At 74.6% G+C, this 55,957-nt stretch carries 58 protein-coding genes (2 of these 58 running past the window's edge); 14 read left to right on the top strand and 44 right to left on the bottom strand.

Going from position 1 to position 55,957, the window contains the following annotated elements; genetic code table 11:
- A protein-coding gene (locus O2W17_RS13195; protein WP_269192875.1) for a BMP family lipoprotein crosses the window boundary here: on the bottom strand, positions 1 to 573 show its 5' portion. It extends 489 nt beyond the left edge of the window; only the first 573 of its 1,062 coding nucleotides appear in the window; it begins with the start codon at positions 571 to 573; its stop codon lies beyond the left edge, outside the window.
- Between the two features lie 246 nt (positions 574 to 819).
- On the opposite strand from O2W17_RS13195, the gene O2W17_RS13190 reads away from it, so the two are divergent.
- Positions 820 to 2,130 (top strand): D-alanyl-D-alanine carboxypeptidase family protein, encoded by a 1,311-nt coding sequence (locus O2W17_RS13190; protein ID WP_269192874.1) that lies wholly within the window; start codon positions 820 to 822, stop codon positions 2,128 to 2,130.
- Here O2W17_RS13190 and O2W17_RS13185 read toward each other — a convergent pair.
- The 4 genes from O2W17_RS13185 to hisC form a co-directional block, all read right to left on the bottom strand.
- Entirely contained in the window at positions 2,024 to 3,013 is a 990-nt protein-coding gene (locus O2W17_RS13185) for a YihY/virulence factor BrkB family protein (RefSeq protein ID WP_269192873.1), read from the bottom strand. The genes O2W17_RS13190 and O2W17_RS13185 overlap by 107 nt on opposite strands.
- Before the next feature lie 37 nt (positions 3,014 to 3,050).
- On the bottom strand, positions 3,051 to 3,617 hold the full coding sequence (locus tag O2W17_RS13180; RefSeq protein WP_269192872.1) for a 2'-5' RNA ligase family protein: 567 nt from the start codon (positions 3,615 to 3,617) through the stop codon (positions 3,051 to 3,053).
- On the bottom strand, positions 3,614 to 4,636 hold the full coding sequence (trpS, locus tag O2W17_RS13175) for a tryptophan--tRNA ligase (RefSeq protein WP_269192871.1): 1,023 nt from the start codon (positions 4,634 to 4,636) through the stop codon (positions 3,614 to 3,616). Before trpS ends, O2W17_RS13180 begins: the two co-directional genes overlap by 4 nt.
- Positions 4,637 to 4,739: 103 nt before the next feature.
- Complete coding sequence (hisC, locus tag O2W17_RS13170) at positions 4,740 to 5,849, bottom strand: histidinol-phosphate transaminase (RefSeq protein ID WP_269192870.1); 1,110 nt, start codon at positions 5,847 to 5,849, stop codon at positions 4,740 to 4,742.
- Positions 5,850 to 5,890: 41 nt separating this feature from the next.
- On the opposite strand from hisC, the gene galE reads away from it, so the two are divergent.
- Entirely contained in the window at positions 5,891 to 6,844 is a 954-nt protein-coding gene (galE, locus tag O2W17_RS13165; protein ID WP_269192869.1) for a UDP-glucose 4-epimerase GalE, read from the top strand.
- Positions 6,845 to 6,917: 73 nt separating this feature from the next.
- Here galE and O2W17_RS13160 read toward each other — a convergent pair whose 3' ends face one another.
- Positions 6,918 to 8,249 (bottom strand): hemolysin family protein, encoded by a 1,332-nt coding sequence (locus O2W17_RS13160; protein WP_269192868.1) that lies wholly within the window; start codon positions 8,247 to 8,249, stop codon positions 6,918 to 6,920.
- Positions 8,250 to 8,448: 199 nt separating this feature from the next.
- On the opposite strand from O2W17_RS13160, the gene O2W17_RS13155 reads away from it, so the two are divergent.
- Positions 8,449 to 9,456 (top strand): CAP domain-containing protein, encoded by a 1,008-nt coding sequence (locus tag O2W17_RS13155; protein ID WP_269192867.1) that lies wholly within the window; start codon positions 8,449 to 8,451, stop codon positions 9,454 to 9,456.
- An 85-nt stretch (positions 9,457 to 9,541) separates the two neighbouring features.
- Here the strand turns inward: O2W17_RS13155 and O2W17_RS13150 are convergent, their stop codons facing one another.
- From O2W17_RS13150 to O2W17_RS13135, 4 genes are read right to left on the bottom strand one after another with little or no spacing between them, the layout of a single operon-like run.
- Complete coding sequence (locus O2W17_RS13150) at positions 9,542 to 10,756, bottom strand: NADP-dependent isocitrate dehydrogenase (RefSeq protein ID WP_269192866.1); 1,215 nt, start codon at positions 10,754 to 10,756, stop codon at positions 9,542 to 9,544.
- A 37-nt stretch (positions 10,757 to 10,793) separates the two neighbouring features.
- The gene (mdh, locus tag O2W17_RS13145; RefSeq protein WP_269192865.1) at positions 10,794 to 11,747 is read right to left on the bottom strand and encodes a malate dehydrogenase; all 954 of its coding nucleotides are present in this window, start codon (positions 11,745 to 11,747) and stop codon (positions 10,794 to 10,796) included.
- A 47-nt stretch (positions 11,748 to 11,794) separates the two neighbouring features.
- Entirely contained in the window at positions 11,795 to 12,094 is a 300-nt protein-coding gene (locus O2W17_RS13140; protein ID WP_269192864.1) for a DUF3017 domain-containing protein, read from the bottom strand.
- 2 nt (positions 12,095 to 12,096) lie between these two features.
- Positions 12,097 to 12,966: a bifunctional methylenetetrahydrofolate dehydrogenase/methenyltetrahydrofolate cyclohydrolase gene (locus tag O2W17_RS13135; RefSeq protein WP_269192863.1), complete on the bottom strand. Its 870-nt coding sequence runs from the start codon at positions 12,964 to 12,966 to the stop codon at positions 12,097 to 12,099.
- Positions 12,967 to 13,063: 97 nt separating this feature from the next.
- Here O2W17_RS13135 and O2W17_RS13130 point away from each other — a divergent pair, with 97 nt between their 5' ends.
- A complete protein-coding gene (locus O2W17_RS13130; protein ID WP_269192862.1) occupies positions 13,064 to 13,582 on the top strand; it encodes a hypothetical protein in 519 nt (172 codons plus the stop codon).
- On the opposite strand, the gene O2W17_RS13125 is transcribed toward O2W17_RS13130, so the two are convergent.
- The 9 genes from O2W17_RS13125 to O2W17_RS13085 form a co-directional block, all read right to left on the bottom strand.
- Positions 13,579 to 14,211 carry a pentapeptide repeat-containing protein gene (locus tag O2W17_RS13125; RefSeq protein WP_269192861.1) on the bottom strand — a complete coding sequence of 211 codons (633 nt, stop codon included), beginning with the start codon at positions 14,209 to 14,211 and terminating at the stop codon, positions 13,579 to 13,581. The genes O2W17_RS13130 and O2W17_RS13125 overlap by 4 nt on opposite strands.
- A gap of 7 nt (positions 14,212 to 14,218) precedes the next feature.
- Positions 14,219 to 15,769 carry a bifunctional phosphoribosylaminoimidazolecarboxamide formyltransferase/IMP cyclohydrolase gene (gene purH, locus O2W17_RS13120; protein WP_269192860.1) on the bottom strand — a complete coding sequence of 517 codons (1,551 nt, stop codon included), beginning with the start codon at positions 15,767 to 15,769 and terminating at the stop codon, positions 14,219 to 14,221.
- The gene (gene purN, locus O2W17_RS13115; RefSeq protein ID WP_269192859.1) at positions 15,769 to 16,392 is read right to left on the bottom strand and encodes a phosphoribosylglycinamide formyltransferase; all 624 of its coding nucleotides are present in this window, start codon (positions 16,390 to 16,392) and stop codon (positions 15,769 to 15,771) included. Before purN ends, purH begins: the two co-directional genes overlap by 1 nt.
- Before the next feature lie 50 nt (positions 16,393 to 16,442).
- Positions 16,443 to 17,639, bottom strand: coding sequence for a cell division protein PerM (locus O2W17_RS13110; protein ID WP_269192858.1), 1,197 nt, complete (start codon positions 17,637 to 17,639; stop codon positions 16,443 to 16,445).
- 85 nt (positions 17,640 to 17,724) lie between these two features.
- Positions 17,725 to 18,864, bottom strand: coding sequence for a hypothetical protein (locus tag O2W17_RS13105; protein ID WP_269192857.1), 1,140 nt, complete (start codon positions 18,862 to 18,864; stop codon positions 17,725 to 17,727).
- A 172-nt stretch (positions 18,865 to 19,036) separates the two neighbouring features.
- Positions 19,037 to 19,915: a succinate--CoA ligase subunit alpha gene (gene sucD, locus O2W17_RS13100; RefSeq protein WP_269192856.1), complete on the bottom strand. Its 879-nt coding sequence runs from the start codon at positions 19,913 to 19,915 to the stop codon at positions 19,037 to 19,039.
- Positions 19,916 to 19,946: 31 nt separating this feature from the next.
- A complete protein-coding gene (sucC, locus tag O2W17_RS13095; protein WP_269192855.1) occupies positions 19,947 to 21,110 on the bottom strand; it encodes an ADP-forming succinate--CoA ligase subunit beta in 1,164 nt (387 codons plus the stop codon).
- 127 nt (positions 21,111 to 21,237) lie between these two features.
- On the bottom strand, positions 21,238 to 21,645 hold the full coding sequence (locus O2W17_RS13090; RefSeq protein WP_269192854.1) for a cobalamin B12-binding domain-containing protein: 408 nt from the start codon (positions 21,643 to 21,645) through the stop codon (positions 21,238 to 21,240).
- A 41-nt stretch (positions 21,646 to 21,686) separates the two neighbouring features.
- Positions 21,687 to 22,721: a hypothetical protein gene (locus O2W17_RS13085; protein ID WP_269192853.1), complete on the bottom strand. Its 1,035-nt coding sequence runs from the start codon at positions 22,719 to 22,721 to the stop codon at positions 21,687 to 21,689.
- Between the two features lie 183 nt (positions 22,722 to 22,904).
- Here O2W17_RS13085 and O2W17_RS13080 point away from each other — a divergent pair, with 183 nt between their 5' ends.
- Together O2W17_RS13080 and O2W17_RS13075 are read left to right on the top strand one after the other, a co-directional pair.
- The gene (locus O2W17_RS13080; protein ID WP_269192852.1) at positions 22,905 to 23,798 is read left to right on the top strand and encodes an esterase/lipase family protein; all 894 of its coding nucleotides are present in this window, start codon (positions 22,905 to 22,907) and stop codon (positions 23,796 to 23,798) included.
- Between the two features lie 278 nt (positions 23,799 to 24,076).
- Positions 24,077 to 24,880: a M23 family metallopeptidase gene (locus tag O2W17_RS13075; RefSeq protein ID WP_269192851.1), complete on the top strand. Its 804-nt coding sequence runs from the start codon at positions 24,077 to 24,079 to the stop codon at positions 24,878 to 24,880.
- 14 nt (positions 24,881 to 24,894) lie between these two features.
- Here O2W17_RS13075 and O2W17_RS13070 read toward each other — a convergent pair whose 3' ends face one another.
- Positions 24,895 to 25,188 (bottom strand): hypothetical protein, encoded by a 294-nt coding sequence (locus tag O2W17_RS13070; RefSeq protein WP_269192850.1) that lies wholly within the window; start codon positions 25,186 to 25,188, stop codon positions 24,895 to 24,897.
- Between the two features lie 5 nt (positions 25,189 to 25,193).
- Positions 25,194 to 27,491, bottom strand: a complete 2,298-nt coding sequence (gene pcrA / locus O2W17_RS13065) for a DNA helicase PcrA (protein ID WP_269192849.1) — start codon at positions 27,489 to 27,491, stop codon at positions 25,194 to 25,196.
- Positions 27,492 to 27,821: 330 nt separating this feature from the next.
- On the opposite strand from pcrA, the gene O2W17_RS13060 reads away from it, so the two are divergent.
- Entirely contained in the window at positions 27,822 to 28,115 is a 294-nt protein-coding gene (locus O2W17_RS13060; RefSeq protein ID WP_269192848.1) for a chorismate mutase, read from the top strand.
- 11 nt (positions 28,116 to 28,126) lie between these two features.
- Here the strand turns inward: O2W17_RS13060 and O2W17_RS13055 are convergent, their stop codons facing one another.
- On the bottom strand, positions 28,127 to 28,420 hold the full coding sequence (locus O2W17_RS13055) for a hypothetical protein (protein ID WP_269192847.1): 294 nt from the start codon (positions 28,418 to 28,420) through the stop codon (positions 28,127 to 28,129).
- 211 nt (positions 28,421 to 28,631) lie between these two features.
- Here O2W17_RS13055 and O2W17_RS13050 point away from each other — a divergent pair, with 211 nt between their 5' ends.
- Positions 28,632 to 29,366, top strand: a complete 735-nt coding sequence (locus tag O2W17_RS13050) for a PIG-L deacetylase family protein (RefSeq protein WP_269192846.1) — start codon at positions 28,632 to 28,634, stop codon at positions 29,364 to 29,366.
- Positions 29,367 to 29,380: 14 nt separating this feature from the next.
- On the opposite strand, the gene O2W17_RS13045 is transcribed toward O2W17_RS13050, so the two are convergent.
- The 3 genes from O2W17_RS13045 to O2W17_RS13035 form a co-directional block, all read right to left on the bottom strand.
- Complete coding sequence (locus O2W17_RS13045; protein WP_269192845.1) at positions 29,381 to 30,724, bottom strand: short-chain fatty acid transporter; 1,344 nt, start codon at positions 30,722 to 30,724, stop codon at positions 29,381 to 29,383.
- A gap of 97 nt (positions 30,725 to 30,821) precedes the next feature.
- Entirely contained in the window at positions 30,822 to 31,484 is a 663-nt protein-coding gene (locus O2W17_RS13040) for a response regulator (RefSeq protein WP_269192844.1), read from the bottom strand.
- Positions 31,481 to 32,683, bottom strand: coding sequence for an ATP-binding protein (locus O2W17_RS13035; RefSeq protein ID WP_269192843.1), 1,203 nt, complete (start codon positions 32,681 to 32,683; stop codon positions 31,481 to 31,483). The genes O2W17_RS13040 and O2W17_RS13035 overlap by 4 nt, the downstream gene beginning before the upstream one ends.
- Before the next feature lie 179 nt (positions 32,684 to 32,862).
- Between O2W17_RS13035 and O2W17_RS13030 the strand changes: the two genes are divergently transcribed.
- Both O2W17_RS13030 and O2W17_RS13025 read left to right on the top strand, forming a co-directional pair.
- A complete protein-coding gene (locus O2W17_RS13030; RefSeq protein WP_269192842.1) occupies positions 32,863 to 33,765 on the top strand; it encodes a PspC domain-containing protein in 903 nt (300 codons plus the stop codon).
- Positions 33,758 to 34,060, top strand: a complete 303-nt coding sequence (locus tag O2W17_RS13025; RefSeq protein WP_269192841.1) for a hypothetical protein — start codon at positions 33,758 to 33,760, stop codon at positions 34,058 to 34,060. Before O2W17_RS13030 ends, O2W17_RS13025 begins: the two co-directional genes overlap by 8 nt.
- 65 nt (positions 34,061 to 34,125) lie before the next feature.
- On the opposite strand, the gene O2W17_RS13020 is transcribed toward O2W17_RS13025, so the two are convergent.
- The gene (locus O2W17_RS13020; RefSeq protein ID WP_269192840.1) at positions 34,126 to 35,148 is read right to left on the bottom strand and encodes a sodium:calcium antiporter; all 1,023 of its coding nucleotides are present in this window, start codon (positions 35,146 to 35,148) and stop codon (positions 34,126 to 34,128) included.
- Between the two features lie 126 nt (positions 35,149 to 35,274).
- Complete coding sequence (locus O2W17_RS13015; protein WP_269192839.1) at positions 35,275 to 35,859, bottom strand: dienelactone hydrolase family protein; 585 nt, start codon at positions 35,857 to 35,859, stop codon at positions 35,275 to 35,277.
- A 63-nt stretch (positions 35,860 to 35,922) separates the two neighbouring features.
- Between O2W17_RS13015 and O2W17_RS13010 the strand changes: the two genes are divergently transcribed.
- The gene (locus O2W17_RS13010) at positions 35,923 to 36,624 is read left to right on the top strand and encodes a helix-turn-helix transcriptional regulator (RefSeq protein WP_269192838.1); all 702 of its coding nucleotides are present in this window, start codon (positions 35,923 to 35,925) and stop codon (positions 36,622 to 36,624) included.
- Between the two features lie 42 nt (positions 36,625 to 36,666).
- Here the strand turns inward: O2W17_RS13010 and guaA are convergent, their stop codons facing one another.
- Genes guaA through guaB form a run of 3 tightly spaced genes read right to left on the bottom strand, consistent with a single transcriptional unit; the run spans position 36,667 to position 40,933 of the window.
- Positions 36,667 to 38,229: a glutamine-hydrolyzing GMP synthase gene (gene guaA, locus O2W17_RS13005; protein WP_269192837.1), complete on the bottom strand. Its 1,563-nt coding sequence runs from the start codon at positions 38,227 to 38,229 to the stop codon at positions 36,667 to 36,669.
- A complete protein-coding gene (locus O2W17_RS13000; protein WP_269192836.1) occupies positions 38,229 to 39,377 on the bottom strand; it encodes a GuaB3 family IMP dehydrogenase-related protein in 1,149 nt (382 codons plus the stop codon). The genes guaA and O2W17_RS13000 overlap by 1 nt, the downstream gene beginning before the upstream one ends.
- Positions 39,378 to 39,379: 2 nt before the next feature.
- On the bottom strand, positions 39,380 to 40,933 hold the full coding sequence (gene guaB / locus O2W17_RS12995) for an IMP dehydrogenase (protein ID WP_442864574.1): 1,554 nt from the start codon (positions 40,931 to 40,933) through the stop codon (positions 39,380 to 39,382).
- Positions 40,934 to 41,031: 98 nt separating this feature from the next.
- On the opposite strand from guaB, the gene O2W17_RS12990 reads away from it, so the two are divergent.
- Entirely contained in the window at positions 41,032 to 41,430 is a 399-nt protein-coding gene (locus tag O2W17_RS12990) for a DUF5319 family protein (protein WP_269192835.1), read from the top strand.
- A 142-nt stretch (positions 41,431 to 41,572) separates the two neighbouring features.
- Here O2W17_RS12990 and O2W17_RS12985 read toward each other — a convergent pair whose 3' ends face one another.
- Positions 41,573 to 42,289: a response regulator transcription factor gene (locus O2W17_RS12985; RefSeq protein WP_269192834.1), complete on the bottom strand. Its 717-nt coding sequence runs from the start codon at positions 42,287 to 42,289 to the stop codon at positions 41,573 to 41,575.
- Between the two features lie 360 nt (positions 42,290 to 42,649).
- Between O2W17_RS12985 and O2W17_RS12980 the strand changes: the two genes are divergently transcribed.
- Positions 42,650 to 42,949 (top strand): WhiB family transcriptional regulator, encoded by a 300-nt coding sequence (locus O2W17_RS12980; RefSeq protein WP_269192833.1) that lies wholly within the window; start codon positions 42,650 to 42,652, stop codon positions 42,947 to 42,949.
- 175 nt (positions 42,950 to 43,124) lie between these two features.
- On the opposite strand, the gene groL is transcribed toward O2W17_RS12980, so the two are convergent.
- Together groL and groES are read right to left on the bottom strand one after the other, a co-directional pair.
- Positions 43,125 to 44,771 (bottom strand): chaperonin GroEL, encoded by a 1,647-nt coding sequence (gene groL / locus O2W17_RS12975; RefSeq protein ID WP_269192832.1) that lies wholly within the window; start codon positions 44,769 to 44,771, stop codon positions 43,125 to 43,127.
- Positions 44,772 to 44,902: 131 nt separating this feature from the next.
- Entirely contained in the window at positions 44,903 to 45,211 is a 309-nt protein-coding gene (gene groES / locus O2W17_RS12970) for a co-chaperone GroES (protein WP_269192831.1), read from the bottom strand.
- A gap of 194 nt (positions 45,212 to 45,405) precedes the next feature.
- Between groES and O2W17_RS12965 the strand changes: the two genes are divergently transcribed.
- On the top strand, positions 45,406 to 46,641 hold the full coding sequence (locus tag O2W17_RS12965) for a class I SAM-dependent methyltransferase (protein WP_269192830.1): 1,236 nt from the start codon (positions 45,406 to 45,408) through the stop codon (positions 46,639 to 46,641).
- On the opposite strand, the gene tsaD is transcribed toward O2W17_RS12965, so the two are convergent.
- The 11 genes from tsaD to glmS form a co-directional block, all read right to left on the bottom strand.
- A complete protein-coding gene (gene tsaD, locus O2W17_RS12960; RefSeq protein ID WP_269192829.1) occupies positions 46,631 to 47,668 on the bottom strand; it encodes a tRNA (adenosine(37)-N6)-threonylcarbamoyltransferase complex transferase subunit TsaD in 1,038 nt (345 codons plus the stop codon). The two genes, O2W17_RS12965 and tsaD, sit on opposite strands and share 11 nt — an antisense overlap.
- A complete protein-coding gene (gene rimI / locus O2W17_RS12955; protein ID WP_269192828.1) occupies positions 47,665 to 48,111 on the bottom strand; it encodes a ribosomal protein S18-alanine N-acetyltransferase in 447 nt (148 codons plus the stop codon). The genes tsaD and rimI overlap by 4 nt, the downstream gene beginning before the upstream one ends.
- A complete protein-coding gene (tsaB, locus tag O2W17_RS12950) occupies positions 48,108 to 48,743 on the bottom strand; it encodes a tRNA (adenosine(37)-N6)-threonylcarbamoyltransferase complex dimerization subunit type 1 TsaB (RefSeq protein ID WP_269192827.1) in 636 nt (211 codons plus the stop codon). Before tsaB ends, rimI begins: the two co-directional genes overlap by 4 nt.
- 6 nt (positions 48,744 to 48,749) lie before the next feature.
- Positions 48,750 to 49,274, bottom strand: a complete 525-nt coding sequence (locus O2W17_RS12945) for a GNAT family N-acetyltransferase (protein ID WP_269192826.1) — start codon at positions 49,272 to 49,274, stop codon at positions 48,750 to 48,752.
- A gap of 29 nt (positions 49,275 to 49,303) precedes the next feature.
- A complete protein-coding gene (gene tsaE, locus O2W17_RS12940; protein ID WP_269192825.1) occupies positions 49,304 to 49,756 on the bottom strand; it encodes a tRNA (adenosine(37)-N6)-threonylcarbamoyltransferase complex ATPase subunit type 1 TsaE in 453 nt (150 codons plus the stop codon).
- Complete coding sequence (locus O2W17_RS12935) at positions 49,753 to 50,391, bottom strand: uracil-DNA glycosylase (protein ID WP_269192824.1); 639 nt, start codon at positions 50,389 to 50,391, stop codon at positions 49,753 to 49,755. The genes tsaE and O2W17_RS12935 overlap by 4 nt, the downstream gene beginning before the upstream one ends.
- Positions 50,392 to 50,425: 34 nt before the next feature.
- Positions 50,426 to 51,619, bottom strand: a complete 1,194-nt coding sequence (locus O2W17_RS12930; RefSeq protein WP_269192823.1) for an alpha/beta fold hydrolase — start codon at positions 51,617 to 51,619, stop codon at positions 50,426 to 50,428.
- Positions 51,619 to 52,755 carry an alanine racemase gene (gene alr / locus O2W17_RS12925; RefSeq protein ID WP_269192822.1) on the bottom strand — a complete coding sequence of 379 codons (1,137 nt, stop codon included), beginning with the start codon at positions 52,753 to 52,755 and terminating at the stop codon, positions 51,619 to 51,621. The genes O2W17_RS12930 and alr overlap by 1 nt, the downstream gene beginning before the upstream one ends.
- On the bottom strand, positions 52,752 to 54,218 hold the full coding sequence (locus O2W17_RS12920) for an NAD(P)H-hydrate dehydratase (protein ID WP_269192821.1): 1,467 nt from the start codon (positions 54,216 to 54,218) through the stop codon (positions 52,752 to 52,754). The genes alr and O2W17_RS12920 overlap by 4 nt, the downstream gene beginning before the upstream one ends.
- A 76-nt stretch (positions 54,219 to 54,294) precedes the next feature.
- Complete coding sequence (locus O2W17_RS12915; RefSeq protein ID WP_269192820.1) at positions 54,295 to 54,681, bottom strand: holo-ACP synthase; 387 nt, start codon at positions 54,679 to 54,681, stop codon at positions 54,295 to 54,297.
- A 111-nt stretch (positions 54,682 to 54,792) separates the two neighbouring features.
- Positions 54,793 to 55,957, bottom strand: the 3' portion of a protein-coding gene (gene glmS, locus O2W17_RS12910; protein ID WP_269192819.1) for a glutamine--fructose-6-phosphate transaminase (isomerizing). 698 nt of this gene lie beyond the right edge of the window; only the last 1,165 of its 1,863 coding nucleotides appear in the window; its start codon lies off the right edge, out of view — the gene reads right to left on this strand; the stop codon is at positions 54,793 to 54,795.

Raw genomic sequence — 55,957 nt, 5'->3', positions numbered from 1 at the left:
CTCGAAGCCCGCCTGGAACTTCTGGATCAGCGGGGTCTCCACACCGCCGACGAAACCGACGTGGTCGGCCTCGGTCTTCGTCGCCGCGGCGACACCGGCGAGGAAGGAGCCCTGTTCCTCGGCGAAGAGCAGACCGGTCAGGTTCTCCGGGCTGCCCGCGTCCTCGACCGCGCCGTCGACCTGGGCGAACGTCACGTCGGGGTACTGCTCGGCGATCTCACCGATCACGTCGCTGTAGGCGAAGCCCACGGCGATGATCGGGTCGTAGCCCTGGTCGGCCAGCTGGGTCAGCAGGTCGGCGCGGTTGGAGCCGTCGTCGTTCGGGCTCAGCTTGGCGACCTCGCCGCCGTTGGCCTCGATCGCCGCCTCGACCCCGGCCACGGCCGAGTCGTTGAACGAGCGGTCACCCTCGCCACCGGTGTCGAACGCGAGGCCGATCTTGGGGCCGTCCGCCGCGGCGCCGCCGGTCTCGCCGCCGGCGCTGGTGGGCTCCTCGTCGCTGGCACAGGCCGCCATGGCCAGGCTGCCGGCCAGCAGCAGCGCCGCGGCCTTCGTCATCCGCGCTCGGCGCAAGACGATCTCCTTTTCTGGGGGGAGGTCCCGCACGAGGCGAGGTCTCCCGGGGGTGGGAAGCACGTGCCCCCGACGGCCGCCTCGGGCGGCACACCGTGGAGCACGACCCCGGACGCTAATCCCGCGGACCGAGGGGCCTGCACGCTCGGGCTGGACCGATACCCGATCGTTGCGAACCCTCCTCCGAACGGGCCGGGGGCCTCCCGGCACCCGTGGCCTGCGTCACGGCGGATAACCTGCCCTGACATGGGACGACGGTGGCGGGCGGCGTCCGTGGTGCTCGCCGCGGCGCTGGCGACCGGTGTCCCGTCGCCCGTCCCGGCGCAGGCCGATCCGGCGACCGGGACGGCTCCGGCGTCGTCGCGCCCCACGGTCGATCCCACCGCCCCGACACCCACGGCGCCGCGCACCGGACTGCCTCCCCGGGGCAGCGCGCCCGACGGCAGCACGGTGGGCGGTGAGCGGCTGCGCACCCGCGGCGTGGTCGTCGCCGCGGACGCTCCCCCGCTGCCCGACGGCATCGCGGCCTCCGGGTGGCTGGTCGCCGACGCCGGGACCGGAGCGGTCCTCGGCGCGCGGGATCCGCACGGGCGCTACTACCCGGCGAGCACCCTCAAGACCCTGACGCTGCTCACGCTGGTGCCCCGGCTCGACCCGGCGCTGGTCGTCGAGGGCACGGTGGAGGACGAGCAGATCGAGGGCAGCCGCGTGGGTCTGGTCGCCGGCGGGCGTTACCCCGTCCCGCTGCTGTTCAGCGCCCTGGTGCTGCAGTCGGGCAACGACGCGGCATCGGCGCTGGCCCGGGCGGCGGGCGGGCAGGCGGCCACGGTCGCCGCGATGAACCGGACCGCCGCGGAGCTCGGCGCCTTCGACACGGTCGCCGGCACCCCCTCGGGGCTGGATGTCGCGGGGCAGTCGACGTCGCCCTACGACCTGGCCCTGTTCTTCCGAGCGCTCGTCGAGGACCCGGTCACCGCCGAGGTGCTGCGCACCCCGACCGCCGACATGCCGGCCGTCGAGGGGCGGGGCCCGGGCTTCCAGATCCAGAACCAGAACCCGCTCCTCACCAGCTACCCGGGCAACCTCGGGGGCAAGACCGGGTTCACCGACGCCGCCCGGCACGCGTTCGTCACCGCCGCGGAGCGGGACGGCCGCCGGCTGGTGGTCAGCGTCCTGGACACCGAGAACGTGCCGCTGCGGGCCGCCGACCAGGCCGCCCGGCTGCTCGACTGGGGCTTCGCCGTCGCCCCGACCGCCGCCGGGGTGGGGCGCCTGGTCCGCCCCGCCGACCTCGTGGCCGCGCCGACGACGCGGAGCTCCGCCGCGCCGGTCCTCGCGCCGCCGGGCACCGCGGCCGCCCCGGCGGACGCCTCCCCGGTGGGCGAGCCGGCCGGCCGGCCGTGGACGGCGGTCGCGGTCACCGTGGTCGCGCTCGCCGTGCTGGGAGCGGTCAGCGCGACGCTGCGCGGTCGCCGTCGGGCGCGTCCGACCCCTCCGGCACCGGCTCCCGGACGGCGTCCCGCACCGCCGGGTCGCTGGCGGTCCAGGCGGCGGTGAAGAAGGCGAACCGGAAGACGATGTTGATCCACACCAGGATGCCCACCGCGCCCCCGAACGCCGACGCGGTGACGCTGCCGGAGATCAGCGACAGGTAGAGGTTGCCGATCAGCTTCATCACCTCGAAGCCGGCCGCGCCGAACAGCGCGCCGGGCAGCAGCCGCCGCAGCGGGAGCGGCGTCGAGGGCACCACCTTGAGCAGCCACAGGAACACCACCGTGTCGCCGGCGAAGGCCAGCGCCAGGCTGACGACGGCGGTCAGCACGAACAGCCCCGGGGCGCCGTCGAGCCCGAGGGCCCCGAGGACCCAGGACGTCGCCCACGTGGCGACCCCGGTCAGCCCCAGGCTGAGCAGGCCGACGACGCCGAGCAGGACCAGCGCCAGGAGGTCCTGGACGTTGTCCTTGAGGAACTCCGGCTCGTCGGCGCGCCCCTTCCAGATGCGCTCCATGCCGACGCGGAGCTTGTCCATCGCGCGCAGCCCGGCGTAGAGGAAGCCGACCAGCCCGATGACGCCGACCACCTCGGCCGAGCCGACGGCGCCGCGCAGCTGCGCCACGATCTCCTCGCCCGTGGTGCCGGGGAACGTCTCGCGGATGGCGTCGTAGAGCTCGCGCTGGAGCAGCTCGTCACCGGCGAGCACCAGCCCGATCGCCGAGGCGACCATGAGGAGCACGGGGAACAGCCCGAGGAAGACGAAGTACGTGACGCCGGCGGCCATCAGGTCGCCCTGCGTCCGGCGGTAGCGGCCGCCGGCGCGGGCCAGGTGGTCGAACCACGGGGACCGCCGGCGAGCGGCGTCGATCGCGCCCTCGACGCGGTCCCACATCCGGGCGGGCCGGCCCTTGCGGGCCGGGGCGTCGCCGGAGCTCGCGGAACTCACCGCCCGAGTCTGGGCGCTCGGCCCCCGCGCCGCGCTCTCAGCGCGCCGAACCGGTGAGCGGGTACTCGCGGACGACCGCCCAGCCGCCGCCGGGGACCTGCTCGAACTCGGTGAAGCGGTCCACCCGGAACTCCGCCGACAGCTCCTGCAACCCGCTGTAGGCCAGCTCGAGCATGTCGGCCGGCACGTCGTGGGCGACGGTGACGTGCGGGTGGTACGGGAAGGAGAGCGCCCGGGCCAGCGGTCCCTGGCGGACGTCGTGGGCCAGCAGCTCGCAGTTGCCGATGCCCCGCGCCACGGTCACGAAGACGACGTCGGAGACCGGCGTGAAGGTGCCGGTGCCGGCCAGGTGCATGTCGAACGGCGGGTGGTCGGCGGCGACGGCGGCCAGGTGCTCGGCGATGGCGCCCCGCGAGGCGACCGGCACCTCGGTGGGGGGCAGCAGCGTCACGTGCGGGGGCACCAGCGTCGCCTGGGGGTCGCCCACCTTGGTGCGCCAGTCGACCAGCAGCGTCGACCACGGCTCGGGCACCGGGAGGATGACGCCCAGGACGGCGGTCTCCGGCGGCGCCTCCAGCCGGCCGACGAAGGTGTCGTCGTTCACGGGCGGGGCCCCGCCGGCTGCAGGAAGCCCACCCGCTCGTACACGGTGTCCAGCGTGGGGCCGGCCACCTCCCTGGCCCGCGCGGCCCCCGCAGCCAGCACGCGCTCCAGCTCGGCGGTGTCGGCCAGCAGCTCGGCGGTGCGCTGCTGGATCGGCGCCAGCGCCTCGGTGACGACCTCGGCGAGCTCCTTCTTCAGGTCGCCGTAGCCCCGGCCGGCGAAGTGCTCCTCCAGCTCGGCGGTGCTCTTCCCGGAGAAGGCCGAGTGGATGGTGAGCAGGTTGGTGACGCCCGGCTTGGCGACCGGGTCGGCCACGACCTCGCGACCGGTGTCGGTGACCGCCGAGCGGATCTTCTTGGCGCTGACCTTCGGGTCGTCCAGCAGGTTGATGCAGCCGGCCGGCGGGAGGCTCTTGCTCATCTTCTTCTCCGGCGCCTGCAGGTCCAGCACCTTCGCCGTCCCCTGGACGATGTAGGGCTGCGGCAGCGTGAAGGTGGGGCCGAAGCGGCTGTTGACCCGGGTGGCGAGGTCGCGGGTCAGCTCGAGGTGCTGGCGCTGGTCCTCGCCCACCGGCACCCGGTCGGCCTGGTAGAGCAGGATGTCCGCGGCCTGCAGCACCGGGTAGGTGAACAGGCCGACGCTGGCGCCGCCGGTGCCCTGCCGCTGGCTCTTGTCCTTGAACTGCGTCATCCGGCTGGCCTCGCCGAACCCGGTCAGGCACTGCAGGACCCAGCCCAGCTGGGCGTGCTCGGGCACGTGGCTCTGCACGAACAGCGCGCTGCGGTCCGGGTCCACGCCGATGGCGATCAGCTGCGCGGCCGACACCAGGGTGCGCCGGCGCAGGACCGCGGGGTCCTGCTCGACGGTGATCGCGTGCAGGTCGACGACGCAGTAGAAGGCGTCGTGGTCGTCTTGGAGGGCGACCCACTGCCGCAGCGCACCCAGGTAGTTGCCGAGGTGGAAGGAGTCCGCCGTCGGCTGGATGCCGGACAGCACTCGGGGAAGAGCCACGTCGGCCATCAAACCAGCCCGCACCGCCCGTCGTTCCGGCCTCCCCCGCACCGCCGCACCAGGGTCCGATCCGGGCCCCGGTCGGCCCAGGTCAGGCGGGGGTCCCGGCCCGTCAGGCGGGTGTCGCGGCCAGCGCGTCGTCGAGCGCGTCGAGGAACACGTCGTCCTCCTCGGGGGTGCCGATTGTGACCCGGATGCCCTCCCCGGCGAAGGGGCGGGTGATCACCGCGCGGGCCTCCAGCGCGGCCGCCAGCCCGAGGGCCTGCTCCCCCACCGGCAGCCACACGAAGTTCGCCTGGCTGTCGGCGACCTCCAGGCCCCGCGCGCGCAGCTCGCCGGTCAGCCGGGCCCGCTCGGTCACGACCGCGGCGCACCGGGTCCGCACCTCCTCCTCGCTGGCCAGCGCCGCGACCGCGGCCGCCTGCGCGACCAGGCCCACGCTGAACGGCAGGTGCGTCCGGCGCACCGCCTCGGCGACCGACGGGTCCTCGGCCAGCAGGTAGCCGACCCGCAGCCCGGCCATGCCCCAGGCCTTGGAGAAGGTGCGGAGGACGGCGACGTTCGGCCGGCCCCGCATCAGCTCGACGCCGTCGGGGACGTCGGGGTCGGTGACGAACTCGCGGTAGGCCTCGTCGAGCACCACGAGCGTCTCCGCGGGCACCGCGTCGAGGAACCGCTCCAGCTCCGCGCGGCGCACCGCCGTCCCGGTGGGGTTGTTCGGGTTGCAGACGAAGACCAGCCGGGTGGTGCCGTCGACCGCGGCGGCGAGGGCGTCCAGGTCGTGGGTGTCGGCGGACCCGCCCGGCCGGCCGGGGGTCAGCGGCACCTGGACCGCGCGGGCGCCGGCCACCCGCGCCAGCAGCGGGTACATCTCGAACGACCGCCAGGCGAAGGCGATCGCCGTCCCCGGGTCGTTGTAGGCCTGGGCCAGCTCCTGGCAGATGGCGACCGCGCCGCAGCCGACGGCGACCTGTGCGGGGTCGACGCCGTACCGCTGCGCCAGGGCGCCGGTCAGCACCACAGCACCGTTGTCGGGGTAGCGGTTCGTCTCGGTCACGGCCGTGGTGACCGCCTCGACGACGGCCGGCAGCGGTGGGAACGCGACCTCGTTGCTGGCCAGCTTCACCGCCCGCTCGACGCCGATCTCCCGGGCGAGGTCGGCCGGGTTGCGACCGGGCCTGTACGCCGGGAGCGACTGCACCGCCGGTCGGGCACTGACCATCGAGTTCCTCCACCTCCGGGGCCGCCTCATAAGGTGGGCCCATGCGCGTACTCGTCGCCGGCGGCGCCGGCTACATCGGCAGCGTAGTGACGGCGGCGCTGCTGGCCGACGGCCACGACGTCACCGTCCTCGACGACCTCTCGACCGGTCACGCCGACGCCGTGCCCGCGGGCGCCACGCTGGCCGAGGTCTCCTTGCACGACTCGGCGCCGGTGCTGGCCGAGGTCCGCCCCGAGGCGGTGCTGCACTTCGCCGCCAAGAGCCTGGTCGGGGTGTCCCAGCAGCGTCCCGAGGACTACTGGGAGACCAACGTCGCGGGCTCGTTCGCCCTCCTCGAGGCGATGCGCGCCGCCGACTGCCGCCGGATCGTCTTCTCCTCGACCGCGGCCACCTACGGCGAGCCCGATCAGGTCCCGATCCGCGAGGACGCGCCGACCCGGCCCACCAACACCTACGGCGCCTCCAAGCTCGCCGTCGACCACATGCTCACGTCCTACGCCGTCGCGCACGGCTTCGCCGCGGTGAGCCTGCGCTACTTCAACGTCGCGGGCGCCGCCTACGGGCTGGGCGAGCGGCACGCCACGGAGACCCACCTCATCCCGATCGCGCTCCAGGTGGCGGCCGGGCAGCGCGAGTCGCTGACCGTCTACGGCCAGGACTACCCGACGCCGGACGGCACCTGCATCCGCGACTACGTGCACGTCGAGGACCTCTCCGACGCGCACCTGCTGGCGCTGCCCGCCCCGGCCGCCGGCGAGCACCGGATCTACAACCTGGGCAACGGGACCGGCTTCTCCGTGCAGGAGGTCGTCGAGGCCGCCCGCGAGGTCACCGGGCACCCGATCCCGGTCACCGTCGGCGAGCGCCGGGCCGGCGACCCCGCCCAGCTGGTCGCCTCCAGCGACCGGATCCGGGCCGACCTGGGCTGGACGCCGAAGCACACCGACCTGGTCGGGATCGTCCGCGACGCCTGGGAGGTCGCGCAGGCCCGCTGAGCCCCCCGGCATAGGAACCTATGCCTATGGTTTCGGCCCCGAGACCGTAGGCATAGCTTCCTATGCCTGCTCCTCAGCCGGCCGGGGCGTCCCTGCCCTCGTCGTCCTCCGGGGCCGGCGCCGGCGGCGGGCCGACCAGCAGGCGGGCGATCCGCCGTCCGTCGAGCTCCAGGACCGACACGGTGCGGCCCTCGACCTCGATGGAGTCGCCGACCCCGGGCAGCCGGCCGAGCTCGGCCAGCACGTAGCCGGCCACCGTCTCGTACGGGCCCTCGGGCAGTTGGAGACCGGTGGCCTCGGTGAAGTCGTCCAGGTTGAGCAGGCCGTCGACCTCGCGCGGGGCGTCGGGCGACTGCCGGTCCTCCGGGGCGACCTCCTCGTCGTACTCGTCGTAGATCTCCCCGATGACCTCCTCGATGAGGTCCTCGAGGGTGACGATGCCGTCGGTGCCGCCGTACTCGTCGACGACGATGGCCAGGTGCTGGTTGTCCCGGCGCATCTCGCTGAGCACGGTGAGGACGGCGGCGGTGCCGGGCAGCCGCGTCACCTCGCGGGCCAGGTCGCCGACGGTCGCCGCCCGCCCGGCCGGGTGGTTGGGCAGGAACAGGTCGCGGACGTGCACGAACCCGATGACGTCGTCCTCGTCGCGGCCGGCCACGGGGAACCGCGACCAGTTCGACTCGGCGACGAGCTTGGCGGCCCGGCTCGCGGTCATCGAGGCGTCGAGGAACTGCACCTCGGTGCGCGGCGTCATGACCTCGCGGACCTCGCGCTCGCCGGCGCGGAACACCTCGTCGATCAGCCGCCGCTCGTCGCTGCTCAGGGACTCGTGCGCGGCCACCAGGTCGCGCAGCTCTTCCTGGCTGATCGACTCGCCGCTGGCCTTCGGGTCGCCGCCGACCAGCCGGACCAGGCCGTTCGTGGACTTCGACAGCAGCCAGATGACCGGGCGGGAGAGCTTCGCGATCAGGTTGAGCGGCGCGGCGACGAGGAGCGCGAAGCCCTCGGCGCGCTGCAGGGCCAGCCGCTTGGGCGTCAGCTCGCCGACGACGAGGGACACGTAGCTGATCGCGACGGTGACCAGCACCAGCGCCAGCGTGCCGGCCAGGCCCTCGCTCACGCCGCGGCCCCGCATCCAGTCGGCCAGCGGGGCGGACAGGGTGCTGGCACCGAAGGCGGCCGAGAAGAAGCCGGCCAGGGTGACGCCCACCTGCACGGCGGCGAGGAACTGGTTCGGGTCCTCGAGCAGCTTCTGCACCGCCTGACCGCGGCGGCCGCCCTGCTCGGCCATCGCCCGGACCTGCGACTCGCGCAGCGAGACCAGGGCGATCTCGGCGCCGGCGAAGACGCCGCCGAGCATGATGAAGGCGACGACCATGACGATGCTGAGCCAGACGTCGCTCACCGGCGGCGTGCTCCTCGGGTGGTTGGGTGCGGGCGGACGGGTCCATCGTGCCGGTTGCATGCTGCCCGGGGGCACGGCGCGCATGCCCGGGTGCCCGCACCGGGTGGGTGAGGGTGCGCACTCCCCGGGGCTACCGCTGAGGCGCCAACACGATTAGTCTTCGCTCGATAACAGATCGTGATTATCTTGAGGACCCCGCATGCACCACCGGCCGTCCGGTCCCCCGCTGTCCCTCCGCCTGAGCGGCGCGCTCCGCCGAGCCGGTTTCGCACTCACCCGCTGGTCGCACCGGCACGTCCGCCGGGTGGGCCTGGGCGTCCTCGTCACCCTGGTGGTGACCGCGGCGGTGCTCGCCGTACCGGTGACCACCGGGCCGACGGAGTCGCCGTCGGTCGCCCTGGACGCCTCCTCGCAGTCGTCGGCGGCCAGGTCTGCGGCGCGCTCGGCGGAGGCGGGTTCGTCGGCGGCGGGTTCGTCGGCGGCGGGGGCCGGGGCGCCGTCGTCCTCGGCGGAGTCGCCGGCTACCGGGCTGCCGCCGGCGGCCACCGGCGACCCGTCGCCGTCCGCCCCTCCGGCGCCGGGCAGCGACGCCGTCGTCCCGTCCACGGCCGCGGACGCGCCCGCCCCGTCGGAGCAGCCCGCCACGTCGCCGTCGGCGAGCGGGGCCGCCCCGGCCGGGCCTCCCGCCACCACCGCGGCCGGCACCCCCGCCAGCGCCAGCAGCCCGGCCGGTGGGACGTCGTCGCCCCCGCCGGCGCCCGCACCCACGACCGCGCACCGCACGACCACCACCCCGACGACCACCGCCGCCACGACCACGGCCCCGACGACCGCCGGCCTCGACGGCGAGGGCCGGGTGCTGGCGCTGGTCAACGAGGAGCGCGCACGGGCCGGGTGCGCGCCGCTGACCGCGGACGCCCGGCTGGCCGGCGTCGCCCGGGCGCACAGCGCCGACATGCGCGACCGGGGCTTCTTCGCCCACGACGACCCCGACGGGCGGAGTCCGTTCGACCGCGCCGCGGCGGCCGGGATCACCGCGCGGGCGGAGAACATCGCCCGCGGCCAGCAGGACGCCGCCGCCGTCGTCGGCTCGTGGATGACCAGCCCCGGGCACCGGGCCAACATCCTCGACTGCGGGCTGCGCAGCCTCGGCGTCGGCCTGGCCACCGGAGCCGGCGGCCCCTGGTGGACCCAGCTCTTCGCCTGACCCGGAGCCCGAGAGCCCGGGGCCGGGAACGCACGCGGGCCCCCCGACCCGGAGGTCGGGGGGCCCGCGGTGACGGGTGCCTACGTCAGGCCATGGCCTTCTGCAGGTTGGCGTCGATGGCCGCCAGGAAGTCCTGGGTGTTCAGCCACGGCTGGTCCTTGGAGATCAGCAGCGCGAGGTCCTTGGTCATCTGGCCGCTCTCGACGGTGTCGATGCAGACCTTCTCCAGGGTCTCGGCGAAGCGGGTCACCTCGGGGGTGCCGTCCAGCTTGCCGCGGTGGGCCAGGCCCCGGGTCCAGGCGAAGATCGACGCGATCGGGTTGGTCGACGTCTGCTCGCCCTTCTGGTGCTGGCGGTAGTGCCGGGTGACCGTGCCGTGCGCGGCCTCGGCCTCGACCGTGCGGCCGTCCGGGGTCGCGAGCACCGACGTCATGAGGCCGAGCGAGCCGAAGCCCTGGGCCACGGTGTCGGACTGCACGTCACCGTCGTAGTTCTTGCAGGCCCAGACGTAGCCGCCCTCCCACTTGAGCGAGGCGGCGACCATGTCGTCGATCAGCCGGTGCTCGTAGGTGATGCCGGCCGCGTCGAACTTCTCCTTGAAGTCGGCCTGGAAGACCTCCTCGAAGATGTCCTTGAACCGGCCGTCGTAGGCCTTGAGGATCGTGTTCTTCGTCGAGAGGTAGACCGGGTAGCCGCGGTCGAGGCCGTAGTTGAGCGAGGCCTTCGCGAAGTCGCGGATCGACTCGTCGAGGTTGTACATCGACAGCGAGACGCCGGCGCCGGGCGCCTGGAAGACCTCGTGCTCGATCGGCTCGGAGCCGTCGGACGGGGTGAACGTGACCGTCAGGGTCCCCGCCGAGGGGAACTTGAAGTCGGTGGCGCGGTACTGGTCACCGAAGGCGTGGCGGCCGACGATGATCGGCTTGGTCCAGCCCGGCACCAGGCGCGGCACGTTCTGCATGATGATCGGCTCGCGGAAGATCACGCCGCCGAGGATGTTGCGGATCGTCCCGTTCGGGGACCGCCACATCTTCTTCAGCCCGAACTCCTCGACCCGCGCCTCGTCCGGCGTGATGGTCGCGCACTTGACGCCGACGCCGTGCTTCTTGATGGCGTTGGCGGAGTCGATCGTCACCTGGTCGTCGGTGGCGTCGCGGTGCTCCATGCCGAGGTCGTAGTACTCGAGGTTGACGTCGAGGTACGGGAGGATCAGCTGGTCCTTGATGAACTGCCAGATGATCCGGGTCATCTCGTCGCCGTCGAGCTCGACGACGGTGCCCTCGACCTTGATCTTGCTCACGTGGTTGATTCCCTCTCTGCAGCTCTGACCGGCTCGGTCAGAGGTCGGCTACGTCGGCCTGCTTGGCGCGCACCGCTTCGGCCGCCTCGCGCAGGCCCGCCCGTTCGGTTTCCGACAGGTCGCTCTCGACGACGCGCGTGACGCCACCGCGGCCGATCTCGGCCTCCACCCCCAGGTACACCCCGGAGATGCCGTACTCGCCGTCGACCCACGTGCACACCGGCATCACTGCGCCGGAGTCCTCCATGACCGCGCGGGCCATGCGGGCAGCCGCGGCGGAAGGAGCGTAGTAGGCCGATCCGGTCTTGAGCAGCGCGACCACCTCGGCGCCACCGTTCCGGGTGCGCTGCACGAGGTGCTCGATGCGGTCGGGGGCCAGCACGTCGGCCAGCGGCTTGCCGTCGACGGTGCAGCGCGAGGGCACCGGCACCATCGTCTCGCCGTGCGAGCCGAGGGTCAGCGTCCGGACCGAGGCCACCGGGACGCCGAGCTCCTCGGCGACGTTGTTGGTGAAGCGCGCGGTGTCGAGCATGCCCGCCTGGCCCATCACCCGCTGGTGCGGGAACCCGGTGGCCAGCTGCGCCAGCGCGGTCATCTCGTCCAGCGGGTTGGAGACGACGACCACCACCGCGTCCGGCGAGGTGGCCGCGATGTTCTCCGAGACCTGGCGGACGATGCCCGCGTTCGTCTCGATGAGGTCCATGCGGCTCATGCCGGGCTTGCGCGGCAGACCGGCGGTGACGACGACGACGTCGGAGCCCTCGGTGCCCTCGTAGGAGCCGCCGCCGACCCCGATCACCTCGGTCTCGAATCCCTCGATGGGCCGCGACTGGTTCATGTCCAGCGCGAGCCCCTCGGGCTTGCCCTCCACGATGTCGGTGAGCACGACGGTCTCGAAGATGTCGTACTCGGCCAGGCGGAGTGCGGTGGTGGAGCCGTAGAAGCCGGCACCGACCACGGTGACCTTCCCGTTCCTGGGCTGCTTCGCCATGGTCGTCAACCTAGCGCTGGTCGCCGCCTCGTGCCGCCCCGGGGAGCTCACGTGCCCGGGATGGCCAGCGCGACGGCGGTGAGCGCGACCCCGGTAGCGGCGAGCAGCACGACGTCGACCGGGCGGCTGCGCACGGCGAGGAAGCCGACCCGTCGCACCGGGAGCAGCAGCCGCAGCAGCGCCGCCCCGACCATCGCCAGCCCGACGACGACCAGCCCCCAGCGCCAGTGCTCGACGGTGACCAGCAGCAGCCCGGCGGCCACCACGACGAGCACCGCCAGCAGCGGCAGCTGCCGCACCAGCCCCGCGAGGAAGGGGCGACGGACGTAGAGCGGCGGGCGGTTCACGGTCAGGCCGACAGCGCCTCGGCCGCCGCGGCCTGCTCGGCGGCGAGCACCACGTTCTGCAGCAGCATCGCGCGGGTCATCGGCCCCACGCCGCCGGGGTTGGGCGCCACGTGCCCGGCGACGTCGACCACGTCCCGGGCGACGTCGCCGGCGATCTTCCCGTCGACCCGGCTGACGCCGACGTCGAGGACGGCGGCCCCGGGCTTCACCATGTCGGCGGTGATCAGGCCGGGCACCCCCGCGGCGGCGACGACGACGTCTGCCGTGCGCACGTGCGCCGCCAGGTCGCGGGTGCCGGTGTGGCACAGCGTGACCGTCGCGTTCTCCGAGCGGCGGGTGAGCAGCAGGCCCAGGGGGCGGCCGACGGTGATGCCGCGGCCGATGACGACGACCTCGGCGCCGGCGATCGGCACCTCGTAGCGGCGCAGCAGCTCCACGATGCCGACCGGGGTGCAGGGCAGCGGCCCGGGCACGTTCAGCACCAGCCGCCCGAGGTTGACCGGGTGCAACCCGTCGGCGTCCTTGGCCGGGTCCATCGCCTCGAGGATCGTGCTCTCCTCGATCCCGTCCGGCAGCGGCAGCTGCACGATGTAGCCGGTGCAGGCCGGGTCGGCGTTGAGCTCCTCGACCACGGCGAGCACGTCGGCCTCGGTCGCGGTGGCCGGCAGCTCGCGCTGGATGCTGGCGATGCCCACCTGGGCGCAGTCGGAGTGCTTGGCGTTCACGTACCAGCGGCTGCCGGGGTCGTCCCCCACCAGCAGCGTGCCGAGGCCGGGCCGGTGACCGGCCGCGGCGAGAGCGGCCACCCGCTCGGTGAGCTCGGCGCGGATCGCCGCCGCGGTGGCCTTGCCGTCCAATGTCGTCGCGGGCACGCCGACAGTCTGCCGGAGAGGGTCCCGCGGCGGACGCCGCGGCCCTAGGGTCGGGGGAACGGGGCGCAGGTGCCCCGCCCACACCCGGAGGTGCGCGATGACCGAGCGCGACCAGTCCCCGACCGGCGCGACGGCATCCTCCGGGTCCCTGCCGGGGACGACGGCGCCGCCGTACTCCGACCGGCCGGTGGCCTTCCGGGGGCCGGAGAGCCTGGGCGGTCTGCTGCTGATCCTCGCCGGGATCGCCGCCGCGATCAGCCTGCCGCTGGACTGGCTGCGCGACCGCGGCGACAGCGGCTGGCGGCTGGTGCGCGAAGCGTTCGCCGACCTCGGGGAGATCTTCGACGACGGCGGCTGGCAGCCCCTGGCCATCGTGCTCGGCGGCGGGCTGCTGCTGCTGCTGGGCATCGCCCTGTGGCTGCCCGCCCGGAGCCACCGGTTCGTGGGGCTCGTGGCGCTGGTGGTGAGCGGCATCGTCACGGCCGCCGTGATCGTGCCGCTGGCCGCCGCCGACTGGGACCTCGGCGCCTTCGGCCTCGGCTTCTGGTGCGGCATCGCCGTCGCCGTCCTCGGCCTGCTGGGCTCGCTCAAGGCCGTGCTGACCGGCCCCCGTTAGGTCGCGACGAGCGCCCCGTGGGCGGCGGTGAACTGCACCGCCTGGGCGAGGTCGAGACGCACGCCGGTGAGGTCGAAGGCGCGCCAGTTGATCGCGTCGGTCGACGCGCCGCGCAGGTCGGACCCGCGCAGCTTGGTGCCCTGCAGCCGGGCGCGGTCGAGGACGGCGCGGGTGAGGTCGCACTCGCGCAGATCGGCGTCGGTCAGGTCGGCCTCGCGGAAGCGCTGACCGGAGAGGTCGAGCCCGGAGAGGTCCGCCCCGCGCAGGGCGGCGTAGCTCCAGTCGCACTCGGTCGCCGTCATCGGGCGCAGGTGCGCGCCGGGGAACTGCGAGCCGGTGAGCTTGCAGCCGTCCCAGGTGACGTCGGTCAGGTTCGCGCGGTCGAAGCGGCAGGAGAGGAACGCCGACCCGGAGTGCTGCGCGCCCGCCATGCGCACCCCGGTCAGCACGCACTCCTCGAACACGCACCGGCGCGTGACCAGCTCCTCCAGCCCGGCGTCGTCGAACCGGCAGCGGGTGAAGGTGACGCCGTCGAGCTCGGCGCCCCACCAGTCGACCCGCGCGAAGTCCGCGTCCTCGACGACGGCACCGGCCTCCGGCGGCCCGACGTGCGGCCGTGCGCTGATCACCGGGGTCTCAGTGCGCGAAGTGGCGGGTGCCGGTCAGGTACAGCGGCACACCGGCCGCCGCGGCCGCGGCGACGACCTCCTCGTCGCGCACCGACCCGCCCGGCTGGACGACGGCGCGCACGCCGGCGTCGAGCAGGACCTGCAGGCCGTCGGCGAAGGGGAAGAAGGCGTCCGAGGCCGCTACCGCACCCGTGGCCCGCTCCCCCGCGCGGGCGACGGCCAGGCGGGCGGAGTCGACCCGGTTGACCTGCCCCATCCCGACGCCGACCGTGGCCCGGTCGTGGGCCAGCAGGATCGCGTTGCTCTTGACCGCGCGCACCGCCCGCCAGGCGAAGACGAGGTCGTCCAGGCCGGCGGCGTCCAGCGGCTCCCCGGTGGCGAGGGTCCAGGTGGTGGGGTCGTCGCCCGCGGCGTCGATGCGGTCGCGGGTCTGCAGCAGCAGGCCGCCGCCGATCGGGCGCAGCTCCACGCCGGCCTCGGGCAGGTGCGGCAGCCGGAGGAGGCGGATGTTCTTCTTCGCGGTCAGCACCGCGACGGCGTCGTCGGTGAAGGAGGGCGCCACGACGACCTCGGTGAACACCTCGGCCACCTGCTCGGCCATGGTGAGGTCGACCTCGCGGTTGGCCGCGATGACGCCGCCGAAGGCCGACACGGGGTCGCAGGCGTGCGCCTTGCGGTGCGCGGCGGCGATGTCGGCCCCGACGGCGATGCCGCACGGGTTGGCGTGCTTGATGATCGCCACGCACGGCTCGTCGTGGTCGTGCGCGGCCCGCCAGGCGGCGTCGGTGTCGACGTAGTTGTTGTAGGACATCTGCTTGCCGTGCAGCTGCTCGGCGTGCGCGAGCCCCGGCCGGTCGGCGCGGTAGAGCGCGGCCGCCTGGTGCGGGTTCTCGCCGTAGCGCAGCACGTCGGCGCGCTCCCAGTTGCCGCCCACCCAGGCCGGGAAGCCGCTGTCGTCGTCGGGCGCCAGCACGTTCCCCATCCAGGAGGCGACCGCGATGTCGTAGGAGGCCGTGTGCCGGAACGCGGCGGCGGCCAGCCGCTGCCGCTCGGCCAGGGTGAACCCGCCGGCGCCCGCCGCTGCGAGGACGTCGCCGTAGCGGGCCGGGTCGACGACGACGGCGACCGACGGGTGGTTCTTGGCCGCGGCCCGCACCATCGCCGGCCCGCCGATGTCGATCTGCTCGACGCACTCGTCCGGCGAGGCACCCGAGGCGACGGTCTCGGTGAACGGGTAGAGGTTGACGACGACGAGGTCGAACGCCGCGATGCCCAGCTCCTCCAGCTGCGCGACGTGGTCGGCCTTGCGCCGGTCGGCGAGGATGCCGGCGTGCACGGCCGGGTGCAGCGTCTTGACCCGGCCGTCCAGGCACTCGGGGAAGCCGGTGACCTGCTCGACGGGGGTGACCGGCACCCCGGCGTCGGCGATCCGCCGCGCGGTCGCGCCGGTGCTGACCAGCTCGACGCCGGCGGCGGCCAGCCCGGCGGCCAGCTCCTCGATGCCGGTCTTGTCGTACACGCCCAGCAGGGCGCGGCGGATCGGGGTGCGGTCGCTCATCAGGGGCTCTTCCTCGTCCGGGGCCGGCTGGTCGGGGGGAGGGTGACGAACTCCGCCACCGTCTCCACCAGGAGCTCTCGCTCCACGTGCTTGATGCGTTCGTGCAGGCGCGTCTCGTCGTCGCCGGGCAGCACCGGCACCTCCCGCTGGGCCAGCACCGGGCCGGTGTCGACGCCGGCGTCGACCAGGTGCACGGTCGAGCCCGTCATCGGGACGCCGGCCACCAGGGCGTCGCGCACCGCGTGCGCGCCGGGGAAGGCCGGCAGCAGCGCCGGATGGGTGTTGATCAGCCGGCCCTCGAACCCGGCGAGGACCGCCGGGCCGACGATCTTCATGAACCCGGCCGAGACCACGAGGTCGGGCGCGAAACCGACGATCCGGTCGGCCAGCGCGCGGTCCCAGGCGCCGCGGTCGGGGTGCTCGCCCAGGGCGCAGACGAAGGTGGGCAGACCCCGCCGGCGGGCGTGCTCCAGGCCGGGGGCCTCCCGGTCGGCGCCGACCGCGACCACCTCGGCCGGGTAGGCGGGGTCGTCGGTGGCCTCCAGCAGGGCCGCGCACAGCGAGCCGGTGCCCGACAGCAGGACGACGAGCCGGGCCCGCTGGGAAGGCTCGTCGGCGGGCACGTCCGCGACCCTATCCGGGGTCGCCCGGGCCCTCGACGGGCCGGTCCCGGTCAGGCCGGCGACCGCCAGCGGGTGACCGCGCCGGCCACCGCCGCGGCGATCCCGGCCTGCGCCGCGACCGCCAGCCCGGTGGCCACGGGTGGGGCGCCGACCACCGCGAGGGCGCCGTCGCCGAGCGAGCCGCCGGCGAACCAGGCCAGCACCCCGGCGCCGACGCCGAGCAGCGAGCCGGCCAGCAGGCCGGCGAGCCCGGCCGAGACCGAGCCGCCGTGGCGGTCGTCGAACCACCGGCCCAGCGTCGTCCCCGCCACGAGGCCGGCGAGAGCGGGGATCGCCTGGGAGACGAAGGCGACCAGGGGCACCGCCTGGGTGTCGGGCAGGGCGGCGAGCAGCGGGAGGGCGGGCACCGCGCCCAGCGTCACGCCGTGCACCGAGACGAGCGTCCCGCTGCCCACGTAGAAGCCGGGGCCAGCGGCCAGGCCGACGACGGCGACGGCGGCGTTCGGCAGGTAGAGGGCGCCGAGCGCGAGCAGCCCGAGGGCCCCCGCGCCCGCCCCGCCGAGCGAGCCCGAGAGCGCCGCGTAGCCCCCGGCGTCGCTGGCGAGGGCCACCGCGACGACGACCAGGCCCAGGGCGACCGCGGCGAGCAGCCCGGCCAGCACCCCGCGGAGGACCGGCCGCAGCACGACCGGCAGGCGGTCCAGGGCGGCGCCGGTCAGGCCCGACTCCCGGCCGGCGCCCCAGCAGACGGCGAGCAGGGTCAGCACCGGGAGGACCAGCAGCGTGCGCAGCCACCCGGTGCCCGCGACGTCGTCGTCCAGCACCAGCGCCAGGAGCGCGGTGAGCGCCACGTGCACGGCCACCACCAGCGCGACCGCCCGCACGACGGCGCGGGCCGGTGCGGCGTCGCCGAGCGCCCGGACGGCCACCCGCCCGGCCCAGGACAGCCCGGCGGCCACCAGCAGCGTCAGGAGCAGCGGGGCCAGCACCAGCGGCCCCGACGGGAGCCGCAGCTCGGCGCCGTGCGCCAGGAGCCAGAGCCGGGCGCCGACCGACGCCGACGCCCCCACCGACATGCCGCCGTCGGGGTCGAGGGTCTGGACGACGACGAGGGCGAGGGCGAGCCCGACCAGGCCGGCGACCGTGACGGCCACCGCCGCGCCGGCGGCGAGGACGGCGGGCGGAGCGGATCGTGCGGCCGACCCGTCGTCCCGCCGGAAGGGCAGGCGTGCGAGCAGGGAGACCACTCCTCCACTCTCGCAAGCCGCCCCGGCCGATGCGTGGCGCACTCGCCGGGAGCCGCCTTCCGTGTCGGTGACCTCGGTTCGCCGATCAGTTGTCCGTGCGCGGGTGCTCGCTGTCGGTAGCCCCCGAGGCCGTCGAGCCACCGGGGGGCGCGCCGTGCCCGCCCGGGGCAGGTCCGGACGGCGGCGGCGGCGGCCACGGCGGCGCCGCCGGGCCGGGCTGCCCCGGGTAGCCCGGCGGCGGGAACTGCCCCGGCGCGTAGGGCTGCGGCGCGCCGTAGGGGAAGGGCTGCCCCTGCGGCGGCCACGGACCGCCACCCTGCGGAACGCTCGGCCGGGCCGGGCGGTCGCGCAGCTCCCGGCGCAGGGCGAGGGCGGCCACGGCGGTGACGCCCGCAGCGGTCAGGAAGCCGAGCAGCGCCCAGAACGAGAAGGTGTAGCGCAGCGTGTCCAGCCAGGCGAACAACGTCAGCACCAGCCCGAGCGCGGCCAGCGCCACGGTGATCCCGGACCGGGGGAAGGTCACCGTCATGCGCACGATCGCCGGCAGCACCGCCCAGGTCGCCGCGAGGAGCAGCAGCACGAAGGCCGAGCGGACCATGCCGTCCTCGATGCCGCTGAAGGTGACCCCGAACGTGGCGTCGCCGAAGCGCCACCAGGGCAGGAGCGCGACGAGCAGGAACAGCAGCGTCCCGCCCGCGACGGCGTAGTCGCTCCAGCTCGGCCGCTTCGGGTCGAACGAGAACTCGGCCCCTGGCTGCCGCCCGCCCGGGTGCTCGGGGATGCCGTAGGGCGCTCCGTAGCCGGGCGCGCCGTAGGGCTGCTGACCGTAGGGCTGCCCGTAGCCGGGCTGGCTGTAGGGCGTCGACCCGTACCCGGCCGGGCCGTACCCCGGCTGGCCGTACGGGGCCTGCCCGTAGGGCTGCTGGGGGTAGGGCCCCGGCCCGTACTGCGGCTGGCCGTACTGCTGGCCGTACGACGGCTGGCCGTACGACGGCTGGCCGTACTGACCCTGCCCGTACTGACCCTGCCCGTACTGACCCTGCCCGTACTGCGGCTGCCCGTACTGGGGCTGCCCGTAGCCGGGCTGCCCCGGCTGCCCGTGGGGGTGCTGGCCGTACTGCGGTGCGGCGTGCTGCGGGCCGGCCCCCTGCTGCCCGGGCGGCGGGGCCCCCTGCCCGGAGGGTGGCTGCTCGCCCTCGGGCGGCGGGGGCTGGCTGGCGGTCACTGGGTCTCCTCCGGAACGGATCAGGGGCACCACGATCGTGGCGCTCGCGGCCGCGGGGCCGCAACGGTGGGTCCCCCGGCGGCGCGCCGCCCGGGAACGGCACTGCCCGGCGACCGCGCGAGGCGGTCGCCGGGCAGGTGACGTGGACGGCCCACCGGCAGGGGGCCGGCGATCAGGAGCCGACGATCTCCCGCATGAGCTGCGCGGTCTCCGAGGGGGTCTTGCCCACGCGGACACCGGCGGCCTCGAGGGCCTCCTTCTTCGCCTGGGCGGTGCCGGCGGAGCCGGAGACGATGGCGCCCGCGTGGCCCATCGTCTTGCCCTCGGGGGCGGTGAAGCCCGCGACGTAGCCGACGACCGGCTTGGTCACGTTGGCCTTGACGAAGTCCGCGGCCCGCTCCTCGGCGTCGCCACCGATCTCACCGATCATCACGATGGCCTCGGTCTCCGGGTCGTCCTGGAAGGCCTGGAGGGCGTCGATGTGCGTGGTGCCGATGACCGGGTCCCCGCCGATGCCGATCGCGGTGGAGAAACCGATGTCCCGCAGCTCGTACATCATCTGGTACGTCAGCGTGCCCGACTTCGACACCAGGCCGATCTTGCCCTGCTTGGTGATGTTGGCCGGGATGATGCCGGCGTTGCTGCGCCCGGGGCTGATCAGGCCGGGGCAGTTCGGCCCGATGATGCGGGTGGCCCCACCCTGGGCGTGCGCCCAGAAGAACGTCGAGTCGTGCACCGGGATGCCCTCGGTGATGACGACGGCGAGCCCGATCTGGGCGTCGACGGCCTCGATCACGGCGGCCTTGGCGAACGGCGGCGGCACGAAGATGACGCTGACGTCGGCGCCGGTCTCCTTCATGGCCTCGGCGACGCCGCCGAAGACCGGGACGCTGGTGCCGTCGAAGTCGACGCTGGTGCCGGCCTTGCGCGGGTTGACGCCGCCGACGATGGCGGTGCCGGAGGCGAGCATGCGCTGCGTGTGCTTCATGCCCTCCGAGCCGGTCATGCCCTGGACGATGACCTTGCTGTTCTCGTTGAGGAAGATCGACATCTGAGTGGTGTCCTGTCCGGAGTCGGGGCGATCAGGCGGCGGCGAGCTCGGCGGCCCGGCGCGCGGCGCCGTCCATCGTGTCCTCGAGGGAGACCAGCGGGTGGTTGGCGTCGGCGAGGATCCGCCGGCCCTCCTCCACGTTGTTGCCGTCGAGGCGGACCACCAGCGGCTTGGTGGCCTGGTCGCCCAGCTGCTGCAGGGCGGCGACGATGCCGTTGGCGACGGCGTCGCAGGCGGTGATCCCGCCGAAGACGTTGACGAACACGCTCTTCACGGCGGGGTCGGAGAGGATGATCCCCAGGCCGTTGGCCATGACCTCGGCCGAAGCGCCGCCACCGATGTCGAGGAAGTTGGCCGGCTTGACGCCGCCGAAGTCCTCGCCGGCGTAGGCGACGACGTCGAGGGTGCTCATGACCAGGCCGGCACCGTTGCCGATGATCCCGACCTCGCCCTCGAGCTTGACGTAGTTGAGGTCCTTCTCCTTCGCCGCGGCCTCGAGCGGGTCGGCGGCGGCGGCGTCCTCGAGCGCGGCGTGCTCGGCGTGCCGGAAGCCGGCGTTCTCGTCGAGGGTGACCTTGGCGTCCAGCGCGAGGACGGTGCCGTCGGGGGCCTTGGCCAGCGGGTTCACCTCGACGAGGGTGGCGTCCTCCTTGCTGAAGACGTCCCACAGCTGGACGGCGATCGCGATGACCTGGTCGCGCACCTCGGCGGCGAACCCGGCGGCGTCCACGATCTCGGCGGCCTTGGCGGTGTCGACGCCCTTGCTGGCGTCGATCGGGATGCGGGCCAGGGCCTCGGGGCGCTCGACGGCGAGCTGCTCGATCTCCACGCCGCCCTCGACGCTGGCCATGGCCAGGAAGGTGCGGTTGGAGCGGTCGAGCAGGTACGAGAAGTAGTACTCCTCGGCGATGTCGCTGGCCTGGGCGACCATCACGCGGTGCGTGATGTGGCCCTTGATGTCCAGGCCGAGGATGTCCTGGGCGCGCGCCTTCGCGTCCTCGGCGTTGTCGGCGAGCTTGACGCCGCCGGCCTTGCCGCGGCCGCCGGTCTTCACCTGCGCCTTGACGACGACGGTCTGCCCGATCTCGCGGGCGATCGCCTCCGCCTGCTCGGGTGTCTCGGCGACGCCGCCGGGGAGCACGGGGACGCCGTGCGAGGCCAACAGGTCACGGGCCTGGTACTCGAAGAGATCCACGAAAAGGCACCGTAGCCCGCTCGTCACCGGCCCGCTGCCCCGGGGCGCGGGTGGGACGGCTCGGGCGTGGGCCGCATCACACGCCGGCTCACCCGTTCGCAGCAGGGATCCGGCCCTGCCGCCCAGCTCAGGCGCCGGCGGGCTCGCCCACGTGGGTGCGCACCCAGTCGACGATGTCCGTCGTGGTGGCGCCGGGGGTGAAGATGCCCGTGACGCCGAGCCGCTCGAGTTCGGGCACGTCCTCCTCGGGGATGATCCCGCCGCCGAAGACCACGACGTCGTCGACCCCGCGCTCGCGCAGCAGCTCGGTGAGCCGGGCGAAGAGGGTCATGTGCGCCCCGGAGAGCACGGACAGACCCACCGCGTCGGCGTCCTCCTGCACGACCGTCTCCACGATCTGCTCCGGCGTCTGGTGCAGGCCCGTGTAGACGACCTCCATCCCGGCGTCGCGCAGCGCCCGCGCGACCACCTTGGCGCCGCGGTCGTGCCCGTCCAGTCCCGGTTTCGCGATGACCACCCGGATGCGTTCGTCCACGGGGGCAGCTTAGGAGCTACCGCCCAGGGACGTGGTGCCGGTCACGTCTCCTGTCGCCGGGCCCGCCACGCGACGTAGGTCAGGGCCAGCATCGCCAGCCCGACGACGACCAGCCCCGCGCCGGGGACCGTCCAGACCAGCTCGTCCGACGCGATCGCGTCCCGCAGGCCGCCGAGCCCCGCGCCGAGCACGGTGACGGCGACGGCGAGCAGCCCGCCGACCGCGCCCAGCCGCGGGCGCAGCGACGGCGCGACGACCGAGCACAGCAGCAGCGTCCCGGCCAGCAGCAGGCCGCCGAGCAGGGCCAGGCCGGGGCGTTCGAGCAGCGCCTGCGGCCCCTCGCGGGTCACCACGACCTCCAGGCCGGTCGCCGGGTCGGTCCGCAGCTGGTCGGGCACGTCGGCGGCCGGGATGGTGAGGCAGAGGACGGCGGCGACCGCCAGCAGCACCGCCGCCCCGGCCAGCAGCGAGCGGATCGGGTCCAGCGCGCCGCGGTCCTCCATCACGGTCCGCCCCCAGGCCGACCTGGCGACTACGCCGGCCAGCACCGTCAGGACCAGCGCGACGACGCCCAGGACCCAGCCGGCGCCCAGCTGGACGCTGCTGGTCAGCACCCGCTCCCCCGCCAGCACCTCGATCCCGGGGCGCGCGGTGGAGCTGCTGCCCCGGTAGATCTCGATCAGCAGCTCGCCCACCGCCAGCGCGCCGGCGACGGCGGCGTAGGCGAGGCCGAACTTGGGCACCGCGCGGCGCAGGAGGGTTCCGCCGACCGCCACGTGCACGGCCGGGACCAGGAACGCGACCAGGGCGTCGCCGACCCCGCGGACGTGGCGCAGCTGCTCGCCGCCGACCACCAGGTACGTGGGCAGTGCGGCGACGGCGCCGACGAGGCCGGCCAGCACCAGCAGGGCACCGCAGACGCGGACCGCCGGGGGGACGGTGCCGACCACCAGGCGGTCCCCCTGCGCCTCCGGCGACGGGGGCGCGGTCACGCTCCGGTCGGCCCGGCGGGCGGTCGCCCCGGTGCGGTCGGTCCGGGTGCGGTCGGTCCGGGTGCGGTCGTCGCGGGTGGACACGGCTCCCCCTTCGGCTGCGTGGTCACGAACAGGACTCGATCGGCGCCGGATCGGTGACGTTCATGTGACGACCGCCACACCGCGGCATTACCGTCGGGTGAACGGAGCACACAACGGTGCACCGCCGTCGGCGGGAACGGCTGGAGCCGAACTCCGCCGGCGGCTCCAACGGGGAGGGCAGCCATGCGCCCATCGAGCGACCTGGGCTCCGGACCAGGGTGGCACACCGGGGCCGACGCCGAGGTCACGCCACGTGGCCTGCGCGCGCTCTGTTCACCCACCACGCTGGCCGGCGGTCTCACCGAGCTGGCCTGGGTCGGCGCGCACGTCCTCATGTACCCGCTGGGCACCCGGATGGAGCAGCTGCGCCCGGATCCCCGCACGCGCAACGGCGACCAGCCGGCCGCGGTGCGCGCCCTCTTCGCCGCCGATCCGCTGGCCGCCCGCATCCCCGTGCTGCTCGTCCACGGGCTGGTCGACAACCGCTCGGTCTTCGCCGTCATGCGCCGCAGCCTGCGCCGGCGCGGCTTCGCGCACGTGTGCTCCTGGAACTACAGCCCGTTCCTCCCGGACATCGCCCAGGGCGCCGCCGACCTCGGCCGGCACATCGAGCGGATCTGCGAGCAGACCGGCCACGACCGGGTGCACGTCGTCGGCCACAGCCTCGGCGGGCTGATCGCGCGCTACCACGTGCAGCGGCAGGGCGGTGACCGGCGGATCGACACGCTGGTGACCCTGGGCACCCCGCACCGGGGCTCGATCCTGGCGCACGTGCTGCCCACACCGCTGGTGCGCCAGCTCCGCCCCGGCTCGCCGGTGCTGCAGGAGCTGGAGGGCCCCGCGCCGGACTGCCGGACCCGGGTGACCGCCGTCTACAGCGACCTGGACCAGATGGTGCTGCCCACGCACTCCGGGCGCTGCGACCACCCCGACCTCGACACCCGCAACGTCCTCGTGCGTGGGGTGGGGCACATGTCGCTGCCCATCCACCGGGGAGTGCTCGACGAGGTCGCGGCCACGCTGGCCGGGGTCCGCGACGCCGAGGCGCCGCACCAGCACGTCGCCGCCGTCGCCTGAGGCACCGCCCGGATCCCCGCTAGCGGCGGTCGCGGGCGCCGTCACCCGCGCTCCCGGCACGGGGCGCGGACCGGCCGGGTCGACTCGGCGTCTTCACGATTTGCACCCATCGCGACACGCAGCGTTCGGTGCTTGGTCGGGTCCTCACGCATCGTTACGGTTCGATCACGGCGCCGGGTCCCCCGGCGGACGCCGCTCCGGCGACGTCCTCGCCGTCGTCGCTCCCCCGACGGACGCCTCCCGGCGCTCGCCGGGCCGGTCGTCCGGGAAGGTTCGCCGTGTCTCGCAGCAGTGCACCGGTGCTCGAGAAGCAGGCTGCGCGGCTCGCCTCCGTGCCCCGGCCCCGGACCGCCCCCGAGAGCCAGGCGCCCGCGACCGCCCCCTTCGCCACCCCCACCGACCCCGCTCCCACCCGGCCCGCGGTCCGCCGCCGCCTGCCGCACCCCCCGGGCCGCCGGGCCCCCCTCTGGCTCGCCGCGCTCGTCGCCGGCGCCGTGCTCGCCGGCGTCCCGGCCATGACCAGCTCCCCGGCGGACGTCTCCACCAGCGCCTCGGACTACGGCCTCGGCGTGAGCACCGACGTCAGCTTCGCCGGTGGCCTCGAGGGAGCCGACGCGCGCCGGGGCATCACCGAGGCCGAGGCGCAGGCCCGGCTCAGCGAGCTGGCCGCCTCGCGCGCCGCCCGCCAGCCCAAGACCGTCGCCCCGACCCAGGGCACGCTCACCACCTGCTTCTGCCGGCGCTGGGGCACCATGCACTACGGACTGGACATCGCAGGCCCGCTGGGCACGCCGATCCTCGCCGCCACCGACGGCGTCGTCGTCCGGGCCGGCCGGGCCTCCGGCTACGGCAACGCCGTCTACATCCAGGACGCCGACGGCAACGTGCACATCTACGGGCACATGCGCTACTACGACGTCTCCGCCGGCGACATCGTCACCGCGGGCGACCAGATCGCGAAGATCGGCAACGAGGGCCAGTCCACCGGCCCCCACCTGCACTACGAGATCCACCGCGGCGGCATGAACGGCCGGCCGATCGACCCGCGGGCCTGGCTGGGCGAGCGCGGCGTCGCTGTCTGACCCGCCCCGGCGGATCAGACGTCGGTCAGCGACTCCACCACGCGCTGGGTCACGGGCACCTCGCTGAGCAACGCGCGGTGGGTTCCCCGCTCCGGGTCCGACAGGTACCGCCGGTAGTCACCGTCCGCCGGGAAGGACAGGACGTGCACCTCCGTGCTCCCGTCCGGGTTCCGCAACCGGCGCTCGAGCCGCCCCCCGTACCGGCCGAGCAGCGGCAGCACCAGGCTCTCGTACCGCTGGAACGCGGCCGTCGCCTCGGGCGGCACGTCGACGATCGCCACCACGGTCGTCCGCTGCCTGCCGGACATGGGGCTCAGAGCTTCACGAGGGGGGCGTAGCGGAGGACGAGGCGCTTGGTGCCGCCGGAGCCGAAGTCGACCGTGGCCTGCGCCTTGTCGGCGACACCGGTCACCTCCACCACCGTGCCGAGACCGAACGCGTCGTGGCTGACCCGGTCCCCCACCTGGACCGAGATCACCTGCCGGTTGCCGGCGCCCCCGCGCAGGCCGCCGGTGGACAGCCCCGTCGCCGCCACCCTCGTCTGCGCCGACCGGTAGCCGGTCGACGGGGCGGGCACCGGGTCGGTCCGCTCCCAGTGGATGGTGTCGGCCGGGATCTCGTCGAGGAACCGCGACGGCGGGTTGTACGCCGGCTGCCCCCAGCTGGTGCGCACCGTGGCCCGGGAGATGAAGAGCCGCTGGCGCGCCCGCGTGATGCCGACGTAGGCCAGCCGGCGCTCCTCCTCCAGCTCGCGCGGGTCGCCCAGCGCCCGCAGGTGCGGGAAGACGCCGTCCTCCAGGCCGGTCAGGAAGACGACCGGGAACTCCAGGCCCTTGGCGGTGTGCAGGGTCATCAGCGTGACCACGCCGGCGTCGTCACCGGAGACGGGGATCTGGTCGGCGTCGGCCACCAGCGACACCTGCTCCAGGAAGTCGGTGACCGAACCGCCGGGGTTCGCCGCCTCGAACTCGGCGGCCACCGAGATCAGCTCGTTGAGGTTGTCGACCCGACCCTCGTCCTGCGGATCGGTGCTCGCCTGCAGCTCGGCGAGGTAGCCGGTGCGGTCGAGGATGCTCTCCAGCAGCGCCGCGGGGCCCGACCCGGTCTCGACCAGCCGCTCGAACTCCTCGAGCAGTGCGACGAACTCCTGCAGCGCCTTGAGCGAGCGGGTGGCCAGGTCGGGCACCTCGGCGCAGCGCCGCAGCGCCGTGCCGAACGCGATCCGCTCCCGGTCGGCGAAGGACTCCACGCAGGACTCGGCCTTGTCGCCTATCCCCCGCTTGGGCACGTTGATGATCCGGCGCAGGCTCACCACGTCGGCCGGGTTGGCCACCAGCTTCAGGTAGGCCAGCGCGTCGCGGACCTCCTTGCGCTCGTAGAACCGCACCCCGCCGACGACCTTGTAGGGCATGCCGACGCGGATGAAGACCTCTTCGAACACGCGGGAGGCGTTGTTCGTCCGGTAGAAGACCGCGATGTCCTTCGGCTGCACCGCGCCCTCGTCGACCAGGGCGTCGATCTGCTCGGCGACCCAGGCGGCCTCGTCGTGCTCGTTGTCGGCGACGTAGCCCTCGATCAGCTCGCCGTCGCCCGAGTCGGTCCAGAGGCTCTTCGGCCGGCGGCCGGTGTTCTTCGAGATGACCTGGTTCGCGGCCTTCAGGATCCGCTGGGTGGAGCGGTAGTTCTGCTCCAGCAGGATCGTGGTCGCCTGCGGGTAGTCGCGCTCGAACTCGTCGATGTTGCGGATCGTCGCGCCGCGGAACGCGTAGATCGACTGATCGGCGTCACCGACGACGCACAGCTCCGCCTGCGGCACCGGGCCCGCCCCGGTGCCGGTCAGCTCGCGGACCAGCATGTACTGGGCGTGGTTGGTGTCCTGGTACTCGTCGACCAGCACGTGCCGGAAGCGGCGGCGGTAGTGCTCGGCCACGTCGGGAAAGGCCTGCAGCAGGTGGACCGTGGTCATGATCAGGTCGTCGAAGTCCATGGCGTGCGCCTCGCGCAGCCGCCGCTGGTAGAGCGTGTACGCCTCCTTGAGCACCTTCTCCGGTGCCGTCTGGGGGCTGAACGACTCCTCGTCGACGAGCTCGTTCTTCAGGTTGGACACCTGGTTGGACAGGCTCCGCCCGGGATAGCGCTTGGCGTCGAGGTCGAGGTCGCGGGCGACCATCGTCATCAGCCGGATCGAGTCGCCCTGGTCGTAGATCGTGAACGACGACTTCATGCCCAGCTTGGCGGCCTCGGCGCGCAGGATGCGCACGCACATCGAGTGGAAGGTCGACACCCACATCGACCGCGCGCGCGGCCCGACCAGCGCCGCCACCCGGTCCTTCATCTCGCCGGCGGCCTTGTTGGTGAAGGTGATCGCCAGGATCTCCCCCGGCTGCACCCCGCGGGCGCCGAGCAGGTAGGCGATCCGGTGCGTGAGGACCCGGGTCTTGCCCGACCCGGCCCCGGCGACGATGAGCAGCGGGCTGCCCTCGTGCACGACGGCGTCGCGCTGCGGCCCGTTGAGGCCGGCGAGCATCCGGTCCAGCTCGCGGCCGACCGAGCCGGGTGCGTTGCGCTGCAGGGCGGCGGTGCCGGGCAGGGACTGCTGGACGCTGCTCATGCCGGGGCGCCCGCGAGGAGGGGGAGCGCCGGCGGAGCGTCTTCGTGAGGTCGGTTCATCGCCCCGTCACTGTAAGCCGGACGGGTGACTGTCCCGGCGGCCACGGGACCAGCCGCCCTCCGCGTCGGGGGAGTTCCGGCTGGCGCCGTGCGGCGCGGGCGTGGCAGACTCGGCTCCGTGCTCGCCACGGTCAGCTTTTTCTACGGCCACCGGGATCCGGTGTCCGTCACCGCTGGCTGAGCAACACGCCGCAACAGACGCCCCGGGCCCGAGAAGCCCGGGGCGTTCCTCGTTCTCGGGTCCCGGGTCCACGAACACCGAGGACATCCGATGACCACCCTCACCGCACCCCCCGCCGCCGGCCCGACGGCCCCCGAGGACCCCACCGAGCGGATCGGCGAGCTCCGCGGCGTCATCGACGCCTGCGACGCCGAGATCATCGAGCTGGTCCGCCGCCGCCTGGAGGTCTCCCAGGAGATCGGCGCGCTGCGCGCCGCGTCCGGCGGCACGCGGCTGTCGCTCTCCCGCGAGCAGCAGGTGCTGTCCCGCTTCCGCACCGAGCTCGGCCCCGACGGCGCCGCGCTCGGCATGATGCTGCTGCGCCAGGGCCGCGGCCACCTCTGACGCCCGACTCGTCAGGGACCGGCGCGCCAGACCAGCGAGTCCTCGTCGTCCATCGCGGCCACCTCGAACACCCGGCCGGGGCAGACGGCCACCGCCTCGTCGGCCAGGTCGCGGCCCAGCTCCAGCGCCGCCCGGAGGTCCTCGGCCGTGCACTCGGTGGTCGCCCGCAGCACCGCCCGGTCCGGCTCGCGCCACAGCCGCAGCCCGGCGTCGTCGGGACGGAGCACCGCGCGGACGGCGTCGACGGCGTCGTCGTCCAGCGGGGCCGAGGAGCGGAGCGCTAGGGAGAGGGTGTACTCGGGCACGGGTCGAGTCTGCGCGACCTCCGCCGTGCCCCGGCCACCGCCCTCTCCGTCACGTCCGGGGTGGCTGTTCCGTCTCCATGGGTGCGAACCCCGCACCCGACGAGCGGAACCGACCATGGCCCGCATCCCGCTCGACCCGCCGCGCTCGCCGCTCGTCGCGCTCGCGGAGCGGGGATCGGGGCCCCGCCGCCGGGACCCTAGGCTCGGCCGCGTGACCTTTCCCCAGCCGCAGCGCCCGGCCGACCACGTCGAGCGGGCGCTGTGCGTCCTGGCCCACCCCGACGACGTCGACTTCGGCAGCGCCGGGACGGTGGCCACCTGGACCGACGCCGGCACGGAGGTCACCTACCTGATCGTCACCGACGGCGACGCCGGCGGCTTCGACGACACCCCCCGGCACGAGATGGGGCCGCTGCGGCAGGCCGAGCAGCGGGCGGCCGCGGCCACCGTGGGCGTGACCGACGTCCGGTTCCTCGGCTATCCGGACGGGCGGCTGGAGCTGACCCTCGAGCTGCGCCGGGACATCAGCCGGGTGATCCGCCAGGTGCGGCCGCAACGGGTGCTCACCACGTCGCCGGAGCGGTTCTGGGAGCGGATCGGTGCGAGCCACCCCGACCACATGACCGTGGGCGAGTCGACGCTGCGGGCGGTGTACCCGGACGCGCGCAACCCGTTCGCCTTCCCCGAGCTGCTGTCCGACGAGGGGCTGGAGGCCTGGACCGTGGCGGAGGTCTGGCTCGGTGCCAGCCCGCGGGCCGACCACGCCGTCGACGTCACCGACGTGGTGGACCGCAAGTTCGCCGCCCTGCGGAGCCACGTGACCCAGGTCGGCCACGACCCTGATCTGGAGCAGTTCGTGACGGGCTGGATGAGCCAGACCGCGCGGCGGCTCGGCCTGCCGGCGGGCCGCCTGGCCGAGGCCTTCCACGTCGTGCACACCGCCTGAGCCGGCGGCTCCGCTCACCCGCCGCCGAGGACGAGCAGCGTGCCGGCGAACACGATGCCGGTGATCAGGCAGGTGATCGCGGTGAACCCGAAGATGTCCCGGACCCCGAGGCCGGCGACGGCGAGCAGCGGCAGCGCCCAGAACGGCTGGATCATGTTCGTCCACTGGTCGCCGTAGGCGATCGCCATCGTGATGACGGCGGGATCGACGCCGAGGGAGTCCGCGGCGTCCAGGAAGATCGGCGCCTGGACGGCGAACTGGCCGCCGCCGCTGGGCACGAACAGGTTGAGCAGGCCCGCGGAGAGGAAGGCGAACAGGCCCAGGGTCCCGGGGTTGGCGATGTCGGAGAACCACCCGCTCAGCTGCGCCGCCAGCCCGGACGCGGTCATCATCCCGATGATCCCGGCGTAGAGCGGGTACTGGAGCAGCACCTCCCCGACCGTCCGCACCGCCCCGCCGACGAGCTCGGCCAGCTCGGCCGGGCTGCGGACGAGCAGCAGGATCGCGGCGAGGAAGGACCAGTTGACGATGTCCAGGGTGAGGTTGAAGCCCTCCTGGGCGAAGTAGACGCCGAGGTAGACCAGCAGGGCGACGCCGGGGACGAGGGTGACCAGCCGCGAGGCCTCCATGCGCTCGGCGGGGGTGCCCGGGGTCCTGAGCGTGACCTCGGGCTCCTCCGTCCCCATCCGCTCGGGCAGCTCGACGATCCGGTCCGTGCCCTTGGGCGCCAGCAGCACCACCGTGCCGACGATCGCGGCGACGGCGACGACGATCGCGATGAGGTTCCACGGCGAGTAGACGGTCTCGCTGATCGGGATGGTGCGGCCGATCGCCTCCTCGACGAAGCTGCCGGGGGTCGCCGCGGCCAGCGGGCCGGTGGCGCTGTAGCCCATGTGCCAGACGGCGAAGCCGGAGTAGGCGCTGGCTACCAGCAGGGGGTAGTGCAGCCGGGTGCCGCGCCGGCGGGCGGCCCGGCCGACCTCGAGGGCGATGACGCCCCCGACGACCAACCCGAGCCCGAAGCTGATCAGCGAGGCGACGGCCGACACCAGGGCGACGAAGGCGTAGGCCGCCCGGGGGCTCTTGGGGACGTCGGCGATGCGGGTCAGGCCGGCCTTCACCGGTCGGGTGAGCGCCAGGGTGTAGCCGAGCAGGAGCACGAGGGCCACCTGCGTCATGAAGGCCAGCAGCCCGGACAGGCCGTCGCCCCAGGCCCGGGTCAGCTCGGCGGGCCCGATGTCACCGAAGATCAGCGCGAGGACCGCGACGACGACGGTCAGGACGACCGCGAAGACGAACGCCCCGGGCAGGTACCGCTCGACGCCGGCCACCAGCGGGCGCGACAGGGTGCGCAGCATGCCGCCCTTCCTCTCCTCCGGGCCTGCTCGGGCAGACCTGCCGTGGTCTCGGCCACATGCTTATCGGAGGTGCGCGGAACCAGCCATTCGTCCGCGGTCAGAGCAGCCGGTTGGTCGCCGCCCAGCGGGTGAGCTCGTTGCGGTTGGACAGCTGCAGCTTGCGCAGCACGTTGGACGCGTGGGACTCGACCGTCTTCACCGAGATGAACAGCCGGGAGCCGATCTCCCGGTAGGTGTAGCCGCGGGCGAGCAGCTGCATCACCTCGCGCTCGCGCGCGCTGAGCAGGTCCAGCCCCGGGTCGGTTGCCTCCTCCTCCTCCGGCTCCGGGGCCGCCGCCCCGCCGGCGGAGAACGCGTCCAGCACGAACCCGGCCAGCCGGGGGCTGAAGACGACGTCGCCGTCGGCCACCCGGCGCACCGCGTCGAGCAGGTCCGCCCCGGAGATGGTCTTGGTGACGTAGCCGCGCGCGCCGGCCCTGATCACGGCGATGACGTCCTCGGCGGCGTCGGACACCGACAGCGCCAGCCACTTCACGTCGGGCAGCTCGGTGCGCAGCGTCTCCAGCACCGTCCGGCCGCCGCCGCCGGGCATGTGCACGTCCAGCAGGACGACGTCCGGACGGGTGGCCCGGATGCCCTCGACGGCGGACGGCACGTCGGCGCCCTCCCCGACGAACGTCACGTCGCTGCCCAGCTCGGCGCGCACGCCGGCGCGCACCATCGCGTGGTCGTCGACCACGAAGACGCGGGGGGCGGTCATGTCGCTCCTCTCGGGAGCACCAGCTCCACCTCGGTTCCCTCACCGTGCGCGGACCGGACGACGGCCGTGCCGCCCAACCGCGCCAGCCGGCCGCTGACGGAGTCGCGCAGGCCGCGGCGGTCGTCGGAGACCTCGGACGGGTCGAACCCCTTGCCCCGGTCGCGGACGTAGACCGACACCCGCTCGGGCGCGACCTCGGTGTACAGGTCGGCCGCCGCGGCGCCCGAGTGCTTCGCCGCGTTGACCAGCGCCTCCCGGGTGGCCGCACCGAGGTCGGCGAGGTCCTCGTCCACCGGGGCGTCACCGACCACGACCGGCTCCACCAGGAAGGCGTGGTCGGCCTCCACGTCGGCCACCATCTGCGCCACCAGGCCGGCCCAGGTGCCGCCCTCGCGGACCACCTTCGGGTCGTACAGCCAGGCGCGCAGCTCCCGCTCCTGGCTGCGGGCCAGCCGGCTGACCGCCTGCGCGTCCTCGGCGTGCCGCTGGATGAGGGCGAGGGTCTGCAGCACGGAGTCGTGCAGGTGCGCGGCGACGGCGGCGCGCTCCTCCGAACGGACGCGCGCCGAGCGCTCGTCGGCACGGGAGGCCAGGAGCCGGCGCCAGATGGGTGCGGTCGCCAGCACCACGCCGGTGAGGATGACCAGGGTCGCGGCGAAGCCGTTGCGCGCGTTGGCCAGCTGGCCGGTCGTGGCCAGCAGCAGGATGAGGCCCCCCGCGGCCAGCGCGGCGCCCCCGGCCAGGGCCCAGCGGACGCCGGGGAGGCTCAGCGTGCGGTCGGTGTCGAGCTGGCGCCAGATGACGGCCAGGCCGACGGCGACCACGAGCAGCGGGAGCGCCAGGCTGTCGCTGCTGAGGCTCGCCAGCTGGCCGAAGACCGTGGCGGCGGCTATCCCGAGGAGGACCAGGGTGATCAGCTGGCGGCGGCCGGTGGGGCGCTCCAGCCGCACCGCCCCCGGCGTCGGGTCCTCGCCCGGGGCGGCCACGGACATGGTCAGCCACAGCAGCGCGTACAGGACGACGCCGATGCCGAAGCTGGCCAGGACGACGAAGGCGACCCGGACGATCAGCGGGTCCTGGCGCAGGTGCGCGGCCGTTCCCGCGGCGACGCCGGCCACCAGCCGCCCCGATCGCGGGCGCACCAGCGGCGGCCGCGCGGCCGTCGTGCCGGGTGGCGCCCCGGTCGCAGTGGTGGTCACGTACTCGATCGTCGCACCGCGGGCCGTGCCACGGCACCGGTGATCACCCTGGAAGAGCAGGGCCGGCCGATCCAGGGTCGGATGGGGGCGTTCCCTGATGGAATCCGGGCCGGCCGGTGGGCAGGCTCTGGGCCATGACCTCCGCGCCGCCCCCCGCCCCGCCGCCTCCCCTGCCGCCCATGGAGCCGCCGTCCTGGCCGCCGCCACCGCCGGAGGGGCTGCAGCCGGTCCGCCCCCCGCTGCGCCGCAGCCGCACCGACAAGATCCTCGGTGGTGTCAACGGCGGCCTGGCCGAGTACACCGGCATCGACGCCCTGCTCTGGCGGGTGGGCTTCGTCGCCCTCACCCTCGCCGCCGGGACCGGCGTCATCGTGTACCTGCTGCTGTGGGTGCTCATGCCGTCCGGTCCGCCCGCCGCCGCCGGCGCACCGGGCACGGCCGTGGCGCCCCAGCCGGCGGCACCCCGGTCGCCGGTCCCCCGCATCACCGTCGCCGCCCTGCTGATCACCTTGGGGCTCCTGGCGATGATCAACCACTTCGCCGACTGGGACATCGGCGGCCAGGGCGTCCTCGGCAGCGCGCTGCTGGTCGTCGGGATCGGCCTGGTGGTCTCCGCCTTCACCGGTGGCCGGAGCGCGCGGGGTGGCCTCATCGCCCTGGGCGTCGTCCTCTCGCTGGCCCTGCTCGCCGTGTCGACGGTGGACGTGCCCCGCTCCGGCGGCGTGGGTGAGCGCACCTACCTGCCGGCCACCGCGGCGGACGTCCGCTCGCAGTACGAGATCGGCGCCGGCGAGATGACCGTCGACCTGAGCGGCGTGGACCTCTCGGACGTGGACGAGCCGATCCGCACCACCATCGAGCACGGCGTCGGGGACCTGAACGTCGTCGTGCCGCGGTCGGCCGACGTCGTCGTCCGGCTGGACCAGGGCATCGGCGAGGCCCGGGTGTTCGGCGAGGACGGCGCCGACGACGGCCGGCTCGTCCCGGGCACCGGCTCGGCGGCGTGGACGGACGACGACCAGGCCGAGTTCGTCCTCACGATCGAGATGGGCGCAGGAGACGTGGAGGTGTCCCGTGGCTGACTACAGCGAGTTCCCCACCACGCCGACCGCCTGGCAGGAGCAGCAGCTGAGGGACTGGCAGACCGTGGTGCCGCTCTCCACCGAGGACACCCCCGCGCCGCCCCGGCGGACGGTCGACCGGACGGCCCTGGCCTTCGGGGTGGCCTTCATCGGCCTGGCGGTCGTGCTGATGGCCGGCCTGAGCCTCCCCCTGGGCATGCTCGAGGACGGCGGGATCGTCTGGTTCCTGCTCCTCTTCGGCGGGGTGGCGATGCTGATCTCGGAGCTGAAGAAGGCCCGGCGCCGGGGGCGCTGAGCAGGGGGGCGGACGTCACGAGGGCCCGGGAGCTGTCGCTCCCGGGCCCTCGCGGCGTGCAGGGGTCAGCCCGTCGCGTAGATCAACCCGACCGTGGACAGGTAGATGAGCGGGATGACGAAGCCCTCGAAGCCGATGCCCTTGCGGTCGCGCACGACCAGCCCGCCGGCGAGCACGGCCGTCATCAGCATGGTGCCGCCGAGCAGGACGAGGCTCGGGTCGCCGGCCTCGCGGTAGACCGGGCCCTCCAGGTAGAAGACGTCGGCCATGCCGATCATCAGGGTGTCGAAGGTGTTGCCACCGATGATGTTGCCGACGCCGAGGGTCGGGATGCCCATCCGCACGGCGGTCACGAGCACGACGAGCTCGGGCAGCGACGTGATCGCCGTGGTGAAGGTGAACCCGACCAGGGTGCTCGGCAGCCCGGTCGTCGCGATGACGCCGAGGCCGGCCTGACCGATGACCCAGCCGGCCACCCCGACGACGAGGCCGAGGGCGGCCAGCTGCAGCCAGAGCGAGCTCATGCGGGCGTGGCTGGCCTCCGGCCCGTCGCCCTCCTTCTCGGTCGCCGACGTGAGCACGGGTTCCCACATCGGTGACTTCTGCAGGCGGCGGAGCAGGAACAGGCCGTACCCGTACACGACCGGGATCAGCAGCGTGATCGGGTGGATCCACCCGAGCCGGAGGTCGGGCGTGGCGTAGGCGATGACCGGGACGGCCAGCAGCGCGACCAGGATCAGGGCCTGCAGGAGGTTCTCCAGCGAGGCGGCCGCGTGCTCCAGGTTGGCCCGGCGGTAGACCAGGTCGGCGATGGCCAGCCACACCGTCTGGACGGCCACACCGCCGACCGGGTTGGCCAGCCCGAATCCCGGATCACCCTCGAGGGAGCCGGTCACGGTGGTCACGATGCCGGGCAGTGACGTCACCGCACCCAGGAGCAGGGCACCCCCGAGGGCGTCGCCCAGGCCCGTGCGCTCGGCCAGCGAGTCGGCCACGCGGGTCAGCCGCACCCCGGCCAGGACGATGACCACGCCCATCCCGACCAGGGCGAGCACGCTCGGCACGAACGGCCACGCCGAGGTGGTCACCGTTCCCCCCCGCTCACCCTCGACGCCGTCCGGTCTCACACCCCAGCACGCGGCGGGCCGGACGGCGACCCGGACCACCCGTTCGGGGGTCGGCCCGGGGCGCTGACGTGCGGGCAGCCCGGGGCGTCAGGCGGACACGCGCGCGCAGAAGCCGAGTGCCCGCGTCCACAGCAGCTCGGTGGCCGCCGCGTCGTACTCGGCCGGCAGGCTCGGATCGGTGAACAGGTGGCCGGCACCCGGGTAGTCGTGGACCTCGATCTCGGCCCCGGCGGCGCGGGCGTCGGCGATCACGGAGTCGAGCCACTGCTGCTTCCGGAACGGATCGCCCTCGGTGTGGTGCAGCTGGGCGGGCAGCCCCGGCGGCCAGCGGTCCGCGCCGAGCAGGTGGACCGGCAGCGCGCCGGAGAAGAGCAGCAGCCCGGCGCACCGTCGCTGCGTGGCCACGAACTCCGCCATCCCGGCACCGTTGGAGAAGCCGGCGGCGACGAAGCCGTCGGGCAGGTCCCCGACCGCCTCCACCGCCCGGGACATCAGCGCGGGGAAGCCGACGTCCGCCACGTACGCACCGGCCACCCCGTAGTCGTCGAAGGTCCGCCCGTCGTACTGGTCGACGACGAGCACCTCGTGCCCGGCTGCGCGCAGCCGGGCGGCGGCATCGGTGATCCCCGGCCGCACGCCGAGGACGGAGTGGAAGAGCGCGATGGACGTCATGGGACCACCCTGCAGCGCACCTGGTGACACCGTCCTGTCACCGTTTCTGCCACGATCCCCGGCATGAACCGGACGGACCGGATGCACGCCGTCTCCGAGGAGCTGCGCCGCGCCGGGGCGCGCGGGCGGACGGCGCAGCGGCTGGCCGACTGGCTGGAGGTCTCACCCCGGACGATCAAGCGGGACGTGGCCGCGCTCCAGCAGGCCGGGGTCCCGATCTGGGCGACCGCCGGCCCCGGTGGCGGCTACGTGCTGGACGCCGCGGCGACGCTGCCGCCGGTCAACCTGACGCCCGCGCAGGCGGTGGCGCTCGCCGTCGCACTGGCCGGAGCACCCGGGGCGCCGTTCGCCGCGGACGGCCGGGCCGCGCTGGAGAAGCTCCTCGACGTCATGGGCCCCGGCGGCCGGGAGACCGCCCAGGCCCTCGGCGGCCGGGTCTGGGTGCGCGGCGGGGTCCGGGGGCGGCCCGCGCCCGCGTCCGTCGTCGAGGAGGCGCTCCTGCAACGGCGCGTGGTCGCCATCCGCTACCGGGACGAGGCCGGAGAGGTGTCCCGCCAGCGCGTGGAGCCGCACCTGCTCGCCCGCACGGGCGACCGGTGGTACCTGGTCGGCTGGTGCCGGCTGCGCGATGCCCCGCGGTGGTTCCGCTGGGACCGCATCGAGGCCGCCGATCTCACCACCGAGACGGCGCCCGCGCGCGATCCCGGGGCGTTCGGCACGCCGCCGCCCGACGCGCACGCGGTGCGCGTCCCGGCCTGCCCCTAGCCCCCGCGCCTCGGCGTGGGGCGGCCGTTCAGCGGCGTCCCGCTACTCCCACTCGATGGTGCCCGGCGGCTTGCTCGTGACGTCGAGGGTCACCCGGTTGATCTCCTCGACCTCGTTGGTGATCCGGGTCGATATCCGGGCCAGCACGTCGTAGGGCAGCCGGGTCCAGTCGGCGGTCATGGCGTCCTCGCTGGACACCGGGCGCAGCACGACCGGGTGCCCGTAGGTGCGCCCGTCGCCCTGCACGCCGACCGAGCGGACGTCGGCGAGCAGCACGACCGGGCACTGCCAGATCTCGTCGTCCAGCTTCGCCGCCGTCAGCTCCTCGCGGGCGATGGCGTCGGCCTTGCGCAGCACGTCGAGCCGCTCGCGGGTGACCTCGCCGACGATGCGGATGCCCAGCCCCGGGCCGGGGAACGGCTGGCGCTGCACCAGCCGGTCGGGCAGGCCCAGCTGCCGGCCGACCTCGCGCACCTCGTCCTTGAACAGCGTGCGCAGCGGCTCGACCAGGCCGAAGGTGAGGTCCTCGGGCAGCCCGCCGACGTTGTGGTGGCTCTTGATGTTCGCCGTCCCGCTGCCACCGCCGGACTCGACGACGTCGGGGTACAGCGTGCCCTGCACGAGGAAGTCGACGGTCTCGCCGTGCGCCTGGGCGTCGGCGACGACATCGGTGGCCGCCTGCTCGAAGACCCGGATGAACTCGCGGCCGATGATCTTCCGCTTCTCCTCCGGGTCGCTGACCCCGGCCAGCGCGGCGAGGAACTGCCCGCTCGCGTCCACGACCCGCAGGTCCGCGCCGGTGGTCGCTGCGAAGTCGCGCTCGATCTGCTCGGTCTCCCCCGCGCGCATCAGCCCGTGGTCGACGTAGACGCAGGTGAGCTTGTCGCCGATCGCCCGCTGGACGAGCGCCGCCGCCACCGCGGAGTCGACCCCGCCGGACAGCGCGCACAGCGCCCGCCGGTCCCCGATCCGCTCGCGGATGGCGGCCACCTGCTCGTCGACGACGTTGCTCATCGTCCAGGTCGGCTCCAGGCCGGCGATGTCGAACAGGAAGTGCTCGAGCACCGTCTGCCCGTGCGCGGTGTGCCGCACCTCGGGGTGGAACTGCACGCCGGCCAGCCGCCGGTCGACGTCCTCGAAGGCGGCGACCGGGGCACCGGTGGAGGTGGCGGTGACGGTGAACCCGGGAGGCGCGGCGGAGACGGCGTCACCGTGGCTCATCCAGACGTTCTGCTCGACCGGCAGGTCGGCGAAGAGCCGGGCTCCGGTCGTGACGGTCAGCGGGGTGCCCCCGTACTCGCGGTCGCCGGTGCGGGACACCGTGCCGCCGAGCGAGGCGGCCATCGCCTGGAAGCCGTAGCAGATGCCGAAGGCGGGCACGCCCGACTCGAACAGCGTGGGGTCGACCTGCGGGGCCTCGGGCGCGTAGACGCTGGAAGGTCCGCCGGAGAGCACGATCGCGGCCGGCTTGCGGGCGACGATCTCCTCGGCCGGCACCTCGGACGACACGATCTCCGAGTAGACCCCGGCCTCGCGGATCCGGCGGGCGATCAGCTGGGCGTACTGGGCGCCGAAGTCGACCACCAGGACGGTCGGGAAGTCCATCAACGGGGCCTGTCGCCGATCGCCCCACCGATGACCAGGTCGACGCGCTGGAACTCCTTGAGGTCCGAGTAGCCGGTCTTGGCCATGGTGCGGGCCAGCGCCCCGAACAGGTTGGTGCGGCCGTCGGCCGTCTCCGCCGCCCCCAGCAGCACGTCCTCGATGGAGCCGGCCGGCTCCACCGGGGCGGAGGTGGCCCCGCGCGGCAGGCGCGGGTGCGCGGCCACCGAGTCCCACCAGACACCGCCGGCCGGCGCCTCGGCGGCGATCCGGAGCGGCTCGCCCAGCTGGACGGCGTCGGCACCGCAGGCCAGCGCCCGGGCGATCGCGCCGCTGGTCTCGATCCGGCCGTTGGCGATGACGTGCACGTACCGGCCGCCGGTCTCGTCCAGGTAGTCGCGGCGGGCCGCGGCGGCGTCGGCGATCGCGCTGGCCAGCGGCACCCGGATGCCCATGACCGCGTCCGTCGTGGAGTACGTGTCGGCACCCACGCCGACGATGACGCCGGCCGCGCCGGTGCGCATCAGGTGCAGGGCGGTGGTGTAGTTCGCCGCGCCGCCCACGATCACCGGGACGTCGAGGTCGGCGATGAACTCCTTGAGGTTGAGCGCATCGCCCTGGCTGGTCACGTGCTCGGCGGAGACGATCGTGCCCTGGATGACCAGCAGGTCGACCCCGGCCGAGAGCGCCGCCGGCGCCAGCTGCTCGGTGTGCTGCGGGGAGACCCGGATGGCCGTGGTCACCCCGGCGTCGCTCATCTCCTTGATGCGGGCCGCGATCAGGTCGGCCTTCACCGGCTCGGCGTAGACCTCCTGCAGCAGCGCCACCGGCGGCGCCCCGGCCGCGGCCGCCTCGGCGATCCGGCGGTACACGTCGCCCGGGTCGTCGTACCGGGCCCACAGGCCTTCGCCATTGAGCACCCCGAGGCCACCGGCGCGCCCGACGGCGATCGCCGTCGCCGGGCTCACGACCGCGTCGCTCGGGCTGGTCACCAGCGGGATGTCGAACCGGAAGGCGTCGATCTGCCAGGCGGTCGAGACGTCGTCGACGTCCCGGGTGCGCCGGGACGGGACGATCGAGACCTCGTCCAGGTCGTAGCCCCGGCGGGCGAAGCGGTTGAGGCCGATCTCGACGGTGTCGCGCACGCTCATGCTCAGCGCCCCCGGTAGTTCGGTGCCTCGACGGTCATCTGGATGTCATGGGGGTGCGACTCGACCAGCCCCGCGGAGGTGATGCGGGTCAGCTGACCGCGCTCCTTGAGGTCGGCGATGGTGGCCGCTCCCGCGTAGCCCATGGAGGCCTGCAGCCCGCCCACGAGCTGGTGGGCGACGCCGGACAGCGCGCCGCGGTAGGGCACCTGGCCCTCGATGCCCTCGGGCACGAGCTTGTCGTCGGAGAGGACGTCGTCGGCGAAGTACCGGTCGCGGCTGAACGACTGGTTGCCGCGCTTCTGCATGGCGCCGAGCGACCCCATGCCGCGATAGGTCTTGTACTGCTTGCCGTTCATGAAGACCAGCTCGCCGGGGGCCTCCTCGACGCCGGCGAAGAGCCCGCCGATCATCACCGTGTCGGCGCCGGCGACCAGCGCCTTGGCGATGTCGCCGGAGTACTGCAATCCGCCGTCGGCGATGACCGGGACACCGGCCGGACCGGCGGCCAGCCACGCCTCGTAGATGGCGCTGACCTGCGGGACGCCGACGCCGGCGACCACGCGGGTGGTGCAGATGGACCCGGGGCCGACGCCGACCTTCACCGCGTCGACGCCTGCCTCGACGAGCGCCTGCGCACCGGCGCGGGTGGCGACGTTGCCGCCGACGACCTCCACACCCGCGTCGCCGCCGAACTCCTTCTTCACGCGGGCGACCATCTCCAGCACCGCGCGCTGGTGGCCGTGCGCGGTGTCGACGACGAGCACGTCCACGCCGGCGTCGACGAGCAGCCCGGCCCGCTTGTAGGCGTCCTCGCCCACGCCGAGCGCCGCGCCGACGACCAGCCGGCCGTCGGCGTCCTTGGTGGAGAGCGGGAACTGGTCGCGCTTGACGAAGTCCTTGACGGTGATCAGCCCGCGCAGCCGGCCGGCGTCGTCGACCAGCGGCAGCTTCTCGATCTTGTGCTTGGAGAGCAGACCCAGCGCCGTGTCGGCGTCCACGCCGACGGGGGCGGTGATCAGCGGCATCGGCGTCATGACGTCGCGCACGAGCCGGTTCTGGTCGGTCTCGAACCGCATGTCCCGGTTGGTCACGATGCCCAGCAGGACGCCCTCGGCGTCGACCACGGGAGCGCCGGAGATCCGGTAGCGGGCCGACAGCGCGTCGACCTCGGCGAGGGTGCTGTCCGGCGAGCAGGTGACGGGATTGGTGACCATGCCGGCCTCGGACCGCTTCACCAGGTCGGCCTGGCCGGCCTGCTCCTCGGCGGAGAGGTTGCGGTGCAGGACGCCCATGCCGCCGACCCGGGCCATGGCGATGGCCATGCGGGCCTCGGTGACGGTGTCCATCGCGCTGGAGAGCAGCGGCACGGCCAGCGTGATCCGGCGGGTCACCCGGCTGCTCGTGTCCACCTCGGCCGGGACGACGTCGGACGCCCCGGGGATGAGCAGGACGTCGTCGTAGGTGAGCCCGAGCCGGGCGAACTTCGCCGGCAGCTCGGGCACGGAGTCGGGCTGCATGGGCGCGGCCACCCTTCGGGGCAGATCGGGGTCGGACACCGGCCGCCGCACCTCGCGGGCGCGCGGGACCTGAGGTGATCGTAGGCGGCGGCAGAGGACAGGCGGTGCTCCGCCTGTTCGGCGGCTACCGTGTGACCGTGTCTCCGTTCGACGATGCCTCCGGACCGGACTTCGGCCCGGCCGACGGTTCCGGCCCTCCGCCCCTCACGATGGAGGAGCGCGCCGGGGTCCTCGACGACCTCGCCGAGCTCGAGGTGTTCCGCACGCTGCTCGAGCCCACCGGCATCAAGGGCATCGTCGTGGACTGCCCCGACTGCGAGGAGGAGCACCACGTCGACTGGGCGCTGATGCAGGCCAACCTGCGCCAGTTGCTCGACGAGGGGCAGACCGGCCGGCACGAGCCGCCGTTCGACCCCGACCCCGACGACTACGTCAGCTGGGACTACGCCAGCGGCTACGCCGACGGCGTCGCGGCCCTCGCCGAGCGCGACGAGCCCAGCGGCCGCCGCACCGGCCGCCACGCCCGCGACGACTAGGACACCGCGATCCTCCGGATCGCACCGCGGCCAAGTGCCGTGCCCCTGCTGAGTCGAGCGCCCGGATACGCCCGAGGGCGGCCATCCCGGCTGGGATGGCCGCCCTCAGGCGCATGTCGGCGTCGTCCGGAGGACGACGGAGTCACTGCATGATGCCCCGGCGGAACCCCGTCGCGACGGCCTCGGCGCGGTCCTTGGCACCCAGCTTGCGGAACAGCCGCCTCGCGTGGGTCTTGATGGTGTCCTCGGAGAGGTAGAGCTCGCGGCCGATCTGGGCGTTGCTCTTCCCCTGGCTCATGCCGGTGAGCACCTGCATCTCCCGCATCGACAGGCTCGCCTGCGGCGGGACCTCCCGGACGGTCGAGCGCACCGTCGTCGGGGCCGAGCCGTTCAGCGGGGCGGCACCGCTCCAGGCCGGCACCGGCTGGGGCACCTGCTGCTGCGGGATGCGGCCGCCGTCGGCGCGCAGCCCGACGCGGGAGAGGCCGAGGCCCATCTCGATCGCGGTCGCGTCCCAGCGGAGGTAGCCGCGGGCGCCGAAGGCGACGGCGGCCCGGACGCTCTCGGCGTCGTCAGGAGCACCGAGCACCAGCACCGGCAGGCCCGGGTGCGCCCGGAGCGCCTGCGTGGCGGCCGACAGGCCGGTGTCGACGGCGCGCTGCGTGCCGACCACCAGGACGTCGGGCGTGCGGGTCGCGAGGCGGGACATCAGCGACTGCCCGTCCCCGACCACCTCGACCCGGCCGACGAAGGGCAGGGCGACCAGCCGCGAGGCGACGTCGTCCCGCACGCGCCGTCGCTCGTCGTACACCCACACGGTCGCGCCGTGCACGGGTGCACGCATCCTGTCCTCGATCACGCCTGCTCCTCAGTCCTCCCGGCCGCACGGCGGACGGGTCCCCCACCGGCCGGGAGGCGCCCGGCCGGGTGTCGCTCGGGTGGTGGACCCCGCGGGGTCCGCCACCTCTGCGCAGGTCACGGGGCCGTCCGGGGTGATCCCCCGCCCGGACGTCGACGCGACCTGGAGCCACCATGAGCGACTCCCGACCGGGGGAACAGACGCCCTCACCCCCCGGGGTGAGCACGGCCGATGGGTGGTGACGCAGTGCACACCCGCAAAAAGTTGCGAATCGGCCGTGTTTGACGGTGGGACGCCGAGGGCACCCGGCCCCTTGCAGCCGGACAGCCCCCTCCGGCTCGATAGAGTCCTGGAGGAGACATGGCCGACATCCGCAGACTCCCGACGCCCGTCGCCGAGGTCTGGGACTGGCAGCTCCACGGTGCATGCCGTGGCGAGAACACGTCCCTCTTCTTCCACCCCGACGGTGAGCGCGGGCCGGCTCGGGCGCGACGGCAGAGCGCGGCCAAGGCCGTCTGCGGTCGGTGCCCGGTCGTCGAGGCTTGCCTCAAGCACGCCCTGGCCGTGCGCGAGCCGTACGGCGTGTGGGGCGGGATGAGCGAGGAGGAGCGGACCCGGCTGATCGCGGCCGAACCCGCTGCAGTCGCCGCCGGGGTGTAGTCCCACCCCACGAACGCCGAGAGGGCCCGGTCCAGGATTCCTGGACCGGGCCCTCTCGCGTGCGGTGCATAGGTGCGGAGGCGCCTCCTGGCTCACCGCACAGGGTCCTGGCTCACCGTCGACCGTGAGCCAGGACCCCTGGTGATCAGGTCACCTGATCACCAGGGGTCGGGCGTCAGTGGCTGTGGCCGTGCCCGCCGTGCGAGTGGCCGTGCGTGTGGTGCCCGCCGCCGGCGTGGTCGTGCTCCTCCTCGGGAGCCTCGACGACGGCGGAGTCCGTGGTGAGCACCATCGCGGCGATCGAGACGGCGTTGCCCAGGGCGGCCTTGGTGACCTTGACCGGGTCGATGACGCCCTGGGCGGCCAGGTCACCGTACTCGCCGGTGGCGGCGTTGAAGCCCTGCCCCTGGCCGGCCTCGCGCACCTTGCTGACGACGACGCGGCCCTCGAAGCCGGCGTTCTCGGCGATCTGCACCGCGGGGGCGTCCAGCGCGGTGCGGACGGCGCGGGCGCCGGTCAGCTCGTCACCCTCGAGCGACAGCGCGTCGATCGCGGCGGCGGCGTGCACCAGCGCGGAACCACCGCCGGGGATGACGCCCTCCTCCACCGCGGCCCGGGTGGCGGCGATGGCGTCCTCGATGCGGTGCTTGCGCTCCTTGAGCTCCACCTCGGTGGCCGCGCCGACCCGGATGATGCCGATGCCGCCGGCCAGCTTGGCCAGCCGCTCCTGCAGCTTCTCGCGGTCCCAGTCGGAGTCGGTCGCCTCGATCTCCCTGCGGATCTGCGCGACGCGGTCGCCGATGCCCTCGGAGGTGCCGCCGCCGTCGACGATCGTGGTGGCGTCCTTGGTGACGGTGACCCGGCGGGCGGTGCCGAGCACCTCCAGGCCGACCTGGTCGAGCTTGAGGCCGACGTCCTCGGTGACCACCTGACCGCCGGTGACGACGGCGAGGTCGGTCATGAACGCCGTGCGCCGGTCACCGAAGTACGGCGACTTCACCGCGACGACCTTGATGGTCTTGCGGATGGAGTTGACGACGAGGGTGGACAGCGCCTCGCCCTCGACGTCCTCGGCGACGATCAGCAGCGGGCGGCCGCCGGTCGAGAGCACCTTCTCCAGCAGCGGCAGCAGGTCGGCCAGCGCGCCGACCTTGCCGCTGACCAGCAGGACGAGGGCGTCGTCGAGGACGGCCTCCATCGCCTCCTGGTCGGTGACGAAGTAGGGCGAGAGGTAGCCCTTGTCGAACTGCACGCCCTCGGTGACGTCGAGCTCGGTGTTGAGCGTGTTGCTCTCCTCGACGGTGATGACGCCGTCCTTGCCGACGCGCTCCATCGCCTCGCCGATCAGCTCGCCGACCTCGGCGTCCTGGGCGGAGATGGTGGCGACGCCGGCGATGTCCGCGCGCTTCTCCACCGGGATGGCGGCGGCGTCGAGGGCGGCGTGCACGGCGTCGAGGGCAGCGCGCATGCCGCGGCCCAGCGACATCGGGTTGGCACCGGCGGCGACGTTGCGCATGCCCTCGTGGACCAGCGCCTGGGCGAGCACGGTGGCGGTGGTGGTGCCGTCACCGGCGACGTCGTTGGTCTTGGTGGCGACGTTCTTCGCCAGCTGCGCGCCGAGGTTCTCGTACGGGTCCTCGAGGTCGATCTCCCGGGCGATGGTGACGCCGTCGTTGGTGATCGTCGGGGCGCCGAACTTCTTGTCGATGACGACGTTGCGGCCGCGCGGGCCGATCGTCACCCGCACCGCGTCGGCGAGCTTGTCGACGCCGCGCTCGAGGGCGCGGCGGGCGTCCTCGTTGAACTTGATGATCTTGGGCATGTGGACCTCTCGATCAGGAAAGCAGTGGGTGGGCCGGGCGGGTGAGGCCCGACGGCGACCGCCCCGGGACCCGGTGTTCGGGTCGCCGGGGCGGTCGGGTGAGCGCGAGCGCGCTCAGTGCTGGGGAGAGGTCACTTCTCCACGACGGCGAGCAGGTCGCGCGCCGAGAGCACGAGGTACTCCTGGCCCGAGTACTTGACCTCGGTGCCGCCGTACTTCGAGTAGATGACCACGTCGCCGACGTTCACGTCGAGCGGCACGCGGTTGCCGTTGTCGTCGATGCGGCCGGGGCCGACGGCGACGACGGTGCCCTCCTGGGGCTTCTCCTTGGCGGTGTCCGGGATGACCAGACCGGAGGCGGTGGTGGTCTCGGCCTCGTTGGCCTGGACCACGACGCGGTCCTCCAGCGGCTTGATGCTGACCTTGGTAGCGGTCGTCACGTCGGTGACGCCCCCTTCGGTGTAGGACGGCAGGGATGTTCGATGCTGTGGCACGGAGTCCGGGCACCCGCCGTCGCGGGGGTCGGGCGCCAGCCCGTGTCGTTGGCACTCTACCCAGGAGAGTGCCAGCCGCTCAACCCGGTCCCCGGGTGGGTGATGTCCGCGCGGACCGGCCGGTACGCCACGCTGTCCGGGTGGACCGGGTACCCGAGGACGAAGCCGCCGAGACGGTGCGCCAGCTGCGTGCCCTGGCGACGCCGGAGGGCGCGTCGGCCCTGGCCCGGGCGGGGTTCCTGCTCGACGCCGGGACCGATCCGGTCGCCGCGCTGACCCGGCTGCGCACCGAGGTGGGTACGGACCTCGCCGGACCGGCGTGGGGCATCGCGCGCCAGCGGCAGAAGGCCCGGTCGACGTTCGGGGCCGACGCCGAGCGGCTGCTGTTCACCGCCGACACGCTCGAGCAGGCCGGCCGTCCGCAGCTGGCCGCCCGGCGCGCGGCACGGCTGCTGGCCGGGGGTGCGGACTCCGTCGCCGACCTCGGCTGCGCGGCGGGCACCGACACGATCGCGCTGGCCCGCGCCGGCGCGCGCGTGCTGGCCGTCGACCTGGACCCGGTCGCCCGCGAGCTGACCGCGCTCAACGCCGCCGCGCTCGGGGTGGACGACGACGTCTGGGTGGTGGCAGGCGACGCGGTGGAGCTGGTCGAGGCGGCCCGGGGCGGCGAGGTGGCCGGCTGCGGCGCCGCCGTCCTCGACCCCGCCCGGCGGGCCGGCGGACGGCGGCAGCTCGACCCCGACCGGTGGTCGCCGCCCTGGTCGACCGTCGCGATGCTGCTGGCGAAGATGCCGACGTCGGTGGTGAAGGTGGCGCCCGGGCTGGACCACGACCGCGTGCCGGCCGGCATCGAGGCGGAGTGGGTGTCGGTCGGCGGCTCGATCGTCGAGGCGCTCCTCTGGGGGCCGGCGGTCTCGACGGCCTGGCGGCGAGCCGCCCTCGTCCGCGACGGCGTCGTGCACGAGCTGACCGCTGACGCAGACCCCGGCCCCGCCCCGGCCGGACCCGTCCGCGGCTGGCTGCACGAGCCCGACCCGGCGGTCATCCGGTCGGGTCTGGTCTCCCTGGTGGCCGCCGACCTCGGCGCGACCCTGGTCGACCCGACGATCGCCTACCTGACCTCCGTCGGCCCGGCGGGCTCCCCGTGGGTCAGCTCCTACCGGGTCGACGAGGTGCTGCCGTTCAACCTCAAGAAGCTGAAGGCGCTGCTGCGCGAGCGCGGGGTCGGCCGGGTCGTGGTGAAGAAGCGCGGCTCGGCGATCGAGCCGGAGACGCTCGCCCGCCGGCTGCGCACCGACGCCGCCGGGACGGCGACCGTCGTCGTCACCCGCGTCGCCGGCGCCCCGACCGCACTGGTGTGCGACGTCAGCGGCTGACGACGTCGATCGGCAGGGAGCTGTCGGCCCCGAGGTCGGGGGCCGACGGCGCCACGCCGGCGGCGACCAGGCGCGACCCGAGCGCGGCCACCATCGCGCCGTTGTCGGTGCACAGCTTCGGGCTGGGCACCCGCAGCACGATGCCGGCCGCGGCGCACCGCTCCTCGGCCAGCGCCCGCAGCCGCGAGTTGGCCGCCACTCCCCCGCCGAGCACCAGGTGGTCGACGCCGTGGTCCCGGCAGGCGCGCACCGCCTTGGCGGTGAGCACGTCGGCGACCGCCTCCTGGAAGGACGCGGCGACGTCGGCCAGCGGCACCGGCTCCCCGGCGCGCTGCCGGGCCTCCACCCACCGGGCGACGGCGGTCTTCAGCCCCGAGAACGAGAAGTCGTAGGCCGGGTCGCGGGAGCCGGTGAGGCCCCGCGGGAATGCGATCGCCGACGGGTCGCCGTCGCGGGCGGCCCGGTCGATCGGCGGGCCGCCGGGGAACGGCAGGCCGAGCACCCGGGCGACCTTGTCGAACGCCTCGCCCGCGGCGTCGTCGATCGTGCGGCCCAGCGACTGCACCTCCTGCGCGAGGTCCGGTACGAGCAGCAGCGAGCTGTGGCCGCCGGAGACGAGCATCGCGATCGAGGGCTCGGCCAGCGGCCCGTGCTGCAGCTCGTCGACGGCGACGTGCGCGGCCAGGTGGTTGACCCCGTAGAGCGGCTTGCCCAGGGCCAGCGCGTAGGCCTTCGCGGCGGCGACGCCGACCAGCAGCGCGCCGGTGAGCCCGGGCCCGCTCGTGACCGCCACCGCGTCGACGTCGGAGGCAGCGATGCCGGCGTCGGCGAGGGCGCGGTGCACGGTGGGCACCATCGCCTCCAGGTGCGCCCGGGAGGCGATCTCCGGGACGACGCCGCCGAAGCGCTCGTGCTCCTCCATCGAGGTGGCCAGCGCGTCGGCGAGCAGCGTGCGCCCGCGCACGATGCCCACACCGGTCTCGTCGCACGAGGTCTCGAACCCCAGCACGATCGGTTCCTGCGTCACAGCTTCTCCCGCTTCATGACAACGGCGTCTGTCCCGCTGGGCTGGTAGTACTTCGGGCGCCGGCCGATCTCGGTGAACCCGCGCCGCCGGTAGAGCCCCTGGGCGACCTCGTTGTCGGCGCGCACCTCCAGCAGCACCACGGGGCTGCGTCGCCGGTCGGCCTCGGCCAGCAGGGCATCCAGCAGCAGGGCGCCGAGACCCTCGCCCTGCCGGGCGCCGGTGACGCCGATCGTGGCGACGTGCGCCTCGTCGTCGTAGGCGATCAGCCCGGCATAGCCCACGACGGCGCCGTCGTGGTCGGCCACGAGGTAGTGGCGGGTGTCGGTCTGCGCCAGCTCGTCGCGGTACATCGCCGCCGTCCAGGTGTCGGGGGCGAAGAGCTCCTCCTCGAGCGCCATCACCGCCGGCAGGTCGGCCAGCCGCATCGGCCGGAGCCGGGTCACTGCGTCACCGCCTTGATCGACGTCGGCGGCACCGCGTCCGGACGGCGCAGGTACAGCGGCACCAGTGGCCCGGCCGACGACGGGTCGGCCAGCTGCGGGCCGGCGGCGCGCAGCAGCCCCTCGGTGGTCACGTCGGCCGCGAGCACCTCGGCCCCCAGCCGCGCGGCGAACGCCGGGTCGCCGGCGAACGGCCCGGGCCGGTCGAGCTCCTCGGGCCGCACGACGGCCGGCCCCTCGGTGCGCGCCCCGCTCGCGTCGTAGGCGGCCCAGTAGACCTCCTTGCGCCGGGCGTCGGTGACCACCGTGCGGGCGCCGGAGCCGACGGCGTCCAGCGAGCAGACCCCCACCACCGGCAGCCCCCGGGCGTCGGCGAGCGCGGCGGCGGTCACGACGCCGACGCGCAGCCCGGTGAACGGCCCGGGACCGAGGCCGGTGACCACCGCCCCGACCTGGTCGAGCCCGAGACCGGCGTCGGCGAGCACCCCCTGGATCGCGGGCGTGAGCAGCTCGGCGTGCTTCGTCCCCGAAGGCACGGCGCGCTCGGCGAGCACGGTGGCGCCGCCGTCGGCCGACCAGCGGGCCAGCCCGGCGACGAGCGTCGGGGTGGCGGTGTCGAGCGCGAGGACCAGCACGACCGCTCAGCGTAGGCGAGTGCCGGCGGCCACCTCGTAGACGATCTCCGGGCCGTCCTCCTCGTCGATCTGCTCCCCGACCGCCCGGAAGCCCTCGGCGAGCACCAGGTCGCGGGAGGCGACGTTCGCCGGCGCGACCGCCGCGCGCACGGTCGTGACCGCCGGCTCGTCGGCCGCCCAGGCCAGGAGCGCCCGCAGCGCCGCTCGCGCGTACCCCCGCCGCCGGTGCTCCGGATCGATCGAGTAACCGACCTCCACCGTGCCCGAGGCGTCCGGCGGTCCGTGGAAGCCGGCCCGGCCGACGGTCAGCTGCCGGTCGGGGTCGCGCACCACGCGGGTGATCCAGCGTGCGCTGGCCGGATCGGTGCCCACCTGCTCGGCCCGGATGCCCCAGACCCAGCGGCACTCGGGGCCGGCGAGGTACGGGCTCAGCGGCACCGGCGCCGCTGCCTCGGCGGCGGCGAGGTCGCCGTCGGCGAGGGCGCGCAGCGCGGCCGGGCTCAGCTCGACCAGCTCCACCCGCACGTCCACGAGCGGAAGGCTAGCGGCCGGCAAGGGGCTCAGGCCGCGTCGACCCGGTCCGCCCAGCCGGGGCCGTGCGGCACGAGCAGCGCCGTGCGGACGTCGTCCTCACGGCGGTCCAGCCGCACCTCGAGGTGCTCGTCGGCCAGCTGCTCGACGAGCCCCTGCCCCCACTCGACCACGGTCAACGACGAGGCGACGGTGACATCGAGGTCGAGGTCGTCGACGTCGGCGTGCCCGCCCAGGCGGTACGCGTCGACGTGCACCAGGGGGATGCGGCCGTCGCGGTGCACGCGGGCGATGACGAACGTCGGCGAGGTGACCGGCTCCCGGACGCCCAGCCCGGCACCGATGCCCTGGGTGAGGGCGGTCTTGCCCGCACCCAGTGGCCCGACGAGCACCAGCAGGTCGCCGGGGCGGGCCAGCCCGGCCAGCGCCTCGCCCAGGGCGTGGGTGTCGGCGAGGGTGGGCAGCTCGTGCGCGCGCTTCACGCGGTGCCCTCCAGCGACCCGGCGACGGCCGTGAGGTCGGCCAGCAGCCCGGCGCGGGGAGCCCCCTTCGGGCCGAACCGGATGGCGGCCGACGGGTGGTAGGTGGCCCAGACCGCCCGGCCGTCGACGTCGTGCGGCCGGCCGCGGACGCCGGCCAGCACGGTGCGCGGGCCGAGGAACCACTTGGCCGAGGACAGGCCGAGCGCGACGACGACCGGCGCGTCGAGCAGCTCCAGCTGCCGCCGGAGCCAGCCGCCGCAGCGCTGCACCTCGACCGACCGCGGCGTCCGGTTCGCCGGGGGGCGGCACTTGACCACGTTGAGCACGGCGGCGTCGGCCCGGGCCAGCCCCGCCTCGGTCAGCAACTGGTCCAGCAGCGCCCCGGACCGGCCGACGAAAGGCCGGCCGGTCTCGTCCTCGGTGGCACCGGGCGCCTCGCCGACCAGCACGAAGCGCGGGCGGCCGGTGGGCGGGACGTCGCCCACCACGACGTGCTGCCGGGTCGCGGCCAGCTCGGGGCAGGCCGTGCAGGGCCGTGCCGCCGCAGCGAGCGACGCCCAGTCGCGGGCGGCCGCCGCGGTGCGCGCCACCTCGGCGGCGCCGGCGTCGAACCGGGGCGGACGGGGAGCGGCCACCCGCGCACCCTAACCGCGGGGCGCGGAGCGCTCCTCAGCTGGTCGCGCCCGCCGTGCGGCCGGCGGCCACGCGCCGCAGCAGGGCGGTGAGCGCGCGGCTCACCTCGTCGGGCTCCTCGAGCGTGACCATGTGCCCGGCCCCCGGGACGACCACGTAGTCGACGGCGTTCTCCCCCGTCTGCGCCAGCCGCTCCACGATGAGCTCGCTGTGCTCCATGGGGATCATGCGGTCCCGGTCCCCGGTCAGCACGAGCGTGGGCACCCGGCGCAGCGGCTCCAGCCGGCCGGTCTCGTCGAGACCGGCCAGCGCCGGGTAGAACTCCGCGATCACGTCGACGGGGGTGCCGGCGATCATGGCATCGACGTAGCGGACCAGTGCGGGGTCGACGTCCGCCGAGCCGAACGACAGCGCCTTCGTCGCCGCGGACACCAGCTCGGCGGCCACCCGGCGGCTGCGCTCGGCGAAGGCGGGCCGGTGCCGCATCGTCCAGGCGGCGACCGGCAGCACCGTAGCGCGGAGGCGGGTGAGCATCTCGGGCAGGCCGAAGCTGAGCTCGGCCAGGCCGCCGCTGGAGGTGGCGATCAGCGCCACGCCCCGCACCCGGCTGCCGAACAGCTCCGGCCGGGTCGCGGCCAGGCCCATGACGGTCATCCCGCCCATGGAGTGCCCGACGAGGACGATCGGCCCCCGCGGGACGCGGGCGTCCAGGACCGAGGCGAGGTCGGCGGCCAGCTGCTCGATCGTGGAGTGCTCCGCCGCCCCCCGGCCGGAGGAGCCGTGGCCGCGCTGGTCGTAGAAGACCAGGCGCGCCCGGGGACGGTGCCCGTTCCCGGTGGCCAGCTCCGCGGCGAGCGTGCGCCGCTGGAACGCCCACGACGCCATCGACAGGGTGTAGCCGTGCACGAAGACGACGGTGAGCGGTGCGTCCCGCGGCCCGATCTCCTCCACGTTCAGCGGGACGCCGTCTCCGGTCTGCACCAGCGCGGTGCGGTCGGCCGGCCGGGCCTCGACGCCCAGCGGGTCGACCCGGCGGAGCTGCCCCTCGGTCAGCTCGCGCGGCAGCTCCGCGGCCGGCCCGAGCTCGGCGGCGCGCACGCGGCGCGCGGCGATCCGGCTGACGGCCACGCCGGCGGCGGTGCCGGCCGCGGCGAGCCCGACGACGGCGCCGAGCAGGCCGGCGGTGCGCCCCCGGGGACGCCGGCCCGCGGGCGGGCGGGTGCGCGCCATCAGACCGCCCCCGCCGAGCCGACGTACCGGCGGGCGAAGCGGCCCCCGATCCGGGTGACGAGCTCGTAGTGGATCGTGTCGACGGCGTCCGCCCACTGCTGGGCCGTCGGCTCGCCCCGGTCCCCGGGGCCCCAGAGCACGACCTCGTCGCCTGGCGCGACGGCGTCGTCCCCGACGTCGAGGACGAACTGGTCCATGCACACCCGCCCGGCGATAGTCCGCTGCCGCCCGGCCGCGAGCACCGGAGCCCGGTTCCCCCCGGCCCGGGGTACCCCGTCGGCGTAGCCCGCCGGCACGAGCGCCAGGGTCGTCTCCGCCGCGGTGGCGTAGGTGTGCCCGTAGGAGACGCCGGCCCCTGCGGCCACCCGCTTGGTCAGCGCGACCCGGGCCCGCACCGTCATCGCCGGCCGGAGGCCGTGGTCGGCGGCGTCCCCGCCGAGCGGGTCCAGCCCGTAGACGGCGATGCCCGGGCGCACCATGTCGAACCACGTCCCCGGCAGCGCCACCGTGGCCGCGGAGTTCGCCAGGTGGCAGCGGGCATCGGTCAGCCCGGCCGCGCGCGCGACGGCGACCGCCTCCTCGAACACCCGCACCTGGGCCGCGATCGTGGGGTGCGTGGGGGCGTCGGCGTAGGCGAGGTGGCTCCAGACGGCGACCACGACGACGTCGCCGTCAGCCTGGGCCCGCGCCGCGGCCTCCACCAGCCCGGGCCACTCGCTCATGGGTGCGCCCTCGCGGGAGAGCCCCGTGTCGACGAACAGGTGCAGCCGGGCGGAGCGGCCCGTCGCCCGGGCGGCGGCCACCACCTCCGAGAGGCCCCACGCGGCGTTGACCGACACCTCGACGTCGGCGGCCAGCGCCGCCGCGAAGTCGGCGCCCGGCCCGTGCAGCCAGGCGAGCACCGGCGCGGTGATCCCGGCGGCCCGCAGCACCAGCGCCTCGTCCAGGACGGCGACTCCGAGCTGGTCGGCCCCGCCGGCCAGCGTCGCCCGCGCCGCGGGGACCAGCCCGTGCCCGTAGCCGTCGGCCTTCACCACCGCCATGAGGGGGCGGCGCACGCGCTCGCGCAGCACCGCGGTGTTCGCCGCGATCGCGTCGAGGTCGACGACCACCTCGGCCCCGGTCCCGTTCGTCACGGCCCCGAGTCTGGCAGGCCGCCGGACCGGGCACCGCGCACCCGGTCGACGGCCGCGGGCAGGTGCCGCACGAGGTCGCCGGCGATCAGCGGGCCCTGCGCGGCGGCGAGCTGGCCGGCCCGCCCGTGCACGTGGGCGGCGACGGCGGCCGCCTCCGCGACCGGCAGGCCGCCGGCCAGCAGCGCACCGGTGATGCCGGACAGCACGTCGCCGGTGCCGGCCGTGGCCAGCCACGGGGTGCCGGTGGCGTTGACGAAGGCGGTGCCGTCCGGGTCGGCGACCACGGTGGCCTCGCCCTTGAGCAGGACGACGGCGCCCAGGTCGGCCGCCAGCCGGCGCGTGGCCCCGATCCGGTCGTCGCCGGGCTCGGTGCCGAAGCGGGCGAACTCCCGGTCGTGCGGCGTCAGCACGGTGGGCGCCGCCCGGCCCCGCACCAGCTCCGGCTCGCGGGCGAGCATCGTCAGCGCGTCGGCGTCCACCAGCACCGGCAGGTCGGTGCCGAGCACCTCGGCCAGGACGCTGCGCGCGTCGTCGTCGGTGCCCGTGCCGGGACCGACCACCCAGGCCTGCACCCGGCCGGCGTCGGCCGGACGGCCGGCGGTCACGAGCGCCTCCGGCCAGGCGGCCCGCACGCCGTCGGCGGCGGTGCCGGCGTAGCGGACGAGGCCGGGCCGGGTGCGCAGGGCGGCTCCGGTGCAGAGCACACCGGCGCCCGGGTAGGTGGCCGAGCCGGCGACCACGCCGACCACGCCCTGCGAGTACTTGTCGTCGTCGGCGTCCGGGAGCGGCAGCCGCACCGCCGCGTCGGCGTCGGTGAGCCGGAACGCGGAGGGCCGCGGGAGGTGCGGGCCGAGCCCGATGTCGACCAGATGCACCTCGCCCGCGCAGCCACGTCCCGCGCCCACGACCAGCCCCGGCTTGACCGCACCGAAGGTCACGGTGTGCGTGGCCGGGAACGCCGCGCCGTCGACGGCGCCGGTGTCGGCGTCGACCCCGCTCGGCACGTCGACGGCGACCATCAGCGCGGGTCCCGCGGCCGCCCGCTCGACCAGTGCCGCGGCCGCCGGCCGCAGCCCGCCGGACCCGCCGATGCCGACGATCCCGTCGAGGACGAGGTCGGCACGGTCGAGCACGGGCCCGGCGGCCCCGGGCGCCAGGCTGCGCCCGCCGGCGGCGCGCAGCGCGGACAGGCCGGCGGCGTGCGCCCGCCCGGGATCGAGCAGCACGGCGGTGACCCGGGCACCCCGCGCGGCCAGCCGGGCGCCGGCGAACAGCGCGTCGCCACCGTTGTCGCCCGATCCGACCAGCAGGGCGACGCGGGCACCGTAGGAGCGGCCCAGCAGCCGCAGGCAGACGGTGGCCAGCCCGGCGGCCGCGCGCTGCATGAGCGCACCGTCGGGCAGGGACGCCAGCAGCGGGGCCTCGGCCGCCCGGACCTCCGCGGCGGTGTGCAGCCCGATCACGTCTCCTCCTCGCTGGCGCTCGTCGGATCCGCGATCGGGCGCCATGCTCTGCTCCTGCATGACCTCGCACGCTCGGTCATGTGGTCTCCCGGCCCAGCCCCTCGGCGACCACGACCGCCGACGCGATGCCGCCGTCGTGGCTGAGCGAGACGTGCCAGGCGGTGACGCCGAGCTGCGCCGCCCGGCCGGCCACCGAGCCGCGGACCACGAGGTGCGGGCGGCCGTGCTCGCCGACGGTCACCTCGGCGTCGTGCCAGCGCAGGTCGCCGGGGGCGCCGAGGGCCTTGGCGAGCGCCTCCTTGGCGGCGAATCGGGCGGCCAGCGACTCACCGGTGCGCGGAGACCCCGACGGGGTCCGCTGCTCGTCCGCGGTGAACAGCCGGTCCCGCAACCCCGGTGTCCGGGTGAGCGACTCGGCGAAACGCTCCACCGGCACGACGTCGATCCCGACTCCGATGATCACCGGTCCAGTCTGCCGCCCCGCCGTCGTCCTGGCTCACCGCACGGGGTCCTGGCTCACCGTCGACCGTGAGCCAGGACCCCTGATGACCAGGTCACCTGATCATCGACGGGACTACTCGACGGTGACGCTCTTGGCCAGGTTCCGCGGCTGGTCGACGTCGTAGCCACGGGTGTCGGCGATCTCGCAGGCCAGCACCTGGAGCGGCACCGTCGTGACCACCGGGGCCATGAGCGTGGGCGTGCGCGGCACCCGGATCAGGTGGTCGGCGTAGGGCACCACGTCGTCGTCGCCCTCCTCGGCGATGACGATCGTGCGTGCCCCGCGCGCCCGGACCTCCTGGATGTTCGAGACGACCTTGCCGTGCACCGAGTTCCGGCTGCGCGGCGACGGCACGATGACGATGACCGGGGTGCCCTGGTCGATGACGGCGATCGGCCCGTGCTTCAGCTCACCCGCGGCGAAGCCCTCGGCGTGGATGTAGGCCAGCTCCTTGAGCTTCAGCGCGCCCTCGAGCGCCACCGGGAAGCCGACGTGGCGCCCCAGGAAGAGGATCGTGCCCGCGTCGGCCAGGGAGCGACCCAGCGCGCGCACCTCCTCCATGCCGGTGAGCACCTCGGTCACGGCCTCGGGCAGCCGGCGCAGGTCGTCGACGATCGCGGCGACCTCGTCCTCGTACTTCACCCCGCGCACCTGCGCCAGGAACAGCCCCACCAGGTAGCAGGCGACGATCTGGGCGAGGAACGCCTTGGTCGAGGCGACGGCGATCTCGGGGCCGGCGTGGGTGTAGAGGACGGCGTCGGACTCCCGCGGGATGGTCGAGCCGTTGGCGTTGCAGATGGCCAGCACGCGGGCCTTCTGGTCCTTGGCGTGCCGCAGCGCCATCAACGTGTCCATCGTCTCGCCGGACTGGCTGATGACGACGACGAGGGTGGATCGGTCGAGGACCGGGTCGCGGTAGCGGAACTCGCTGGCCACCTCCACCTCGACGGGGATGCGGGTCCAGTGCTCGATGGCGTACTTCGCGATCAGGCCGGCGTGGTAGCTGGTGCCGCAGGAGACGACGAAGATCTTGTCGATGTCGCGCAGCTCCTGGTCCGACAGGCGCACCTCGTCGAGCACCAGCTCGCCGTTCTCGGCCAGGCGGCCCAGCAGGGTGTCGGCGATCGCCTGCGGCTGCTCGGCGATCTCCTTGAGCATGAACCAGTCGTAGCCGCCCTTCTCGGCGGCGGCGGCGTCCCAGTCGACCGTGTAGGCCGTCGGCTCGGCCGGCGTCCCG

The organism is Blastococcus sp. VKM Ac-2987 (assembly GCF_026967805.1).
In the GTDB taxonomy this organism is placed as follows: domain Bacteria; phylum Actinomycetota; class Actinomycetes; order Mycobacteriales; family Geodermatophilaceae; genus Blastococcus.
The sequence above is the reverse complement of the archived record's forward strand: the minus strand, read 5'-3'. Positions and strand labels throughout refer to the sequence as shown.

Bases quoted from the DNA above. Each gene is read 5' to 3' on its own strand.
- purH (WP_269192860.1), bottom strand. From the start codon at position 15,769: ATGAGCGACCGCACCCCGATCCGCCGCGCCCTGCTGGGCGTGTACGAC.
- O2W17_RS13070 (WP_269192850.1), bottom strand. From the start codon at position 25,188: ATGTCCGGCAGGCAGCGGACGACCGTGGTGGCGATCGTCGACGTGCCG.
- O2W17_RS13045 (WP_269192845.1), bottom strand. From the start codon at position 30,724: ATGCTGCGCACCCTGTCGCGCCCGCTGGTGGCCGGCGTCGAGCGGTAC.
- trpS (WP_269192871.1), bottom strand. From the start codon at position 4,636: ATGGCCGACGTGGCTCTTCCCCGAGTGCTGTCCGGCATCCAGCCGACG.
- sucD (WP_269192856.1), bottom strand. From the start codon at position 19,915: ATGTCGATCTTCCTCAACGAGAACAGCAAGGTCATCGTCCAGGGCATG.
- O2W17_RS13080 (WP_269192852.1), top strand. From the start codon at position 22,905: ATGCGCCCATCGAGCGACCTGGGCTCCGGACCAGGGTGGCACACCGGG.
- hisC (WP_269192870.1), bottom strand. From the start codon at position 5,849: ATGGTCAGTGCCCGACCGGCGGTGCAGTCGCTCCCGGCGTACAGGCCC.
- groL (WP_269192832.1), bottom strand. From the start codon at position 44,771: ATGCCCAAGATCATCAAGTTCAACGAGGACGCCCGCCGCGCCCTCGAG.
- O2W17_RS13015 (WP_269192839.1), bottom strand. From the start codon at position 35,859: ATGACGTCCATCGCGCTCTTCCACTCCGTCCTCGGCGTGCGGCCGGGG.
- O2W17_RS13030 (WP_269192842.1), top strand. From the start codon at position 32,863: ATGGAGCCGCCGTCCTGGCCGCCGCCACCGCCGGAGGGGCTGCAGCCG.
- O2W17_RS13010 (WP_269192838.1), top strand. From the start codon at position 35,923: ATGAACCGGACGGACCGGATGCACGCCGTCTCCGAGGAGCTGCGCCGC.
- guaA (WP_269192837.1), bottom strand. From the start codon at position 38,229: ATGGACTTCCCGACCGTCCTGGTGGTCGACTTCGGCGCCCAGTACGCC.
- O2W17_RS13040 (WP_269192844.1), bottom strand. From the start codon at position 31,484: ATGACCGCCCCCCGCGTCTTCGTGGTCGACGACCACGCGATGGTGCGC.
- O2W17_RS13190 (WP_269192874.1), top strand. From the start codon at position 820: ATGGGACGACGGTGGCGGGCGGCGTCCGTGGTGCTCGCCGCGGCGCTG.
- O2W17_RS13000 (WP_269192836.1), bottom strand. From the start codon at position 39,377: ATGAGCGTGCGCGACACCGTCGAGATCGGCCTCAACCGCTTCGCCCGC.
- galE (WP_269192869.1), top strand. From the start codon at position 5,891: ATGCGCGTACTCGTCGCCGGCGGCGCCGGCTACATCGGCAGCGTAGTG.
- mdh (WP_269192865.1), bottom strand. From the start codon at position 11,747: ATGGCGAAGCAGCCCAGGAACGGGAAGGTCACCGTGGTCGGTGCCGGC.
- O2W17_RS12930 (WP_269192823.1), bottom strand. From the start codon at position 51,619: ATGGCGCGCACCCGCCCGCCCGCGGGCCGGCGTCCCCGGGGGCGCACC.
- O2W17_RS13155 (WP_269192867.1), top strand. From the start codon at position 8,449: ATGCACCACCGGCCGTCCGGTCCCCCGCTGTCCCTCCGCCTGAGCGGC.
- O2W17_RS13130 (WP_269192862.1), top strand. From the start codon at position 13,064: ATGACCGAGCGCGACCAGTCCCCGACCGGCGCGACGGCATCCTCCGGG.
- O2W17_RS13060 (WP_269192848.1), top strand. From the start codon at position 27,822: ATGACCACCCTCACCGCACCCCCCGCCGCCGGCCCGACGGCCCCCGAG.
- pcrA (WP_269192849.1), bottom strand. From the start codon at position 27,491: ATGAGCAGCGTCCAGCAGTCCCTGCCCGGCACCGCCGCCCTGCAGCGC.
- O2W17_RS12980 (WP_269192833.1), top strand. From the start codon at position 42,650: ATGGCCGACATCCGCAGACTCCCGACGCCCGTCGCCGAGGTCTGGGAC.